We start from the raw sequence: 57,671 nt of genomic DNA, 5'->3' as shown, positions 1-57,671 counted from the left end.
CGTTGCCTTCACGATCCACCGCAATGACGCCGCCGACGCCGCCCAGCGCCGGCAGTTTTTCCATCACCACCCGCTCACAGGCTTCGGCCAGGCTAAGCCCGCCGTAGTCCATCAGAGCGGTAATGTCGTACGCCGCCAGCGCGCGGATAAACACTTCCCCGGTGCCGGTGCAGGAGACCGCCGCCGTCGCGTTATTGGCATAGCATCCCGCACCCGGCAGCGGGCTGTCGCCTACCCGACCCGGTAGTTTGTTAGTCATTCCGCCAGTCGAGGTGGCGGCGGCGAGGTTGCCCGCCTTATCGAGCGCCACGGCACCTACCGTGCCCATTTTGGTGCGCTCGTCCAGCGGCGCATCGTGATCGAGCCGGGTCATGCCCGCCGTACGGGCTTCCAGCAGCTGCTCGTAGCGCGCCGGGGTCGAGAACAGATTGGCCGATACCCGCTCCATCCCGCAATCATGGGCAAACTGTTCCGCGCCTGCTCCCGTCAGCAGCACGTGCGGGCTTTGCTCCATCACCAGACGCGCCGCCAGGACGGGGTTACGCAGATGACTCACGCCCGCCACGGCCCCCGCTTTCAGGGTCACCCCGTCCATCACGCAGGCATCCAGCTCGTGCGTCTCATCGCGCGTATACACCGAGCCAATCCCCGCATTAAATAACGGGCACTCCTCCAGCAGACGCACGGCCTCGGTGACCACATCCAGCGCGCTCTCCCCGGCTTCCAGCATGTGCTGGCCGGTTTCCACGATGGCAGAAAGCGCGTCAATATACCGCTTTTCCTGTTCGGGACTGAGCATTGCGCGGGTGATTGCCCCGGCGCCACCATGAATCGCGATTACCGCTTTGACCATTTCCCATCACCCGTTAGCCAGACCTGCGGCTTTTTCTATAAATATCATTATCGTCGCTGAAACTTCAGATGATTTTTGAATATAGAAAGACGCCACTGTGATGTAAAGCGTACACCCATCGGGTCATACTGTTAGCGGCACTTTTCTGCCATAATGGGCGCTTTCGTTGTTACTGTGCAGGAGCCACCCATGGATTTTAACGCCGGACTGATGCCGCTTGAGACGGCACTCACGCAGATGCTCGACCGCATTTCCCCGCTGCAAGACGCAGAATCGCTGCCGCTGGTGCGCTGTTTCGGTCGGATTGCCGCACGCGATATCGTCTCCCCACTCAACGTGCCCGGGTTCGATAACTCTGCGATGGACGGTTATGCGGTGCGCCTGGCGGATCTCCAGACGGGCAAGGCGCTGCCGGTGGCGGGTAAAGCATTTGCGGGCCAGCCGTTTAGCGGCGAATGGCCTGAAGGCACCTGCGTGCGGATCATGACCGGCGCGCCGGTCCCGCAAGGCTGCGAAGCCGTGGTGATGCAGGAAGAGACCGAACAGACCGACGACGGCGTGCGGTTTACCGCCAGCGTCAGGGCAGGCCAGAACATTCGTCGCGCGGGCGAAGATATCACCCTTGGCGCCACGGTGTTTGCCGCCGGGCAAAAGCTGACGGCTGGCGAACTGCCGGTACTGGCTTCGCTCGGTATTGCCGATATCGAGGTGATTCGCAAGGTGCGCGTGGCGGTGTTCTCCACCGGCGACGAGCTGCGCCTTCCGGGCCAACCGCTGCAGGACGGCCAGATTTACGACACTAACCGCCTGGCGGTACACCTGATGCTGGAGCAGCTGGGCTGCGAGGTGATTAACCTTGGCATCATTCCTGACGATCCCGATCGGTTGCGCGCGGCGTTTATTGAAGCAGATAACTGCGCCGACGTGGTGATCAGCTCCGGCGGCGTATCGGTTGGCGAAGCGGATTACACGAAAACTATCCTCGACGAACTGGGTGAAATCGCCTTCTGGAAGCTGGCTATCAAGCCGGGCAAACCTTTCGCCTTCGGCAAGCTTGAGCACAGCTGGTTCTGCGGTCTGCCGGGCAACCCGGTCTCTGCGGCCCTTACCTTCTACCAGCTGGTGATCCCGCTGCTGACCAAACTTTCTGGCAGCCATACCCGCCCGCTGCCTGAACGCCTGCGCGTGCGGGCGGCGACGCGCCTGAAAAAGTCGCCGGGCCGTCTCGATTTCCAGCGCGGCATTCTGGCAGCGGGTGCCGACGGCGAGCTGGAGGTGAGCACCACAGGTCACCAGGGGTCGCACATCTTTAGCTCCTTCAGCCAGGGCAACTGCTTTATCGTGCTGGAGCGCGAGCGCGGCAACGTAGAAGCGGGCGAATGGGTTGAGGTCGAACGCTTTAACCACCTGTTCGGAGGCTAAGATGACGGTGGAACTGAGCGACCAGGAGATGATGCGCTATAACCGCCAGATCGTCCTGCGCGGGTTTGACTTCGAAGGACAGGAAGCGCTTAAGGCCGCGCGCGTGCTGGTGGTTGGCCTCGGAGGCCTGGGCTGCGCTGCTGCACAGTATCTCGCCGCCTCGGGCGTAGGCCAGATGACGCTGCTGGATTTTGATACCGTCTCGGTATCGAACCTGCAGCGCCAGACGCTGCACAGCGACGCAACCCTGGGTCAGCCGAAAGTGGAATCTGCCCGGGCGGCGCTGGCGCGTATTAATCCCAACGTTCAGTTCACGCTCATTGACACCGCGCTGGATGACGCAGCGCTCTCCGCACAGATTGCGCAGCACGATCTGGTTCTCGACTGTACCGATAACGTCGCCATTCGTAACCAGCTCAACGCAGGCTGTTTTGCGCACAAAGTCCCGCTGGTCTCCGGCGCGGCGATCCGCATGGAGGGCCACATCAGCGTTTTCACCTACGCCGACGGTGCGCCCTGCTACCGCTGCCTGAGCCGCCTGTTTGGCGAGAATGCGCTGACCTGCGTCGAAGCGGGAGTAATGGCGCCGTTAGTCGGCGTGATAGGTTCGCTGCAGGCAATGGAAGCAATCAAGGTGCTGGCGCATTACGGTACGCCTGCTGCGGGGAAAATCGTGATGTACGACGCGATGACCTGCCAGTTCCGCGAGATGAAGTTAATGCGCAATCCGGGATGTGAGGTGTGCGGCCAGTAAAAAAGTCGGGTGGCGGCTTCGCCTTACCCGACCTACGGTTTTCTCCCTCTCCTCGTGGGAGAGGGCCGGGGTGAGGGCATCAGCCCGCACATTTCAAATCGACGTCCGCCCAAACGCGCCCTGCCAGTCCTGCTCAAACTTCACAATCGCCGCATCCACAGCCGGTGAAGTAATAAACTGCTGCGCCACGTCCAGCGGCAGGGTGATGGATTCACAGCCCGCCAGCAGGCAATCCAGCGCCTGACGCGGGGTTTTGAAACTCGCAGCCAGCACTTTTGACTGCGGGGCATGCAGGGTCAGCAGCTGTTGCAGCTCAATCACGGTCTGGATCCCGTCCCCGCCCTGCGCGTCCACGCGGTTCACGTAAGGTGCCACATACTCCGCCCCCGCCAGTGCAGACAACATCCCCTGCGCCGCGCCATACACCGCCGTCCCCAGCACAGGAATACCTTCCGCTTTCAGCAGCTTGATGGCGGCCAGCCCCTCTGCCGTCACCGGCACTTTGACCACCAGGTCGTGAACAATCGCGCGCAGCTTACGCGCGTCCTCTACCATGCCGTCGGCCGTCGTCGCCATCACCTGCGCAAACAGACGCCCCTTCCCGCCCAGCGCGTCGTGCAGGTCCGGCAGCAGCACGTCCAGCGGCGTTTTGCCTGCGGCAACGATGCTCGGGTTGGTGGTCACCCCCGCCAGCGGGAAGATACGCGCCAGTTTACGCACTGCCGCAACGTCAGATGTGTCGAGATAAAGTTCCATGATGTCACCCTCAAAATTAGCCTGTACCTAACCTATCACGATAAAACCTGCTCAGGAGTTGACCTGCATCAAGATAACTTTCATTCGAAAGTCATTTAATCTTCATATGCAACCTGAGGGCTAAAAATGATCTTCAATATTCAGCGTTACTCTACCCATGATGGCCCCGGAATTCGAACCGTGGTGTTCCTGAAAGGCTGCTCGCTGGGCTGCCGCTGGTGTCAGAACCCGGAAAGCCGCTCCCGCACCCGCGACGTGCTGTTTGATGCGCGTCTGTGCCTGGACGGTTGCGACCTGTGTCAGCAGTCCGCGCCGGGCATTATCGAGCGTGCGCTGAACGGGCTGGTCATCCATCGGGAAAGGCTGAATGCAGAGACGCTCGACGCCCTCACCGACTGTTGCCCGACGCAGGCGCTCACCGTCTGCGGAGACACGCAGCCGGTAGCGGAGATCATGGCTACCGTCCTGCGCGATAAACCCTTTTACGACCGTAGCGGCGGCGGCATTACCCTCTCCGGCGGCGAACCCTTCATGAACCCGACGCTGGCCCACGATCTGTTTAAAGCCAGCCACGAGCAGGGCATTCATACCGCCGTAGAAACCTGCCTGCATGTCCCCTGGCACTCTATTGCACCCTCACTGCCGTATGTCGATCTGTTCCTGGCCGACCTGAAGCACGTCGATGGCGACGTGTTCAAACAGTGGACCGACGGCTCTGCAAAACGGATCCTGGATAATCTCCGGCGTCTGGCGGCGGCTGGAAAAAGTATCACCATCCGCGTGCCGCTGATTCAGGGCTTTAATGCCGATGAAGCGTCCATTACCGCCATCACCAACTTCGCCGCCGACGAACTCAACGTCCGCGACATTCATTTTCTGCCGTATCACACGCTGGGCATGAACAAATACACCCTGCTCGGTCAACCTTACTCTGCCCCTGACAAACCGCTGGATAACCCTGCCCTGCTGGACTTTGCACAGCAGTATGCCTGCCACAAAGGGTTAACCGCGACCTTACGAGGATAAACTTATGAAGACCCTGAATCTCACCACCCTCAGCGAGCGAATTAAAGCGCACAAAACCGCCCTGGTGCATATTGTTAAGCCGCCGGTCTGCACCGAGCGCGCGCAGCACTACACCGAAATGTACCAGCAGCACATGGACAAACCGATCCCGGTGCGTCGTGCCCTGGCGCTGGCGCACCATCTGGCGCAGCGTACTATCTGGATCAAACACGACGAGCTGATCGTCGGTAACCAGGCGAGCGAAGTCCGCGCCGCGCCGATTTTCCCGGAATATACCGTTTCGTGGATTGAAAAAGAGATCGACGATCTGGCCGACCGCCCCGGCGCAGGCTTTGCGGTCAGCGAAGAGAACAAACGCGTGCTGCATGACATCTGCCCATGGTGGCGCGGCCAGACGGTACAGGACCGCTGCTACGGCATGTTCACCGACGAGCAGAAAGGCCTGCTGGAGACCGGCATTATCAAAGCCGAAGGCAACATGACCTCCGGTGACGCGCACCTGGCAGTGAACTTCCCGCTGCTGCTGGAGAAAGGCCTCGACGGCCTGCGCGCCAAAGTGGCCGAGCGCCGCTCGCGCATCAACCTGACGGTGCTGGACGATCTGCACGGCGACCAGTTCCTCAAGGCGATCGATATCGTGCTGGACGCCGTCAGCCTGCACATTGAACGCTTCGCCGCGCTGGCCCGCGATATGGCCTCGACAGAGACGCGTGCAAGCCGCCGCGACGAACTGCTGGCAATAGCGGAAAACTGTGACGTGATTGCCCACCAGCCGCCAGCCACCTTCTGGCAGGCGCTGCAGCTGTGCTACTTCATCCAGCTAATCCTGCAGATTGAGTCCAACGGGCACTCGGTGTCGTTTGCCCGCATGGACCAGTATCTCTATCCGTTCTACCGCCGCGACGTGGAGCTGAACCAGAGTCTTGACCGCGAGCACGCGATTGAGTTGCTGCACAGCTGCTGGCTGAAGCTGCTGGAGGTGAACAAAATCCGCTCCGGCTCGCACTCCAAAGCTTCGGCGGGTAGCCCGCTGTACCAGAACGTCACCATCGGCGGGCAGACGCTGGTTAACGGCGAGCCGATGGACGCGGTAAACCCGCTCTCTTACGCTATTCTCGAATCCTGCGGCCGCCTGCGCTCAACCCAGCCAAACCTGAGCGTGCGTTACCATGCGGGCATGAGCAACGACTTCCTCGACGCCTGCGTGCAGGTGATCCGCTGCGGCTTCGGGATGCCGGCGTTTAACAACGATGAAATCGTTATTCCGGAATTCATCAAGCTCGGCGTCGAGAAAGACGATGCCTACGACTATGCGGCGATTGGCTGTATTGAAACCGCCGTCGGCGGCAAGTGGGGCTATCGCTGTACCGGCATGAGCTTTATCAACTTTGCCCGCGTGATGCTCGCCGCGCTGGAAGGTGGCCGCGACGCCACCAGCGGTAAGGTATTCCTGCCGCAGGAGAAAGCGTTCTCTGCCGGCAACTTCGATAACTTCGAGGAGGTGATGGCGGCGTGGGATACCCAGATCCGTTACTACACCCGTAAATCCATCGAGATTGAGTACGTGGTGGACACCATGCTGGAAGAGAACGTCCACGACATTCTCTGCTCCGCGCTGGTGGACGATTGCATCGAGCGCGCGAAAAGCATCAAACAGGGCGGCGCGAAGTATGACTGGGTATCCGGCCTGCAGGTGGGCATTGCTAACCTCGGCAACAGCCTGGCCGCAGTGAAGAAACTGGTGTTCGAGCAGGGCACCATCGGCCAGCAGCAGCTCGCCGCCGCTCTGGCGGATGACTTCGACGGGCTGACGCACGAACAGCTGCGTCAGCGTCTGATCAACGGCGCGCCGAAGTATGGCAACGACGATGACAGCGTGGACATGCTGCTGACCCGGGCTTATCAGACCTACATTGAAGAGCTGAAGCAGTACCACAACCCGCGCTATGGACGCGGCCCGATTGGCGGTAATTACTACGCCGGGACATCGTCTATCTCCGCCAACGTGCCGTTTGGTGCCGCAACCATGGCCACGCCGGACGGACGTAAGGCGCATACGCCGCTGGCGGAAGGGGCAAGCCCGGCCTCCGGCACGGACCACCTCGGCCCGACGGCGGTGATTGGCTCCGTGGGCAAACTGCCGACCGAAGCGATCCTTGGCGGCGTGCTGCTCAACCAGAAGCTGAACCCGTCGACGCTTGAAAACGACAGCGATCGCCAGAAGCTGATGGTGCTGCTGCGCACCTTCTTCGAGGTGCACAAGGGCTGGCATATCCAGTACAACATCGTGTCGCGCGACACGCTGCTGGAAGCGAAGAAACACCCGGACCAGTACCGCGATCTGGTGGTGCGCGTCGCAGGGTATTCGGCGTTCTTCACCGCCCTTTCCCCGGATGCGCAGGACGATATCATTGCGCGTACCGAGCACACGTTGTAACGCGTTATCCCCTCTCCCTTGAGGGAGAGGGTTAGGGTGAGGGGGAAATGCGCTCGCAGATGCCCTCACCCCGGCCCTCTCCCACGGGGAGAGGGAGAAACCACTCAGCGGCAGCCTCGGTTGCCGTTTTGTTTTACTTTCATTCGAAATTAAATTTGTGCTCCCCGTCACCTTGTTATTAGAATGTTTCAAAACGAAGTGACTCTGGAGCACAGTATGACCGTAAAAGTTATCGTCACCGATATGGACGGTACTTTCCTGGATGACGCCAAGCAGTACGACCGCGACCGCTTTCAGGCACAATTCGAACAGCTTAAGGCCCGTGATATTGAATTTGTTGTTGCCAGCGGCAACCAGTACTACCAGCTAATCTCCTTCTTCCCGGAGCTGAAAAATCAGATCTCCTTTGTGGCGGAGAACGGTGCGCTGGTGTTCGATCATGGCGAACAGATTTTCCACGGCGAGCTGACCCGCCACGAGGCGCAAATCGTCATCGGCGAACTGCTGAAAGATAAAGGGCTGAACTTTGTCGCCTGCGGGCTGGAAAGCGCCTACGTGAGCGATCGCGCCCCCGAGGCGTTTGTGGCGCTGATGTCAAAGCACTACCATCGTCTGAAGCGCATCGGCGACTACCGTGAAATCGACGACGTGCTGTTCAAGTTCTCCCTCAACCTGCCGGACAGCGATATCCCGAATCTTGTCGACAAACTGCACGTGTCACTTGACGGCATCATGAAACCCGTCACCAGCGGTTTCGGGTTCGTCGATTTGATCATTCCCGGCCTGCATAAAGCCAACGGCATCAGCCGCCTGCTGAAGCGCTGGAAAATCTCCCCGCAGGCGTGCGTGGGTATCGGCGACAGCGGCAACGACGCGGAAATGCTGAAGCTGGTGAAGTACTCCTTTGCCATGGGCAACGCGGCTGAAAGCATCAAGGACATTAGCCGCTACAGCACCGACGATAACAACCATCAGGGCGCGCTGAACGTTATTCAGGCCGTGCTCGACGCTCACTCCCCGTTCGACATCTGATCCTTCTCCTGCCGGGGCATCGCTCCGGCACCGCACGCGTTTCCCATCCTGTGGCACAGGTCAAGTTTTTAAACTTGCATTAACTTATTTTTAACTTAAAGTATCACTTGTAGATAACTTTACTTTCGAATGAAAGATGCGAGGCAGTAATGACGTTTACCAGTGAAATTTTGCCTGCGGATCACAAAGCGGCGATTCGTCAGTTGAAACGCGAGTTACGCGCACAGATCGGTGACGTTCAGGCGGTGTTCGACAAGCTCAGCGACAAGATTGCCACCCGCGTGGCGGAAATTAACGCGCTGAAGAATAAAGGCGAAAGCGTCTGGCCGGTGATCCCGTTTGCGGATGTCAAAAACGGCACGATAACTGCGGAACAGCGCGACGCGGTAAAGCGTCGCGGCTGTGCGGTGATCAAAGGTCATTTCCCGCGCGAGCAGGCGCTGGCGTGGGATAAGTCGATGCTCGATTACCTCGATCTCAACCACTTTGACGAGGTGTATAAAGGGCCGGGCGATAACTTCTTCGGGACCCTGACGGCCTCTCGCCCGGAGATTTACCCGATCTACTGGTCGCAGGCGCAAATGCAGGCGCGCCAGAGCGAGGAGATGGCCCAGGTACAGTCGTTCCTGAACCGTTTATGGACATTCGAGAGCAACGGCAAACGGTGGTTCGACCCGGACGTTAGCGTAATTTATCCGGACCGCATTCGCCGCCGCCCGCCGGGAACCACCTCGAAAGGATTGGGCGCACACACCGATTCCGGCGCGCTGGAACGCTGGCTGCTTCCGGCCTATCAGCAGGTCTTCGCGCGGGTGTTTGACGGCAACGTCGATCAATACGATCCGTGGAACGCCGCGCACCGTACCGAGGTGGAAGAATACACCGTGGATAACACCACCAAATGTTCAGTGTTCCGCACCTTCCAGGGCTGGACGGCGCTGTCGGACATGATCCCCGGTCAGGGTCTGCTGCACGTGGTGCCGATCCCGGAAGCGATGGCCTATATTCTGCTGCGTCCGCTGCTGGACGATGTCCCTGAGGACGAACTGTGCGGCGTCGCGCCGGGACGCGTACTGCCGGTTTCAGAGAAGTGGCACCCGCTGCTTATCGAGGCGCTGACCAGCATTCCGGCGCTGGAAGCCGGAGATTCCGTCTGGTGGCACTGCGACGTGATCCACTCCGTTGCACCGGTTGAAAACCAGCAGGGCTGGGGCAACGTGATGTATATCCCCGCCGCGCCGATGTGCGAGAAAAACCTCGCCTACGCGAAGAAGGTCAAAGCCGCGCTCGACACCGGCGCGTCGCCGGGCGATTTCCCGCGCGAGGATTACGAACAGACGTGGCAGGATCGCTTTACCCTGGACGACCTGAACATCCACGGCAAACGGGCGCTGGGCATGGCCTAGTCGTCGTACAGCCCTTCCCGCTCGACGGCGGTGCGTCGCTTGCCCTGACGTATCCGCCGTACCGACTCCCTTACCGTCAGCGTGCCGTTGAGCAATAGCGTGCCGACCGGGGCGTCCGGGCGCATCAACCGCTGCTGGAGCATGTGCACCGCCTCCACGCCCAGCTCATCGCGCGGGACGTGGACTGCGGTTAACGGCACGTCCTGAATCGCCGCCAGATTAAAGCCGTCGATGCTCATCACCGAAACATCCTGCGGAACCCGCAGCCCGTGATTTTGCAGCGCACTGATGGCACCCGCCGCCATAAAATCGCCGCCTACCAGAAACGCCGTGGGCAGCTCTTTTCCCTGCCGCTGCCCGAGCCATTCGCTGAACGCGCGCTCGGTCTCTTTGGCACTGAAGCTTTGCACCTCCAGCAGATCGCGTTTGTCGTCGAAGCTCAGATTATGCGTGCGCCACGCATCGCGGATCCCCGACAGACGCAGCTCCATGGTATAGCGCCGCAGACAGAGCACGGTCATCACCTCACGATGCCCCATCTCGAACAGGTACTCCGCCGCTCTTTCGCCAATCGCACGGTGATCCGGCGCAACGGCAGGCAAGCGCGTATGCCGGTCACGGCAGTTGATAAGCATGCACGGTTTGCCCACGTCGACCGCCAGATCGTGAATGTGCGGATCGTCGATACCCAGCAGGATCGCCGCCTGGGTATCCGGCTCGTTCATGCGCGTCAGAAACAGCTGAGCGTCGCCGTCGTTTTCCTCCAGCGCGCAGTAGCGCAGACGCACCTCGTGCGAGGCCAGCCCTTTGCTGATGCTCTGGATCACGCGGTAGTAAAAGATATCGGACCGCTCGTCGAACGCCCGCTGGGGGGCAAAAATCACCAGGCTATTGAGCAGCAGACGGCCCGCTGCCAGACCGTCCATCACGCCCAGCTCCCGCGCGCAGGCCAGCACTTTCGCCCGCGCACGTTCGCTGGTGTTGGCTTTGCCCGCCAGCACGCGCGAAACGGTGCTGATCGAGAGCTGCGTGCGCTCAGCGATTTGAGTGATTTTTAACCTTTTATCCATTTTGTGATCTGGCTCCGGTTGTGTCATGAAAATTTTTTCATATCGCCGCCAATGCTCAATAACTTAGCTTCACAGGCCACGAACGATCAATCACAAAGGATCATGAAAAGTTTTGCATAAAATCCCCTGTTGTCCAGCAACTTTCTCCCCTACTGTGCAGTTATCACACAAAACGCATCGAATTGGTATAACAGGTTTAATCCATAAAACCGTTACCATTCAGCGAAATATAAAAAAGTGTGTGACAACTTACTTTCTCTATCCTGCCGTCCGTCTTGTGGAGATCAAAATGAGTCAGGACATCAATACACCCCTTGCGGCAAGCAAAACCCGCCGCGTGATTAAGAACCTGCGCTGGTACGTTCTGGTCCTGTTTTTACTGGGCGTGACCGTTAACTACATCACCCGTAACTCGCTGGGGATCCTCGCGCCCGAGCTAAAAGAGAGCCTGGGGATCACCACCGAACAGTACTCCTGGATCGTCGGGGCGTTCCAGATTGCCTACACCCTTTTTCAGCCCCTGTGTGGCTGGCTGATTGACGTTATCGGCCTGAAGATTGGCTTTATGGTGTGCGCCGGTCTGTGGGCGCTGATGTGTATTTTTCATGCCGGGGCCGGAAGCTGGCTGCATCTGGCGATCCTGCGCTTCTTTATGGGCGCCTCAGAAGCGGCCGCCACCCCCGCGAACGCCAAAACCATTGGCGAATGGTTCCCGAAATCGGAACGTCCTGTCGCGGCTGGCTGGGCGGGCGTGGGCTTCTCGGTCGGCGCAATGCTGGCCCCGCCCATCATCTACTTTGCCCATGCCTCGTTCGGCTGGCAGGGCGCGTTTATGTTTACCGGCGTGCTGGCGCTGCTGTGGGTGATTTTATGGTGGGCGTTCTACCACAACCCGGAGCAGCACCCGAACCTCAGCAGCGAGGAGCTGGCGTTTATCAAACAGGATAACGAGCCACCGCCGGTCACACTCCCCTTCCTCACCGCACTGAAAACCGTGTCGAAGAACAAACGCTTTTACGGTATCGCCATTCCGGCCTTTATGGCCGAGCCTGCCTGGGCGGTACTGAGCTTCTGGGTGCCACTGTACCTCGCCAAACAGCACGGGATGGACCTGAAGCAGATTGCGATGTTCGCCTGGCTCCCCTTCCTGGCAGCAGATCTCGGCAGCGTGGCGAGCGGTTACCTTACCCGGCTGTACACCCGCCTGTTTGGCTGCTCACGCGTGAACGCCGTGGTCGCAAGCTCCGTAACCGGCGCATTCCTGATGATCTCGCTCGCCGTCGTGGCGATAACCCGTGACCCGTATATCACCATCGCGCTGATCTCCATCGGCGGCTTCGGGCACCAGATTATCTCCTGCATGCTGAGCGCACTGGTCGTGGAGTCGTTCGACAAAGGCCAGATGGCGACCGTCAACGGCATGCGCGGCTCGGCGGCGTGGATCGCCAGCTTCCTGTTCTCACTTTTGATTGGGGTGACCGCCGACAAAATTGGCTTTAACCCGCTGTTCATTGCCATGGGTTTCTTTGACCTGATTGGCGCTGTTTTCCTGGTGGCATTTATTGCTGAACGTCGCGCCACGCGCGCCTGATAGTGGATGTATTGCATATGAAAACCCTGAAAAACTGGACCGTCGATACGCAGTCGGCGAACCATCTGGAACTGCTGGTCGATAATCAGCACCGCCTGTGCCTGTACGTGCTGGAAGAGAACCTGTTCCGCGTGCTGATTAAACGCAAAGGCGAGCTGGCGCTGGACCGCACCTGGAGCATCGCGCCGGAGAAAGACGTACCGTGGGAAGGCCGCCACCGCGACGATCTGAGCGGCTTCACCTGCCCCTGCTGGACGCTTTCGCAGCAAGACGGTGTGCTGACGATGGCCACCGACAAACTGCGCGTCACCGTGCACCAGCCGCTGTGGCTGGAGTGGCATTACCGCAGTGACGACGGCCAATGGAACCCACTGGTCAGTGACCGTCCGACCAGCGCCTACCTGCTTAACGCGCACGGCGACGGCGTGGCGCACTACCTGACCCGCCGCAAGGACGAGCGCTTCTACGGGCTGGGAGAAAAAGCGGGCGATCTGCAGCGCAACGGTAAACGCTACGAGATGCGCAACCTCGACGCGATGGGCTATAACGCCGTCAGCACCGACCCGCTGTACAAGCATATTCCGTTCACCCTTACCCGCCGCGACGACGTAAGTTACGGCCTGTTTTACGACAACCTGAGCAGCTGCTGGCTGGATCTGGGCAACGAGATCGACAACTACCACACCGCCTACCGCCGCTGGCAGGCGGAAGCAGGCGATATCGATTACTACATTTTCACCGGTAAGCGGGTGCTGGACGTCACCAAAGCCTTTGTGCGTCTGACCGGTAAAACGCTGTTTGGCCCGAAATGGAGCCTGGGCTACAGCGGGTCAACCATGCACTACACCGACGCGCCGGACGCGCAAAACCAACTGATGAACTTTATCCGCCTGTGTGAGGAGCACGCTATTCCGTGCGACTCGTTCCAGCTTTCGTCCGGGTATACCTCGATCAACGGCAAGCGCTACGTCTTTAACTGGAACCATGACAAAGTGCCGCAGCCGAAGGTGATGAGCCAGGCGTTCCATGACGCCGGGTTAAAACTGGCCGCCAACATCAAGCCGTGCCTGCTGCAGGATCATCCGCGCTATAACGAGGTGGCGGAAAGAGGCCTGTTCATTCGTGATTCAGAAACCGATGCACCAGAACGTTCCAGCTTCTGGGATGATGAAGGCTCGCACCTCGACTTCACCAACCCGCAGACGGTGCAGTGGTGGCAGAACGGCGTCACCACGCAGCTGCTGGAGATGGGCATCGATTCCACCTGGAACGACAACAACGAGTATGAAGTGTGGGACGGAGAAGCGCGGTGTCATGGCTTTGGCAACGACATTGCCATCAAACACATTCGCCCTGTGATGCCGCTACTGATGATGCGCGCCTCGCTGGAAGCGCAGCAGCGCTTTGCCCCGGAAAAACGCCCGTATCTGATCTCCCGCTCCGGCTGCGCCGGGATGCAACGCTACGTCCAGACCTGGAGCGGCGATAACCGCACCAACTGGGACACACTGCGCTATAACATCCGCATGGGGCTGGGCATGAGTTTATCCGGACTGTTTAACGTCGGTCACGACGTGGGCGGCTTCTCCGGCGATAAGCCCGATGCCGAACTGTTCGTACGCTGGGTGCAGAACGGCGTGATGCATCCGCGTTTTACCATCCACTCATGGAATGACGATTGCACCGTTAACGAGCCGTGGATGTATCCGGGCGTCACGCCTGCCATTCGCGGCGCGATTGAGCTGCGCTACCGCCTGCTGCCGTATCTCTATACCCTGCTGTGGCAGGCGCATGCGGACGACGAGCCGATGCTGCGCCCGACCTTTCTCGACCACGAACACGATCCGCAGACCTTTGAAGAGTGCGATGATTTCCTGCTCGGTCGTGACCTGCTGGTGGCAAGCGTTGTCGACGCCGGTCAGCGCGAGCGCCGCGTCTGGCTGCCGGATAACGTAACCGGCTGGTATGACTATTACACCCACGAGTGGTTCTCTGGCGGCCAGTGGATCGTCCGCGACGCGCCGCTGGAAACCCTGCCGCTGCTGGTACGCGCCGGGGCCGGTCTGCCGCTGAGCGAGCGCATTACCCACGTGAGTGCTGAAAAAGACGATACCCGCGAGCTGAAGCTGTTCCCGGTGAAAGGCGTGGGTACCACGTCGGGCCTGCTGTTTGAGGACGACGGCGAGAGCTGGGGCTACCAGCAGGGCAATGCGCTGTGGGTTGAGTGGCAGATGGTGTGCGACGGGGCGAGCATTCATCTGAATATCGCGGCACGCGGCGACTATCGTCCGGCGTGGAAGGTGCTGAAGGTGTCGTTACCGGCGGGGGAAAAACGTACGCTGCGGGTGAATGGTGTTGAAGGGGGTGAGTGGGAGGTGTAGTGCGGCCTGATACCCTCACCCTAACCCTCTCCCACGGGGAGAGGGAACAGAATGTAGGCCGGGTAAGGCGAAGCCGCCACCCGGCTTTTTTTAGCCGTCGATACCTTTGCTACGCAGGTAATCTTCGTAGTTACCGGTGAAGTCCACCACGCGCTCTGGCGTAATCTCAATCACGCGGGTCGCCAGGGAGCTCACGAACTCACGGTCGTGAGAGACGAAGATCAGCGTACCCTGATACATCTCCAGCGCCATGTTCAGCGATTCGATAGATTCCATGTCCAGGTGGTTGGTAGGTTCATCCATCACCAGGATATTCGGTTTTTCCATCATCAGTTTGCCGAACAGCATGCGGCCTTTTTCACCACCGGAGAGCACTTTGGCAGGCTTTTTGATGTCGTCCTGGCTGAACAGCAGACGCCCCAGAATACTGCGCACCGCCTGCTCGTCATCGCCTTCCTGCTTCCACTGGCTCATCCAGTCGAAGACCGTCAGGTCGTTTTCGAACTCGTACTCGTGGTCCTGCGCGTAGTAACCGATCTGCGCGTTTTCGGACCACTTCACGGTACCGTTGTCCGGCTGCAGTTCGCCCACCAGCGTTTTCAGCAGGGTGGATTTACCCACGCCGTTGGCACCGAGGATGGCAATCTTCTCGCCCACTTCCAGCAGCAGGTTGAAGTTTTTAAACAGCGGACCGCTTTCAAAACCTTTTGCCAGGGCTTCCACTTCCAGCGCATTACGGAACAGTTTCTTGTCCTGCTCGAAGCGGATGAACGGGTTCTGACGGCTTGACGCTTTGACTTCGTCGAGCTTGATCTTGTCAATCTGACGGGCACGCGAGGTTGCCTGACGCGATTTTGAGGCGTTGGCGCTAAAGCGGCTGACGAAGGACTGCAGGTCAGCGATCTGCGCTTTCTTCTTGGCGTTATCAGCCAGCAGACGTTCACGCGCCTGGGTTGCCGCGGTCATGTATTCGTCGTAGTTGCCCGGGTAAACGCGCAGCTCGCCGTAATCCAGATCCGCCATGTGGGTACAAACCATGTTCAGGAAGTGACGGTCGTGCGAGATGATGATCATGGTGCTGTCGCGGTCGTTCAGCGTCTGCTCCAGCCAGCGAATGGTATCGATGTCCAGGTTGTTCGTCGGTTCATCGAGCAGCAGGATGTCAGGATTTGAGAACAGCGCCTGCGCCAGCAGCACACGCAGCTTCCAGCCCGGCGCGACTTCGCTCATCGGGCCGTAGTGCTGTTCAACCGGAATACCGACGCCCAGCAGCAGCTCGCCCGCGCGCGCTTCGGCTGAGTAGCCGTCCATTTCACCGTACAGCACTTCGAGATCGGCCACTTTATAGCCGTCTTCTTCGCTCATTTCGGCCAGGGCGTAGATGCGATCGCGCTCCTGCTTCACTTCCCACAGCTCTCCGTGTCCCATGATCACCGTGTCGAGCACGGTGAACTCTTCGAAGGCGAACTGGTCCTGACGCAGCTTACCGATACGCTCGTTAGGATCGAGCGACACGTTGCCGAGCGTCGGCTCCAAATCACCGCCGAGGATCTTCATAAAGGTGGATTTTCCGCTACCGTTGGCACCAATCAGGCCGTAACGGTTGCCGCCGCCAAATTTGACGGAAATATTTTCGAACAGCGGCTTACTGCCAAACTGCATAGTGACGTTGCTGGTAACTAACACGGAGAGATTCCTGCGAAAAGTGTGATAAACGCGGCATTATGCCACAATTCCGAATTGAGATCCCGTGTTGCAGCAATGCACTAAACTTTAACAAATTCGAAAAAAATGTGATTTCGTACACATCTGAATTCCCAGTGAGCAGGAATGCACATATAATGCGCTCCCATCACAGATTCAGACTTATCAACTCATCGCCGGAATGGCTTAGATACCTCGCAAAACATGAACATGAAATTAACAACGCTTTTTGCGGCAGCGTTAGCCGTCGTAGGTTTTTGCAAAACCGCCTCTGCGGTGACTTATCCCTTGCCGACAGACGGAAGCCGTCTGGTAGGTCAAAACCAGGTTGTCACCGTTGAAGAGGGCAACACCCAGCCGCTGGAATACTACGCTGCGCAATACCAGCTTGGTCTGTCTAACATGCTGGAAGCCAACCCGGGCGTCGACCCGTACCTGCCAAAAGCGGGCACCGTACTGAACATTCCTCAGCAGCTGATCCTGCCTGATACCGTTCATGAAGGCATCGTGATCAACAGCGCGGAAATGCGTCTGTACTACTACCCGAAAGGCACCAACACCGTGATCGTGCTGCCAATCGGTATCGGCCAGCTCGGTAAAGACACCCCGCTGAACTGGACCACCAAAGTTGAGCGTAAGAAAGCCGGCCCAACCTGGACGCCAACCGCCAAAATGCACGCGGAATACATCGCTGCCGGTGAGCCGCTGCCAGCCGTCGTCCCTGCCGGCCCGGATAACCCGATGGGTCTGTATGCGCTGTATATTGGCCGTCTGTACGCTATCCACGGTACCAACGCTAACTTCGGTATCGGCCTGCGCGTCAGCCACGGCTGCGTGCGTCTGCGTAACGACGACATCAAATTCCTGTTCGACAACGTGCCGGTGGGTACGCGCGTGCAGTTCATTAATGAACCGGTGAAAGCGACGTCGGAGCCAGACGGCAGCCGTTACATTGAGGTGCACAACCCGCTCTCCACCAGCGAAGACCAGATCAACAACAACGAAATCGTGCCAATTACCCTGACCAGCGCGGTACAGGCCGTGACCTCTCAGGCCGATGTGGACACGACCGTTGTCGATCAGGCGATCCAGAACCGTTCCGGTATGCCGGTGCGTCTGAACTGATAGCAACACGCATAAAAAAGCGGGCCTCGAGGCCCGCTTTTTTTTATCCGTTATTGACGATAACAATCCCGCCGTGGTCGTACCGATAGTGGCAGTGGGCGTACTCCAGCGGCGTACCGTCTTCAAGATAGATCACCTGCTCTACCTCCAGCACAGGGTCGGTTTGCTCGCAGACCAGGTGCTGCATATCCAGTTCGTTGGGCTTCAACGCCCGCACCACCCGATACGACCCCATGATTTTCAGCCCGAGCGTCTCCTGCACATACTGGAACACCGAACTTTCAAGATGGCTCTTGTTTAACCCCGGCACCAGGTTCAGCGGCATGACCGTGGAATCCAGCGACATCGGCTCGCCGTTCAGCAGACGCAGGCGGATAAAATCATAGACCGGCGCATCGCCGTTAATCATCAGCGAGGCCTGCTCTTTCTCGTTGGGGAAGCGCAGTTCAAAATGCACCACCTGGCTGCTCACCGTGCCAAGGTGTGCCCAGGTTTTGGTTGCGCCAAAGTAGTCGCTGCCAGAGAGATCCCACTGCGAAAGCTGGAGGAAGTTTTTGCGGATAAACGTCCCCTGCCCCTGACGGGTGTAGACCAGCCCTTCGACAATCAGCTGGCGCATCGCCTGCTGAATGGTCATCCGGCTGGTGCTGAACTCCGCCGCCAGCGCGAACTGGTCCGGCAGCGGTTCATTGGCGGCGTACTGCTGGCTGATAATGCGTTTCTTGATTTCCCGCGCTATGGTGATGTACTTCGCCGCCATCGTCCTGTCCTTCTGTTTAGTTTTCTATCCCGCTGTTTTTCAACGCCACTCTCTCGGCTATTTTGAGGAAAGGCAGGTAGAAGAATACACCAAATGTCATGATTGCCAACTGCACGACCACGGCACGCCAGTCCCCCGCTGTTGCCAGCCAGGCGCTGAGGATCGGCGGCGTGGTCCAGGGGATCATCACCACGCAGCGCGACATCAACCCCAGGGTGGTGCAGAGCCAGGCGAAATAGATGCCGATGGCGGGCAGAAGAACAAACGGGATCATCAGCGGCAGGTTAAAGACAATCGGCAGGCCGAAGATAACCGGCTCGTTGATATTAAACAGGCCGGGCGCCAGAGACAGACGGGCCACCTGCTTCGCCGATTTTTGCCGCGAGAAGATGAAAATGGCGATCAGCAGCGAAATGGTGCTGCCCGTACCGCCGATCATGCCAAAGGTCGGGACAAAGATGTTGTTGATGATATGCGGGATCGGCTGACCGTTAGCAAAGGCCAGCATGTTCTCGTTAGTGTTAATCAGCAGGAACGGTTCCAGAATCACGCTGTTGACCACCGACTGGTGAATACCCAGCGTGAAGAGGAAGTTGCCGAAGCTGTAGATAAAAATCGTCCCCGGCAGGCTGGTGTTAATCAGGCGCAGCGGCTGCTGGATAAAGGTGGTAATGAGGTGGATCAGATCCGTGTGCAGGACATTCGCCAGCACGGCGGCCAGCACGGCAAACAGAGAGAGCGTAATGATCGTCGGGATCAGCGCGGTAAAGGATTTGCTCACCGCAGGTGGGACATTTTCCCCCAGAGAAATGTGCAGCGCCTTAAGGCGCGAAATGGCGATAAAGATTTCCGTCGACAGCAGGCCAATCAGCACCCCGGCGAAAATCCCGGTGCTGCCAATATTGCCAAACGACAGTACCTGGGTAACGTTGACCGCCGTCTGGCTGCCTGCAGGCGTGAGCGAGAGCTGCATCGGCATCATGATGATAAAGCTGCTGACGGCGATAACCACTGCCGAGACCGGATTGTCGAAATCTTTGTTACGCGCCAGCGCCCAGGCAATCATCGGGGCCAGCAGCAGCGCGGCGATATTCAGCGTACCGTTGATTATCGCCTCGCCCCACACCTTGAACTGCGCCAACGTGTCGCCTTCAAAGATCCACGGAAACACCACGTTATTCACCAGCACCGCCAGCCCGGCGAGGATGAAAATCGGCATCACCGTGGCGAAGGCATCGCGCAACGAGCGCAGGTGCACCTGGTTTGCCAGGCGCGCCGAGAACTCTACAAATTTGTCGACAAAAGACTGCATATGCGGTGTTATTTTTGCTTCAGACATAGCGGATATTTTCCATCAATCAGTCACAAAAACGGCCTGGCAGCGTACGGCTTACATCTCGCGTCCGTTGGTATGGATGACCTGTTTCAGCCACGCGTAGCTTTTCTTCGGCACGCGCTTGAGGTCTTTCAGGTCGTGGTTTTCACGGTTGACATACACCACGCCGTAGCGTTTGCGCATATCGCCCTGCGAGCTGAGGATGTCAATTAACCCCCAGCCGAGATAGCCCATCACCTCGGCGCCATCCTCAAACATCGCCGCCTTCATCGCCTCGATGTGCGCCCGGTGATAGTCGATGCGATACGTGTCCTCAATCGGGTTCACGCCGTCCCAGGACTCAATGACGCCAATGCCGTTTTCAATCGGGAACACCGGCATGCGCCAGTCGTTGGCGTAGCGGGTGATGATGGTGCGAAAGCCCATAGGGTCGATCTGCCAGTTCCATTCCGTTGCCTTGAGATATGGGTTGTTCTTTTCACCGTGCTGCAGGTAATAGTTAACCGGCGTACCTTCCGGGATCGCGTCGCTGTCCAGCGTTTTACTGGCGTAATAGCTGAAGGCCATAAAATCGTTTTTGGTGCGGGCGAACAGCGCCAGATCCTCGGCGCGGTAGATATCGCCAAAGCCCTGCTGCTCCACTACCGCCATCACCGCCGGGCTGTAGCCCTGGCCGGCAAAGACACGCAGCAGGTTCTGGTTGAGGAATTCGTCGTACTGCTGGGCGCAGAAGATATCGCGCGGCTTGCAGGTTGCGGGGTAGATCAGCTGGTGCGCCAGCATGCCGCCCATCAGCTGGCCTGGCCGGGACTGGTGCAGATACTCGGTCAGCGCCATGTGCGCCACCATGGTGTGATGCTGCACTTCGTACAGCTCGCGCAGGGTTTCCTCCCCTTTCATATAGCCGGAGATGCGGAAGGCTATCGGCATGTGGAAAATATTCTGCTCGTTAAAGGTCAGCCAGTACTTCACCCGGTCGCCGTAGCAGTCGATCATCTTTTTGCCGTAGCGGATAAACGCCTCCACGACGCGACGATCGTTAAATCCGTTGTACTCCTGCGCCAGCGCCAGCGGCATATCGAAGTGGTAGAGGCAGACCATCGGCTCAATGCCGCGGGCGATCAAATCATCGATAAAGCGGTCGTAAAAGGCGATACCCTCGTCGTTAAAGTCGCCGTCACCCTGCGGGCAGACGCGGCTCCAGGAGATCTGAAAGCGGTAGCAGTTCATGCCCAGATCCTGCATCAAATCAAAGTCTTCCCGGTAACGGTGGTAAGAGTCGGTCGCCACTTTCCAGTCAGAGATATTTTCACCGGCTTCGCGAATGTCGTACACCGACATCCCCTTTCCGCCCTCGTTCCATGCCCCTTCCGTCTGCATGCTCGACACCGAGTTGCCCCACAAGAAGTTTGCTGGCAGTGATTGATTCATGGTCGCCTCCTATATGACTAGTCATTTAAATGATATGACTAGTCATATAGCCGGAGATGAAATTTCGATCAAAGGGGAGGAACGATTTTTGTGAGATGGGTTTGAATAATGACGAGGGATGCCTTGCGAACTGCGCCGTGGCAGCAAGTCCTTTTGCTGCCAGACGTAATGAGTCTGCGCACTTCAGGGGAAAGATACCGAACCGCCGAACTCCATATAGATTTTTGCCAGATTAGTTAACTGGTTAAAGCGATTTTCATACAGTGCCAGTTCGGCCTGACGGCGTTTCTCCTGAGCATCAAGCCAGAAAGAAATTCGCACCGCGCCCTGGCGGTAGCGAACTTCGTTTAGCCTCTCTGATTTTTTCGCCAGTTCCAGGCCTTCACGTAGAAGCGTCTCCTGTTCCAGGAGTTGATGACGCAAAGCAAGCGCATCTTCTATGCTACTCATCGCCTTGTAAAGTTCCTGTTTAAACTCCAGAACCCGTTGCTCGTAGTCGTTGCGGGCAATCTTCACGTCCATGCCCCTTTCTCTCCATTCCAGGAACGGAAGGGTCAGGTTTGCTCCAACAGAGCCTACAGGATTTTCCAGGAAGGCCATAAGGCTGCTGCTGCTGGTGCCAAGCGAGCCGGTCAGACTAAACGCTGGATAAAATGCAGTACGCTGGACATCAACGGTGGCCAATGCTTCCCGTACCCGCCACTCTTTAGCGCTGATATCGGGTCGATGCCGCAGCACGTTGACCGGGATCTTTCCACTGACCTGCGGCAGTGGTCCCACTGGTAACGCTTTCGGTTCGACTATCGCGCTGCCCGGCGCGGTTCCAAGCAAAACGGCTTGCTGATTGAGCGCCTGTAAACGTTCATTCTTCAACGCCGCCAGCCTGTTTTCCTGCGAAAGCACGCCCTGCTGAGCATCCACAACATCCAGAGAGGAGGCACCACCCGCGGCATAACGCGCGTTAGCCAGGCGCAGCGTCTCTTTTGCATAGTCGATGCTTTGTTGCAGGACAGACAGCTGCTGGTTAATAAAGCCTAAGCGCCAGTAATTATTACTGGCATTTGAAAGCAGCGTCAGTCGGGCAGAACGCAGATCCTCTTCCGAGGCAAAACGTGCCCACGCCTTCGCATCGCGCTGCCGCGCTATTTTGCCCCACAGATCCAGCTCATAGCTGGTATTAATACTGGCAACGCTGCCCCTGCTCCAGTTGGCTGAGCTGTTCAGCTGTTTTTTACCGTCAAGCGCGAGCGAACCTTTGAGTCCCGGATCGTTTGCGATGCCAATCCGCTCTTCGTCCAGGCGGGCGCGATACACACGCAATACCGCTCCCGCGACATCGTTATTGCGCACCATCACCTGCCGCAGCCAGCCGTCGAGGTCTGGATCATTAAAGGCCTGCCAGTCGAACGGCATCCTCTCCTCCGCAGCATCCGCCTGATACCAGTTGGCAGGGTACTTCACCTCAGGAGGCTGATAGTCGCTTTTCAGAGAGTCGGCGCAGCCAGCACTAAGCAGGACAGTAAGGCATACCGTTAAAGGGGATAATATTTTCATGGGTTACTCGCTGGCCAGTGAAACGACCGGATCCATCCTTGCTGCCTTGCGGGCAGGGAGATAACCAAAGATCATGCCGATTAACGTTGAGCAGAAGAATGCGGCAGCAGCGGCCTGCCACGAATAAATGGCGGTGAAAAGGCCCCCTGCCAGCGCGGTGAACAGCGCTCCGGCAGCATACGACAGTGCAATACCTAACACTCCGCCTATCAGACATACCAGCACAGCCTCAATCATAAACTGCTGCATGATATCGCCCTGACGCGCACCGACCGCCATTCGCACGCCAATCTCATGGGTCCGTTCCGTGACCGACACCAGCATGATATTCATCACCCCAATACTGCCGATCATCAGCGAGATGCAGGCCACCATCAGAATCAGGATGCTAAAGGTCATTGAGGTCCGCTCGATTGATTGTCGAATCTGCTCAAAATTATAAAGCTGGAAGTCTTTCACGCCGTGGCGTTGAGTAAGAAGCTGAGAAATAGCGCTGACCGCTGCCTCGTTGGCAACATCATCCTTAAGCCTTACGCTGATGCTGGTCAACACCGGTTTTCCTGTCATTCGATACATCACCGTGCTGTAAGGCATCCAGACGTTAATGCGATTAGGCGCATAGCTTCGGCTGTTCCCTTTGGCGATGCCGACAACCCGTGCAGGCACGGAACCCAGAAAAACGATTTGCCCAAGTGCCTTGAGTCCCGCATCGTCAAATAACGCCTTGCGGGCGTTTTCATCAATGATGACTTCCTGCGAGGCATTTCGATCGTCCTGGAAAGTTGATCCCTGCAACAGTTCAATACCGTTTACGCGAAAATGATCGCGCCCAACGCCGTTGATCGTGGCGGTAGCGGATTTACCCAGAAAGCGAATGTTGTCGGAAGCGTTAACTTCGGGGCTGACGCTGTCAACAAACCCCTGCTTTGCTAATGCTTCGGCGTCTGCCGGGACCAGTGTACGAATGGCTTCGGTGCTGTCGTCAAAGAAATCCCTTCCCGGGTAGATGCTCACCACGTTGGTTCCAAGCTCCTTGATATTATCAAGGGTTCGCTGTTTCGCGCCTTCACCCAGCGCCACCACCGTAACAACCGCGGCGATACCAAAAATAATGCCCGTCATGGTTAACGTCGTGCGCAGGCGATGCGCATTCATCGCTTTTAACGCCATGTGCAGGGATTCACGGGTACGATCAACAATACTTTGCCACCAGCTTTGCTGAACGCTGTCAGGTCGTTTAAGGGCAACCCCGGAGGTAACACGACTGCCGGTATCAGAAATAATTTCACCGTCACGCAGCTCTATAATACGGTTAGCATGCTGCGCTACCTTCATATCATGTGTCACCATAACCACGGTATGGCCACGCTGATTCAGTTCACTGAGTATTGACAGTACCTCCTGACCGGACTGCGTATCCAGCGCGCCGGTGGGTTCATCCGCCAGAATGATTTCACCGCCGTTGATCAGCGAGCGGGCGATACTTACACGCTGCTGCTGGCCGCCTGAAAGCTCTCCCGGCTTATGATGTTCACGACCTTCCAGCCCGAGTCTTCCAAGCAATGTCGCCGCGCGCAGACGGCGCTTTTCGCGCTCGCTATTGGCATAAATCGCTGGAATTTCAACGTTACTTAACGCGCTCAGGTCGGGCATTAAATGATAACGCTGGAAGATAAAACCGATGTGCTCACGGCGGATCCTTGCCAGATCGTCAGGTGAAAGCTGGGCGGCATTTTGACCGCTGATATAGTAGTCGCCACAATCAGGAACATCGAGACAGCCCATAATATTCATCAGGGTTGACTTACCGGAACCGGAGGCACCGATGATCGCGACCATCTCCCCGGCAGCGATAGTCAAATCAATCCCTTTAAGCACGGTGAGATCCTGTCCACCGTTCCGGTAGGTGCGGCTGATGCCCTTGAGTTCTATGATATTACTCAAGATACAAACCCTTCCCCGGGTGCTTTTTCACCCGGCTGCGATAACACAACATGTTCCCCGGCTTTTACACCGTCCAGGATCTGGATATCCACACTGTTAGTAATGCCGGTTTTGACCTCACGGGTTTCCAGCCGGTTATCACTGGTCACTATCTGCACCTGCTGCTTGTTGCCACTCACTTTGTGCACAGCCTGAATCGGCACCAGTAACGTATTTTTAGCTTCTCCAGCCAGCAAGGTCACCTGTGCTGTCATGGCAATTCGCAGCCGATTTTCTGGATTGGGAACATCCAGCAGCGCGTTGTAGTACACCGAAGCATTTGACGTGCCTGACCCCGAGGATGAGCTACTGCTGGCCAGGCTATCATCTTTCATAACCGACTCAGGGGCCAGTTCAACGGTACGTAACGTGGCGTCATAATGCTTATCCGGCTCAGAGAAAATGGTGAATCTGGCTTTCTGTCCCGGTGAAATTCGCGTGATATCCGCCTCAGAGATCTGGGCTTTAATTGTCATCACGTCCAGACGGGCGAGTTTGATAATGGTCGGCGCACTTTGGCTGGAGTTAACCGTTTGGCCCTGTTGGGTGACAACGGCAATAACAATGCCGTCCATGGGAGCAACAACTTTTGTATAACCCAAATCGACCTTTTTCTTGTCGACATCAATTTGCGCCTGGACGAGTTTGGCGTTCAGTGCCGATAACTCAGCGCGGGTACTGGCAAGCGTGGTTTCAGCCGTTTCGAAATCTTCCCTCGAGCTGGCATCCTCATTTAGCATCTGGCGCTGGCGCTTAAAACGCAATGAGGCTTGCTTCAACTGCGCCTGCTTAGCCTGAAGGTCCGCTTTTACCACGTTGAGAGCAGCTTCTGCGTTGCGTAAATCATTACGCTGCGGCACGTCATCAATTTCAGCGATGAGCTGTCCTTTAGTGACACGATCGCCTAACTTCACTTTCAGCGACTTAACCTGACCAGAAACCTGTGCCCCAACGTTGACCCGCTCAATCGCATCAATTCGACCGGTAGCAAGTACGGCGTTTTCAATATCGCCGATGCGTACTGGAGCGGTAACATACTCAGGGACCTCGGGGCTTCTCAGGAAGAAAAACAAGGCGATGCTAAAAATAATTAGCAGAGCCGCAGCACAGGTCAATACGCGTCGGGGAGGGAATTTTGTTAGCATTACGCAGGTTTTCCATAACGATAAACAGCAGTGAATCAGGCATCATAGTAACATCGCCAGTATTTACGGGAAGTAAACACCGCGCTATTTGGTGAAGTAGCGTCATCGTAGACCCCCGCCATCAATTACACAGAATCACCCGGTCCGCCTGTAAACCGCCGCAAGAGTGGGATTTTGTGCCTGAATCCACAGATTCCCCTTTTGCTGAGCCCCACCTGCGATTTTTCCCATAATCGATTCATTGTGCATTAAGTGCTTAATTATAGTTGCAACCTAAACATGATAATAGTAATTATTATCATTAGCATTTGCATTGGTGGTTTATCTGGCAAGGTATACAGAGGTATCAGGAAACAAGCCTCTCCAGGTTTGTTGACCGGTCTCACACTCAACAAATGCATCAGAACACCGCGGCGTAGCAGCACGACGCCGTTTGGGCTGTTCAACAGGACAACGGCGCGTAAGCGTTAATGGAAGCCGGGACAAGGAATTCCCGATTCACCCGCCTACGTCACGGAATAGTCACCGACAGGACCGTCCGTAAGGCTGGTGAAACTCAAAAAGGACGCGGCGTCTGTCAAAGCAGGCTTAACGAAAATTAACGTCCTGCTGCTGGCATATGACTGCGTCGACTTCCTGATTTAGTTCGTCAAGCGGAGAGGGATTTTCTCATGCGTATTTTGTTTGTAGGCCCGCCTCTCTATGGGCTGCTGTATCCTGTGCTGTCTCTGGCACAGGCGTTTCGCGTTAACGGCCATGAAGTGCTGATCGCCAGCGGAGGAAAATTCGCCCAAAAAGCGGCAGAAGCGGGGCTGGTGGTATTTGACGCCGCACCCGGTTTTGATTCTGAAGCTGACTATCGCCGCCGCGAGGCACAGCGAAAAGAAAGTAACATCGGCACAAAAATGGGCAACTTCTCATTCTTCAGCGAAGAGATGGCCGATCACCTGGTGGAGTTTGCCGGACACTGGCGGCCCGATCTCATCATCTACCCGCCGCTCGGCGTCATCGGGCCTCTGATTGCCGCCAAATACGATATACCGGTCGTAATGCAAACCGTCGGCTTCGGCCATACGCCCTGGCATATCAAAGGCGTAACGCGTTCGCTCGCGGACGCCTATCATCGCCACGGCGTTGCGGCCGCACCGCGCGATATGGCCTGGATCGACGTAACACCACCGAGCATGAGCATTCTTGAAAACGACGGCGAACCCATTATTCCCATGCAGTACGTCCCGTACAACGGCGGCGCGGTGTGGGAACCGTGGTGGGAGAGGACGCCCGACCGTAAACGTCTGCTGGTGAGTCTCGGTACCGTCAAACCGATGGTCGACGGTCTTGACCTGATCGCCTGGGTGATGGATTCCGCCAGTGAAGTCGATGCCGAGATCATCCTGCATCTTTCGGCCAATGCGCGGTCGGATCTGCGCTCTCTGCCGTCAAATGTTCGCCTGGTCGACTGGATACCCATGGGAGCCTTCCTGAACGGCGCAGATGGCTTCATTCATCATGGTGGCGCGGGCAATACCCTGACGGCGCTGCACGCCGGTATTCCACAGATCGTCTTCGGCCAGGGTGCCGATCGCCCAGTCAATGCCCGCGCTGTTGTCGAACGCGGCTGCGGGATCATCCCCGGCGACGACGGCCTGTCGAGCAGCATGATCAATGCTTTCCTCGACAATCGCGCGCTTCGCGACGCCTCTGAAGAGGTAGCGGCGGAAATGGCAGCGCAACCCTGTCCAAGCGAGGTGGCGAAAAGCCTGATCGCGAGGATACAGAAAGGGTAACCACTGCGCCGTCATGACGATCATACGCCAGCACGCATCCAGGAATCATACGCCCGTAACAATGCGGGACCGAATCGGCCTGGCGTTTTTTTGCACAGCGATCCAACTCGGATCCTATTGTTTACAGACGGAGGAGGCTTAATGCCTGCGACTCACTCTCCCACACCTGCGCGGTCCTGGATAGTTCGCCTGGCGCGCGTGTGCTGGGAACGTAAGAAACTTAGCATCATCGTGGTGGTAGCGTCGGTCTCGACCATTCTGCTGGCCGCGCTGACGCCGTTGCTGACAAGGCAAGCGGTGAACGACGCGCTGGCGGGCAATCCGACTCGTCTGCCGTGGCTGGCCTGCGGGCTATTGCTGATCGCCTTTTTTGATTTCATCGGTAACTACGTGCGCCGCGGTTATGCCGGGGAGCTTTCGCTCTGGGTGCAGCACACCCTGCGAGGACGGGCATTCGACAGTATTCAAAAACTTGACGGCGCAGGCCAGGACGCACTGCGCACCGGGCAGGTGATTTCACGGACCAACAGCGATCTGCAGCAGGTGCATACCCTGCTGCAGATGTGTCCGGTGCCGCTGGCGGTGTTCACTTATTACATTGCCGGCATTGCCGTGATGCTGTGGATGTCACCCGCCATGACGCTCATCGTCGTGTGCGTACTGGCATGCCTGGCTATCACTGCGCTGCGCGCGCGTCGCCGGGTCTTCGCACAAACCGGGCTGGCTTCGGACCGACTGGCCAATCTCACCGAACATATGCGCGAGGTGCTGGCGCAGATCTCAGTGGTAAAATCCTGCGTGGCGGAGCTGCGTGAAACGCGCTGGCTGGATCGCCAGTCGCGGCAGATGGTGCGGGTACGCATCGGCGCGGCCATCTCGCAGGCGATGCCAGGTGCCACCATGCTGGCGCTGCCGGTGCTCGGGCAAATCGTCCTGCTGTGCTACGGCGGCTGGTCAGTCATGCACGGGCGCATCGATCTCGGCACCTTCGTAGCGTTTGCCAGCTTCCTCGCGATGCTGACCGGGCCAACCCGCGTACTGGCATCGTTTCTGGTTATCGCCCAGCGCACCCAGGCGTCCGTGGAGCGCGTGTTTGCTCTGATCGACACCCGTTCGCAGATGGAAGACGGGACGGAGGCGGTTAACGGCCAGGTTATCGGGCTGCAACTGGAGAATATGAGCTTCGACTACCGTGGCGGCAGACGCATCCTCAGCGATGTCTCCTTTTCCCTGCACGCCGGTGAAACCGTGGCGGTAGTGGGCGCATCGGGTTCCGGGAAATCCACGCTGCTGATGCTGCTGGCGCGTTTTTACGATCCCAGCGCCGGAGAGATATGGCTCAACACCAGCGCAGGCCGACAGAACCTCCGCGATCTCAGGCTGGAGGCGCTTCGTCGTCGGGTAGGCGTTGTGTTTGAGGATGCTTTTCTGTTTGCCGGTACGGTGGCAGAAAATATCGCCTACGGGCACCCTCAGGCAACGGCGGACGACATTCGCCTCGCGGCGAGGGCAGCAGGAGCCAGCGATTTTATCAACGCCCTGCCGAAAGGCTTCGATACCCCATTAACCGAACGCGGTACGAATCTTTCCGGCGGACAGAGGCAGCGAATCGCGCTGGCGCGGGCGCTCATTACCGCGCCGGAAGTGTTGATCCTCGATGACACCACCTCGGCGGTCGATGCCGGTACTGAAGCGGAGATCAACACCGCGCTGAGTCGCTATGCTGACGAAAAGCATATGCTGCTGGTGATTGCCCGACGCCGCTCGACGCTTCAGTTAGCCAGCCGGATTGTGGTGCTGGATAAGGGCCGGGTGGTGGACACCGGAACCCAGGCAGAACTTGAAGCGCGCTGTCCGGCGTTCCGCGCGCTGATGACCGGCGACGGCGATTTCCTCGCGCCTTCCCACAGTGGGCCTAACGGATTGTGGCCGACCGTACCAGCGGCGCAAGACGATGCGGCGCAGACGGGGGATAAAGGCTTTGTCGCCCGTATGACGCGCGTGCCGGAAAAGGCAGTACAGCAGGCGCTGGCCGGTAAAGGCCGCAAAGTCACGTCGCTGCTGAAGCCCGTGGCGTGGATGTTCGTCATCGCCGCCCTGCTGATCGCCCTCGATTCGGCGGCAGGCGTCGGGGTACTGATATTGCTGCAGCGCGGCATTGACTCCGGCGTTGCCACAGGCGATATGTCGACTATCGGCCTTTGTGCCCTGCTCGCCCTGTGCCTGGTGGCCGTGAGCTGGTGCTGTTATTCACTACAGACTGTCTTCGCCGCCAGAGCGGCAGAGTCAGTCCAGCATACGGTGCGCTTGCGCAGCTTCGGCCATATGCTGCGTCTTGGTCTCCCCTGGCATGAAAAGCATGTCGATTCGCGTCTGACCCGCATGACCGTAGATGTGGACTCGCTCGCCCGCTTTCTGCAAAACGGCCTTGCCGGTGCAGCCACCAGCCTGGTGACGATGTTCGCCATCGCCGCCGCCATGTTCTGGCTCGACCCGCTCCTGGCGCTGACGGCATTAAGCGCGGTGCCCGTGGTCGCACTGGCAACCTGGATTTATCGCCGCCTCAGCTCCCCTGCTTATGCGCAGGCGCGGCTGGAAATAGGCAAAGTCAACAGCACCCTGCAGGAAAAAGTCTCCGGCTTGCGCGTTGTGCAATCGCATGGCCAGCAGGAACAGGAAGCCGCCCGGCTGCGCGCGTTATCGGATCGGTTCCGTGCGACCCGCGTACGTGCGCAAAAATACCTTGCCGTCTATTTCCCGTTCCTGACCTTCTGCACCGAGGCCTCCTATGCCGCCGTTCTTCTGGTGGGAGCATCGCGGGTCGCCGAAGGCGAAATGACCGCCGGGGTGCTGGCGGCTTTCTTCCTGCTGCTGGGGCAATTCTATGGGCCAGTGCAGCAGTTATCAGGAATTGTCGACGCCTGGCAGCAGGCGACGGCCAGCGGCAAACATATCAATGAACTGCTGGCGACCGAAGGCATAGAGAACATCGAGCCCTCTTCCGCACCGCCCGCCACCGGCGCGCTGCATCTTGATGAGGTCACGTTCAGTTATCCCGACAGTCCTGAACCCGCGCTGAACAAACTTACCCTGACAATCCCTGAGGGAAGGGTCGTCGCGGTCGTTGGTCGCAGCGGTGCGGGTAAGTCAACGCTGATTAAGCTGATCGCCGGATTGTATTCCCCCACCCACGGCAGGATCAGCATTGGCGATCGGATGATTGATGATGCCTCGCTTGCCGATTACCGTCGCCAGATTGGGCTGGTCGATCAGGATGTGGCGTTGTTTAGTGGTGATATTGCGGAAAACATTCGTTACTCACGGCCATCCAGTACCAATGAGGACGTTGAGATTGCCTCTCAGCGGGCAGGGCTGTATGAGACGGTGCGCAATCTGCCGCAGGGATTCCGGACACCGGTGAATAACGGCGGTGCCGATCTGTCCGCAGGTCAGCGCCAGCTGATTGCGCTGGCCCGCGCACAACTGGCGAATGCTCACATCCTGCTGCTCGATGAAGCCACGTCACGCCTTGATCGCACATCCGAAGAGCGATTGATGTCATCCTTAACAGACGTCGCGCACGCCGGGAAGCACCTGGCGCTGATTGTGGCGCACCGTCTGACCACCGCGCAGCGCTGCGATCTGATTGCCGTTATCGATAAGGGGCAGCTTGCGGAATACGGCACCCACGAACAGCTGTTAGCGGCCGGCGGTCTCTATACCCGCTTGTGGCATGACAGCGTCGGCAGCGCTGTTCCCCATCGCCAGCACGACATCACGGGGGAAATCGTGGAAGAGTGATTGCACGCGCAAGACATTAAAAAACACGCGCTGAAGCGGCTGTTCCCGGAATAGCCGCTTTAGCTATTTATACTGACACCCTTCATATTCAAAGAGAGTGAATGCTGAACATGCAACAACATCCCTCTGCTATCGTCAGGCTGCGCAGTCAGCTGGCAGCAGGCCACATTGCTAACCTTTCTGACTTCTGGCGAGACGCTGAGTCACTGAATGTACCGCTGGTGACGCCAGTCGACGGAGCGAAAGACGAGCGTGATGTGACATTTCTGTGGCGCGCCAGGCACCCTCTGCAGGGCGTTTATCTGCGTCTGAATCGGGTGACGGATAAAGAGCACGTGGCGAAAGGGATGATGACCGCCCTTCCCGCAACGGATATCTGGACTCTGACGCTGCGTTTACCCGCAAGCTACTGCGGCTCCTATTCGCTGGTGGAAATCCCCACCGGCACCCCGGCCGAGACGATTGCACAGTCCGGAGGCCGCTTTGCTACCCTCGTCGGGCACGCCGATCCGCTAAACAAAACGCCGGGGATCAACGTTCGGGGAAGCACACAGGAGTCGGTGCTGGCACTTGATAAAGCCCCCGCCCAGTCCGAATGGCGCGGCGGGTCACCCAGCGGGCAATTGCTTACCTCGGCGCGCACTATCGCCGGGGAATCGCGCCGGGTTCGGCTCTATCTGCCGGACGTTGATGTTTCGCAGCCCCTCGGCCTGGTGGTGCTGCCCGATGGTGAAACCTGGTTCGATCACCTTGGCGTATGCGCGGCAATTGACGCCGCCATCAACAACGGACGCATCGTGCCCGTGGCTGTACTTGGTATCGACAATATCGATGAACACGAGCGAACTGCGATACTCGGCGGGCGCAGCGAGCTGATAAAGGATATCGCCGGCCAGTTGTTGCCGACGATCCGCGCTGAACACCCACAGCAGCAGTGGGCAGACCGTTCGCGCACCGTGCTGGCCGGACAAAGCCTTGGCGGGGTCAGCGCGCTCATGGCCGCTCGTCACGCACCGGAAACGTTCGGTCTGGCGCTCAGCCACTCCCCTTCAATGTGGTGGACGCCAGAGGGTGCCAGCCGGCCAAACGTGTTCAGCGAAACCGATACGTCATGGGTGAGCGAACATCTGCTTTCTGCCCCGCCGCAGGGCGTGCGCATCCGCCTGTGCGTGGGATCGCTGGAAGGTTCGACGGTACCGCACGTTCAGCAACTGCATCAGCAGTTGCTTACCGCGGGCGTCGACAGCCATTGCGCAATATATACCGGGGGTCACGATTACGCATGGTGGCGCGGCGCACTGATTGACGGGCTTGGTTTACTGCAGGGTTGACTTGACCCGCGAACACATTCAGGCAACTGTACAGGCTTCCTGAATAAAGAAAATGTCACCTGCGGAAAAGGAATAATCATCAGATGTATGCCCGCGAGTATTGCCCAACACGCCCGCGCAAGGCGCTTGTCACTCTTTTTTCTGGTCTCACCCTTATCTGGAGTGCGCACGCTTTTGCAAAGCCGGATATGCAGCCACTGGGGCCAAATATCGCCGATAAAGGCTCCGCGTTTTACCATTTCAGCGTCAACTCGTTCGACTCCGCCGATGGCAGCCGCCATTATCGGGTATGGACGGCCGTGCCAAATAAAGCCGCACCGGCGTCGGGCTACCCGATTTTATATATGCTCGACGGCAACGCAGTTATGGACCGCCTGAACGACGACCTGCTCAAACAGCTGGCAGAAAAATCACCGCCGGTGATTGTGGCTGTCGGGTATCAAACCAACCTCCCCTTCGATCTCAACGGCAGGGCCTACGACTATACGCCAGCAGCAGAAAGCGGCAAAACGGATACCCGCAACGGGCGTTTTAGCCGTAAGAGTGGGGGTAGCAACGACTTCCGCCAGTTACTGGAAACGCGTATAGCGCCAAAGGTGGAACAGGGATTGAATATCGATCGGCAGCGTCGCGGCCTGTGGGGGCACTCCTACGGCGGCCTGTTCGTGCTGGATGCCTGGCTGTCCTCCTCTTATTTCCGGACGTACTACAGCGCCAGCCCGTCGTTGGGCAGAGGCCATGATGCGCTGTTGAGCCGCATCACGGCGGTTGAGCCGTCGCAATACTGCGCCAGGCGCCTGATGATAATGGAAGGTTCGGCGACGCCGGGCGATAACCGGGAAACGCATGCTGCCGGGGTGCTGACGAAAATACATGCGACTCTCGCCACGCTGGAAGATAAAGGCGTCACTGCCGCCTTTTGGGATTTCCCAAACCTGGGACACGGACCGATGTTCAACGCCTCCTTTCGCGGAGCGCTGTTAGATATCAGTGGTGAAAACGCAGGTAACACAGCAGGCTGTCATGCATTAAGCCGCTAAACACTGCCCGCCTTGACGCGGGCAGTACGCCTCTGGCACTACGATCAGAATGACGCGGTAACACCGGCATAATAAGCCCGACCAGGCTCGTTATAGGTATTCGCCCCTTCGGAAGATCGGTAGATCTGTTTATCGAAGATATTGCTGACACCAACGTTAAGACGCAGATTTTTATTAATATCGTAATTAAAGTTCGTCCCCACCAGCGAATAAGCGCCCAGCTCTTTACCTGACAGACCGCCCGTATCTTCACTGCGAGTTTCCGAATGAGTACGCGGTTTTTGTCTGCCGTATAACGTCCAGTTGACGCTGGCAGAGAACGCCTGGGTGATGGTCCAGTCAAGCGAGTTATTAATGGTGTATTTCGGGATGATCGACAGCGGGTTACCGGTATCTTTTTGCTCCGAGGTGATCATCCAGGTGGCATTGGTATTCCAGTTCAGACGATCTTTCACCAGCGGGAACGCCATGCTGGCTTCGATACCGTCCACCAGCGCTTTCCCGCCGTTCTGCCACTGGAGAATATATGCGCCGGAAGCGGTTTGCCCGATAACATTATCTCCGGCCACAATCTTATTCTGGTAGTCATTGCGGAAGTAGGTCACGCTGGCGTGGTAATCTTCCCAGGCGAACTCCAGCCCAATTTCTTTATTAATGCTGATTTCCGGATCGAGATCTTTATTACCGATCAGGTAGCAGCCGCCCGATGTAATATCTTTTGGACAACCGTTGCCTTTCGAATAGAGCAGATAACCTTCACTGGATTGATACAGGTTGGGTGCTTTAAAGGTTCTGGCAATCCCCGCTTTGACTTTGAAGTAATCCCCCAATTCCTGCGAGAGGTTCAGGCTGGGGCTGAAGTTACCGCCGGACTCGTTGAGATAATCAAAGCGCAGGCCGGGAATGATATTCGTGCCGGGAACCGGCTCAATATTATCTTCAAGATACAGCGCACTGATTTGGGAATGATTTTTACTGCTGCGATCTGCAGCTGAACCAGAAATGCCGCCGATATTGCTGTCAGCCCCCGTCAGGCTGGTAGAGGAAGGATCGTCGAGCTCATCGCGGCTCCACTCTGCACCCACGGTCAGCGTTTGATCGACCAGCGCATTCAACGGAATATTAACCTCGCCGCTGGTTCGCCAGGAGCTCAGGCGATTGGTCGTGAACTTTTCATCCGCCGAAATACGTCCTTCACCACCGCCGGATAATCCTTCGTTCATACGGGTGTTATTGGTTTTCTCATAATAGACACCAAAACGGCTTTGACCCCAGTCCCAGATACCATTGTGCGTAACGCCATAATTCTGTCGGTACAGGCGGTTCGTCTCTTCACCGGATTTCGCCAGGCTTTCAGTGACGGCACTGGAAGAACTGTTTTGGGTATCGCCAGCATAGATATTCCCCTGGCGGCTATATCCGGCTTCGAAATCGATTATTTGCTGTGGATTTAATTTCCACGAGACAACGCCGTTGATATCTTTGTTGCGCACCCCTTCATGCCCGGCCGCGTTTTTCGTACCGGCCAGGGAGTTAATATCCCAGCTGTCGGCATCGGTTTTATTCAGGTTGCCGTACAGACGCATGGTCAGCGCATCGCCAGCCAGCGGCCCACTCAGGCTGAAGTTGGCGCGACGCGTAGCGCCTTCGTCGCTGCTTTCCGGCTGGTTAGTGTATAACGACAGCGAACCGTGCCAGTCGTTGGTGGGGCGTTTGGTAATGATGTTCACCACCCCGCCCGCTGCGCCCGAACCGTAGCGTGCCGCCGCAGGGCCGCGGATCACTTCTATACGCTCAACCTGTTCCGGTGGCACCCAGTTGGTGTCGCCGCGGGTATCACGCTCTCCGCGCCAGCTATAACGCACGGCGTTGCGCGACGTCACCGGTACACCATCAATTAAAATTAAGGTGTTCTCCGGCCCCATGCCGCGAATGTCGATCTGGCGGTTATTACCGCGTGTACCCGAGGCGCTGTTGCCGGTCAGATTAACACCGGGCATTTTGCGAATAATATCGGAGAGATCGTTGACCGGAGGGTTCTTTTTAATATCTTCGCTGGTAATAATCGACACGCCCGGCTGCTGTTTGAGTACCTGCTCAGCGGTGGCTTCCACCACCAGGGTCTCGTCGTTATCATCGGAGGATTGTGCCAGTGATACCTGACTGTTCAACCCTGCCAGGAGCGCAGTGAGTGGCCAGAAGATCTTGATAATTCTCATACCCATTCCCTAATACATGCCTAACGTAAAAGTGATTGATCGTTAAGCTCACATCCTTGCCAGATATTTTTAACTGCCATTATTTTTATAATAAGAATGATAATTAATATCATTTAGAGAGGGTTAAGGCAATCTTTAATAACACGGATGCGCGCATTAACGAAACGCACGCATTGACCGGAATGATTCTTCCCGGTACCGCCCTGTGCGTGCGTAAAGCTGGCGTACTGAATCAGCGGAAGAAGAGAACGGCCCACGGGAATGTCGTGTAGTGACATAACGTTAATATGACATTACAGGGGAACGTAGCCCCGGTAAGCGCAAGCGCCACCGGGGAAAGAAAGGTTATTGTTGCGCTAACTGATTGCGACGGTACTCGCCCTGGCGCTCCAGCATCCAGCCAGGATACTCGCGCGGCAGCGCGCTGACCGCATCCAGCTGTTTCAGCTCATCGTCGCTCAGCTGAACGCTGGTTGCGGCAATGTTGTCATCCAACTGATCGACCCGTTTCGCCCCGATAATGACGCTGGTCACCGCCTTCTGGTGCAGCAGCCATGCCAGCGCAATTTGCGCCACCGACACGCCCTTTTCTTCCGCCAGGGTGCGCATCACATCCACGCAGTCGAAAGCGCGATCCTTGTTCACGGGCGGGAAATCAAACTCCAGTCGACGTCCGCCTGATGCGCTCTGTCCGTTGCGGTCATACTTGCCGCTCAGCAGGCCACCCGCCAGCGGGCTCCAGACCATCAGCCCGACGCCTTCGCTCTGCATCATCGGCACCAGCTCACGCTCCAGATCGCGCCCGGCAAGGGTGTAATACGCCTGCAACGAAGCAAATCGCGACAGCCCCAGACGCTCGGAAATGCCCAGCGCTTTGGCGATCTGCCATGCCGCCCAGTTAGAGACGCCGATATAGCGTACGTGACCGTGCTGAACGAGGTTATCCAGCGCATAAAGCGTCTCTTCGATCGGCGTGGCCGGGTCAAAACCGTGGAGCTGATAAAGATCGATATGATCGAGCTGCAGGCGGCGCAGGCTCTCTTTGGCACTATTGATGATGTGGTATCGCGAGCTGCCGCGCGAGTTCACCCCCGCCGTTCCCGTTTCACCGAAGACTTTTGTGGCGACCACTACGTTCTCGCGGGGGACCTTCAGGTTCTTCAGCGCCTGGCCGGTGATCTCCTCCGACCGCCCTTCCGAGTAGACATCTGCCGTGTCGATAAAATTGATCCCGGCGTCCAGCGCCCGGCCCACCAGCTGCTCGGCGTCGCTTTGCTGAAGCTGACCAATCTTGCCCCACATGCCGCCTTCCCCGCCAAAGGTCATGGTCCCGAGGCACAGTTCAGAAACAAACAGACCGGTATTGCCCAGTTTTTGATAACGCATAATTCATTCCTCGCTTTTCGTTTGGGTGCTTAACAGTTATACCCGCCGCTCAGCCAGCGCGAATGTGGCGTTCCTGTCCGTTTCTTGCCCAATCCTCTGAATCTTATCCCCGCGGCGCGTCGCCAAAGACCTTGTAATCTGGCAGCTGCACCTGCTGATACGGCTCCCAGCCGCCGCCCAGCGCCTTATACAGCGCCACCAGGTCGAGCGCGCTTTGCACCTGCGCCTGGGCCCGCTGCTGCTGCGCCTGAGCCAGCTGACGCTGCGCGTCCAGCACGTCGATAAAGCTGGCGATCCCCTGTCGATAGCTGTCGCTCGCCAGGTCGAAGGCGTTTTGCAGCGCATCAATGGTTTTCGCGAGGCCCGCTTCGCGCTGCTGGTCGGTGCGGTAGCTCACCAGCGCGTTTTCAACATCACCCAGCGCGGTCAGCACCGTCTGGCGATAATCCAGCACCGCTGCGCCCTGCTGCGCACGCGCCACCTTCACGCTGGAGACCAGCCGACCGCCCTGGAAGATGGGAATGGAAACCTGCGGGCCAAAGCTGTAGAAGTGGCTGCTCCAGTCGGTGAGCCAGTTGGTTTCGCTGTTGCGCAGACCAAACTGCCCGGAAAGGGTAAAACTCGGGAACAGCTCCGCCACCGAGACGCCGATCTCCGCCGTCGCCGCATGGAGTCGGGCTTCCGCCTGACGCACGTCCGGCCGGCGGCGCGCCAGCGTCGACGGAATGCCCGTCTGGACAATATCCGGCAGCGCGGGCATCGGCTGTGCCGACTGCAGCTCTGCGTCCAGCGCGCCCGGCGGTTTGCCGAGCAGAATGGCCAGGCCGTTCATCGCCTGGCGTTCCTGTGCCTGATACTGCGGCAGCTGCGCCTCCAGGTTGCCCAGCTGCGCACGGGCATTCTCCACATCCATCTGCGGTGAAAGCCCGCCGCGCTGACGGCTGTCGGTAAGCTCCAGCGTCTGCTGTGCGCTCTCAATCTGGGTATTCAGCGTGGCGATAATGCTCTGCGCGCCGCGCAGCTGTAGCCACGCCCGCGCCACTTCCGCCTCCAGCGACACCAGCGCATCGTTACGCTGCTCAATGGCCACCCTCTGCTGCGCTTCGGCGGCCTCAACCTGACGGCGCACCTTGCCCCACAGGTCGATTTCCCACTGGGCGTCAAAGCTGCCCTGGTAAAGATTGATCGGCTGGGTCAGCGGGCCTAACGCGCCTCGCAGCTGCGGGTCGACATTATCAAGCTGGTCGTACACCCCATGAGATTTCAGCTCCCCCTCCAGCCCAAGCTGCTGGCGCGTTGCCTGCAGGTTGCCGTTAACCGCCGGATAAAACGCGCCGCCCGCCTGATTAATTTGTTCACGCGCGCCGGCGATGCGCAGCACCGTTTGCTGCAGCGATAAATTCCCGGCGATGGCGCGTTCAACCAGGCTGTCGAGCTGCGGCGAGCCAAAGGTTTTCCACCAGCGCGGGTTGGTCGCGGCTGAAACCGTTTTCGACTTCACCTCGCCGTCGCCCTTGTCATTCCAGTGGCTGGAGGGTGGCGGTGCGGGCTGCTGGTAGTCCGGCCCGACGGCGCAGCCAACCAGCAACATCATTATCATCAGGGGGTGTAAACGTCTGTGTATCATCAGTGTGCTCCTGCACTCCCCTCGCTCTTAACCGGCGAGAGCAACAAACAAAACGGAATCAGTAAAAAGGCCACCGCGCTCAGAATGGTAAAGACGTCGATATAGGCCAGGAAGCGCGACTGTTCGATCATGGTCTGGTACATCCGCCCGGTGGCGATACCCATCGGGTCGCCCACCTGCGTCGTGAAATTCTGGATAGCCTGGGCGCTTTCGCGGATCGCCAGCTGGAACTGCTCGTTAAACGGCGAGGCGTGATACGCCAGATGCGCGCTGTGGGCCTGAGAGCGCTCGGTAATCGCTGCCGTTGAGAGCGAAATGCCAATCGAGCCTGCGACGTTGCGGAACATGGTAAACAGCGCCGCCGCGTCAGCGTTGAGCTGCCGTGGGATCGAAATAAACGCAATGGTGGTCAGGGGCACAAACAGGAACCCCAGCCCAATCGACTGCGCGCTGCGGAACAGCACCAGCGTTTCGAAATCAATATCCGGCGTCAGCGTGCGCGACCAGAAGAACGACACCGCCAGACAGGTAAAACCGAAGGCGATGATCCAGCGCGTCTGCACCACCGGCATCAGCTTTAGCACCAGCGGTATGGTCAACACAATCAGTATTGCGCCCGGCGAAAGCACCATGCCCGACCAGGTGGCGGTATAGCCCAGATCCTGCTGCGCCAGCTGCGGGATGACCACTGAACTGCCGTAGAGGATCATCGCCATGCCCGCCATCAGCAGGCTTGAGACCGCAAAGTTCTTATCCTTCATGCAGTGCAGGTCAACCACCGGCTTTTTGGCGTACATCAGCCAGTAAATCGCGCCGATAATGCCGATAAGCGTCAGCACCGCAAAGGTGCGGATAAAGTTTGAGTAGAACCAGTCGTCATCCTCACCCCGGTCGAGCATCACCTGCAGGCAGCCCAGCCCGAGGGCGATCAGGCCGATCCCCGTCCAGTCAACGGAGAGCTTCTCTTTGGATTTACTTTCCCACGGCGGATCTTCCAGAAGCTGGTAGATCGCCAGCACCGTAATGATCCCCACGGGAATGTTGATGAAAAATACCCAGCGCCAGGAGTAGTTGTCGGTGATCCAGCCGCCCAGCGTCGGGCCAAGCACCGGCGCGACGATAATGGCGATGGACGAGAGGCCAAAGGCTTTACCCCGATCCTCCGGCTTGAAGTAATCGAGCAGCACCGACTGCTGGGTAGGCTGTAGCCCGCCGCCGAAAAAGCCCTGCATGATGCGGAACAGAATGATCTGCCACAGCTCGGTGGCAATGCCGCACAGGAACGAACAGACGGTAAACATCACGATGCAGATCAGAAAGAACTGCTTGCGGCCAAACACCCGGCTCAGAAAGGCGGAAATAGGCAGCACGATGCCGTTGGCGACCAGGTAACTGGTGAGCACCCAGGTGGATTCGTCATAGCTTGACGAGAGCGACCCGGCGACGTGCGGCAGCGCCACGTTGACGATGGTGGTGTCGAGGATCTCCATAAACACCGCCAGCGTGACTACAATCGCCACCGCCCACGGGTTGCTGGCAGGCTTCCAGCTGTCGTGGCTGTGGTCCGTCATTCCACCGTCACCTTCGGTTCAACCGACAGCCCCAGCGGCAGCGGTTTGTTCGGATCCAGACCTTTATCAATGACGATTTTCACCGGCACGCGCTGGACGATTTTCACAAAGTTACCGGTGGCATTTTCCGACGGGAAGGCCGAGAAGCGCGATCCGCTTCCCTGCTGGATGCTGTCGATATGGCCTTCAAGCGCCATATCTGGCCAGGCATCCACAGAGACGCTGACCTTGTCGCCCGGCTTCATGCGCTCAAGCTGCGACTCTTTGAAGTTCGCAACCACCCACACGTTCGGTGAGACCAGCGAGAACAGCGCCGTTCCCGCCTGCACCAGCGTGCCGGGCTGAACGTTGCGTTTGGTGACAAAGCCGTCGAACGGGGCGCGCACCTCGGTGTACGAAAGATTGAGATTGGCGGTTTCGAGCTGCGCTTTCGCCTGGTCAACCTGACGTTCACGCGCTTCGACGTTGGTCTCCTGCTGGCGAATCTGCAACTGAACCTGCTCCGCCACCTCAAGCTGCGCCTGCGCGCTGGCCAGGCCAGCCTGAGCGCTACGCAGCTGGGCGTTAGCGGAATCGATACTTTGCTGGGTGGTCGCACGGGGGTCAACGCCGCGCTGGCGGCGATACTCGGCCTGGGCGTTCGCCATATCTGCCTGCGCCTTGAGCACCTGCGCTTTGGCTTCGTCGCGCTGGGCAGGATACTGCACCTTCGAGAGCGCCAGCTGGGCCTGCGCCTGATGCAGCTGTGCCACGGCCAGCCCAAGCTGGGCCTGCGCCTGGTCGCGCTGCGCGGCGGTATCGCGCGGATCGATAACCACCAGCACATCACCTTTCTTCACGCGCTGGTTATCGCGCACCCGCAGCTCGGTGACATAGCCCGCCGTTTTGGGGGCGATGGTCACCACGTCGCCGTCGGTAAAGGCGTCGTCCGTGGTCTCTTCGTTACGGGTTAAAAACCACCAGACCAGCGCCACCACAACCATCACCACGACAACGATGCCGAGGATAATTAACGGTTTTTTGCCGGGGCGCTTGCGTTCTTTATTGTTTTTTTCCTGCTCGTCAGCAGGGGGATTTTGTTCTTCTGCCATGGTCAGCAACGGTCCTGTCAATGAGCGGCATCACACTATGCCGTTCACTAAAGCTAGGACGTTGCTATACATTTGCCAGGATAAACTGACAAATAACGCACTATATGAGAAGGAATAGTCCGAATCCGATCCCCGCTGCCCAGGCCAGCATGGGGATCGACCACAGGTGGAAGCGCCACCAGATGCGGCGATCGTTCGCCATCCGCAGGGCAATGAGGTTCGCGAGCGAGCCGGGAAGCAGCCCAAAGCCGCCGATGTTGACCGCCCAGGCCAGCAGCGCCGTTGGAGGAACGTAGTTAAGCAGCAGAATGGTGGACGGGACATTGCTGATAAACTGCGACAGCCCAATCGCCGTCAGCCACAGCGCCGGCTGAGACAGGCCGCTGACGCCGTGCAGAACGTGCTGTAGCACCGGCAGCTGGATCAGCAGATGCACATCGATAAACATCGCCATAAAGACCAACAGCAGCGTCCAGTCGACGCTCACCAGCACGCGTCTTGCCAGCAGCAGGAACCCACCGGCCACCAGCAGCACGCCCGCCAGTTCGAACTTCATTTCCAGCGCCGTCAGGAAAACGATATACAGCCCCAGGCAACTCCAGACCAGACGCGGCTGCCACTGCGGGCCGGGGGTGCCGCTGTGGTACTGAAGTTTTTTGGTTGGGAAGGCGAACCAGGCGACGAGCAGCAGCGAGACCATCATCACCAGCGCCAGCGGGGCCATCTGCCAGGTAAAGGCGGCAAATGACAGGCCGGAGCGCCCCCACAGCAGGATATTTTGCGGGTTGCCGATGGGGGTCAGCAGTGAACCGGCATTGACGGCCAGCGCCTCGAAAATGATCAGCCGGGTGACCGGGATTTCGCACAGCTTACGCAGCGTAAGGGTCAGCGGCACAACGATAAACAGCGCCACGTCGTTGGTGAGAAAGGTCGACAGCACTGCTGCAGACAGCACCATAAACAGCGCCAGCCTGCGTTCGGTGGCAAAGCGGCGCACCATTTTGCGCCCCAGCACGTCAAAATAGCCGCTCAGCTCAACCCCTTTGGTGAGCATCATCAAACCGCTCAGGGTAATGATGGTGCGCCAGTCAATCGCCGCCGGCCAGGCCTGCGGCGCGAACGGCACAAAAAGACTCAGCCCGATTCCAGTAATAATTAACAGATGAAAGAAACGATCGCGTGCAAGAGCCTGCAGTCCGGGGATCTTCATTCAGCGGAGGGACCATATTTAAGGGTAAATTCGCGGAACTTCACCAGCGTCTCTTCGCTAACGTGATGCTCCATCCCTTCCGCGTCCCGACGGGCAATCTCCGGGCTTACGCCCAGCACCAGTAAAAAGTTCTCGACGATCTGATGCCGCTCGCGGCTCTCCTGCGCCAGCTTTTCCCCTTCCGGCGTCAGAAAGACCCCGCGCCACGGGATCATCTCGATCAGCCCCACCGTCGCCAGGCGTTTTAACATCTTGGCAACCGTAGGCTGGGACACGCCCAGTCGTGCGGCCATGTCGACCTGGCGCGCTTCCCCTACCTCACGGATAAGATCGGAGATCAGCTCCACGTAATCATCAATCAGTTCGCGACGGTGCGCCTCACGCACCTGGCGGAACCCTTCAACGTGCTCCTCAACGTTCACCAGTTGCGTCATTTTTTTTGTTGTTGGCTTACCTGCGCGACGGTTCATTGTGCTTCCTCAATGGGTTGACGCTTCCAGCGCCCTGTAACGGAGCGCACATTGTAAACCATAGCTCTACAACCACAAAAAATTAACGATTTAGCCATAGCTATACAATATAGCCTGTGCTATATCTGTATGTAATGCAGTCACCCTTCACGGATCGAAGGGATCAGAAATCAGGAGGTCACATGAACGAATTCAAGAGGTGTATGAACGTGTTTACCCACTCTCCTTTCAAAGTGCGCTTAATGCTGTTGAACATGCTGTGCGATATGTTTAGCAACAAACCGCACCAGGACGACAAACCTTCCCACTAAGCGGCGTCGCGGTACGCCGCTTCATTTTTCCGTCATCTTTCCGCTGTACACTGGCCTTCAGCCCCCTATTTCCCGATCTTTTTCGCGGTTTTGTAACCCTCTTCGCAAAACATCGCTGTAGCAACTGTTGACCTTATTTCGCGCGCGCACTATCTTCTTGCAGCCCTGCACCATTTGCGGCTCGCTGAAGCGGACCCTCATTCCCTCTCCACGCACTGTCAGGCAGGCTTTGACCCTTGGCGCCAGGGTGAGCACATGGCGTTTTCATGATAGTGACCTATGAACGTAACCCTGAAAGAAACGCTTGTTACCCGCAGTCGGGCCTTAAGCCCGTGGACGGGATTTTACTTTCTGCAATCTCTGCTGATTAACTTTGCGCTTGGCTATCCGTTTAGCCTGCTTTATGCCGTCGCGTTCACCTGCATACTCCATCTGCTGTGGCGCACCGCGCCGCGGGCGCAGAAAATCCTCGTCGGGATTTGTTCCCTGATTGCAGCACTCTATTTTCCGTTTGGTCAGGCCTATGGCGCGCCAAACTTCAATACCCTGCTGGCGCTGCACTCCACCAATATGGAAGAGTCCACCGAGATCCTGACGATCTTCCCGTGGTACAGCTACGTCGTCGGGCTCTTCATCTTTGCGCTTGGCGCGATCGCCGTGCGTCGTAAACCCGACGGCAAGAAGCCGTGGGGGAAAATTGAGCATCTGTGTCTGGCGGTGAGCGTGGCTGCCTTTTTTGTCGCGCCGGTGCAAAACCTGGCCTGGGGTGGCGTCTTTAAGCTTAAAGATACGGGTTATCCGGTCTTCCGCTTTGTGAAAGATGTGGTGGTGAATAACCAGGAAGTGCTCGACGAACAGACGCGCATGGCCGAACTGTCCAATATGAAAGACACCTGGAACGTGCTGGCCGTGAAGCCGAAGTACCACACCTACGTGATGGTGATCGGCGAAAGCGCCCGACGCGACGCGCTGGGGGCGTTTGGTGGCCACTGGGACAATACGCCGTTTGCCAGCTCGGTAAATGGCACGCTGTTAACCGACTACATTGCCGCCAGCGGCTCGACCCAAAAGTCACTCGGCCTGACGTTAAACCGCGTGGTCGATGGCAAACCTCAGTATCAGGATAACGTGATTACCCTGGCAAACCGCGCCGGTTTCCAGACCTGGTGGTTTTCAAATCAGGGCCAGATTGGGGAATACGATACGGCCATCGCCAGCATCGCGAAACGGGCTGACGAGGTTCAGTTCCTGAAAAGCGGCGACTTTGAAGCGGATAAAAACACCAAAGATGAAGCGCTGCTGAAGATGACGGCGCAGGTCTTTGCCACACAGCGCACTCAGCCGCAGCTGATTGTCCTGCATCTCATGGGTTCTCACCCGCAGGCCTGCGATCGTACCCAGGGAAAATACGCGGAGTTTGTGCAGTCCAAAGAGACGTCCTGCTATTTGTACACCATGACGCAAACCGACGATCTGTTGAGCAAGCTGTACGCGCAGCTTCGTAACTCGGGTGACAGTTTCTCGCTGGTCTATTTCTCGGATCACGGGCTGGCGTTTAAAGAGCGCGGGAAAGAGGTGCAGTACCTGGCGCATGACGATAAGTTCCAGCAAAACTTCCAGGTGCCGTTTATGGTGCTGTCCAGCGATGACAAATCGCATCGCATCATTAACGCGCGCCGTTCGGCGAATGATTTCCTGACCTTCTTCTCGCAGTGGACGGGGATTTCAGCGAAAGAGATAAAAAATGCGTATACGTTTATCTCGAACAAGAAAGCTCCCCCAGTGTACGTTACCAACTTTAAGTTACAGAAAGTTGACTACAACCATCTGGGGACGGATATCTTTGATATTAAGAGTAAGTAAGAGCGCGCCCTCAATGCTTGAGGAGTCTCTACAAATTAATGCGCAGTAATTAATCTCTTCGCCCCATTGGGGCTGAGGAATCCCCAGAAATTACAGCCTGGCGCAGAATACTCCCTCTCCATTCAGGGAGAGGGCTGGGGTGAGGGGGAACATACGGCTGTGGTGGTTATTCAGTTCAATTTACGAGCTTTGCTACTCTGTAACCATAGAACCTGTGAACGTGATAAGGGGGCCGCGGTGGCCCCCTTATCACGTTCACAGGTTCTGAACACAGTATATTCTGCACATATTGAGGTGAACGGAACCTTCCACTTTACTTTACCGATCAGCGTAGTAACGATAGCTGCTTTTAATGCAAAAAAAATCCGCCACATTGGGCGGATTTTTTACTGGCTCACCGAAGTGATTAGAAGCGGTAACCTACGCCTGCAATCCAGGTGCCAACGTCAACGTTGCGGATACGGCTCTGCTCATAGGAGAAGTCCAGAGCAACGTTTTCGATTGGGTTGAACTGCATACCAGCGCCATAGGAGAAGCCGTAGTCGCTGTTGCTTGCAGTGCGGTTCAGACCTTCGTTTTCGGTCTGCTGGAATTTACCGTAGCCAACACCTACAACACCGTAGATGCTTGCCCAGTCGTTCAGGCGGTAAGCAGGACCAGCGGTGATTCCGTAGTACTGACCTTTGTTATAAGCGCCGTTTTCAGTACGATCTTTCTCGGTGTAGGTGAAAGAACCGATCACGCCCAGCGGGTTGTTGTCTTGCTCGTAACGATACTTCAGGTTAAAACCGTTAGTTTTGTTCATTACGCCCTGCATATCGCTCTGAGCGTAACCACCGGTAACGGTAGAAGTAGCAGCTACAGCAGTACCTGCGGAAACAGCCAGTACAGCGGCCAGTGCTGAAAGACATGCAATTTTTTTCATAACCACCTCAAATGTGCTTCAAGTAAGTCCGTAAGTTTTAAATATATCAAAAAATCTTCTGAAACTCTTTGTGATTCGTGATGTCTAACTAAGATTTTCCTGTAACAGAACATTTCCAACAGCAGCTATCTTATTAAAATAACATAAAATTTTCGCTACAAAACGCTAATATTGCGCGTCAGTTCCGCTACATTCATCCAGATTATTCCTAATCTGAGTGTCTATAAATCCATCAACTCATCAGCATTTTACGTGTTTTGCGCGGATTTTTTTCAACAGAACCTCAACCGATGCAGCATATTTCTATTACACTGCCGCTTTTACCTCACTTGACATAAATTGACAGGAGAAAGGATGCCTGCTTTATCCCGTACGTCGTCGGTCTGGATGCCGGTTGCCGTCATACTCATCGCCATGATGTCCATCCAGAGTGGTGCATCACTGGCGAAATCTCTTTTCCCCATCGTGGGGGCACCCGGCGTCACGGCGCTTCGAATCGCGTTAGGCACCCTGATCCTCGTGGTCATCTTCAAACCCTGGCGACTACGGTTTAAAAAAGAGCAGCGTTTGCCTCTGCTTTATTATGGACTGTCTTTGGGCGCAATGAACTATATGTTCTACCTCTCAATACAAACCATCCCGCTTGGCATTGCCGTTGCACTGGAATTTACCGGCCCGCTGGCCGTTGCCCTCTTCTCTTCACGCCGTCCGGTTGACTTTATCTGGGTGGTGCTGGCGGTGCTGGGATTATGGTTCCTGCTGCCGCTGGGTCAGAATGTTTCGCAGATCGACCTGACCGGTGCCGCACTGGCGCTGGGCGCGGGAGCCTGCTGGGCGGTCTACATTCTTTCTGGTCAGCGCGCCGGAGAGGAACACGGTCCGGCCACCGTGGCGCTGGGTTCGCTGATTGCGGCGATCATTTTTGTGCCGCTCGGCATGGCGCAAGCCACGGAATCAATATGGCAGTGGTCGGTCATGCCGATCGGTCTGGCCGTCGCCATTCTCTCGACCGCACTCCCCTACTCGCTGGAGATGATTGCCCTGACGCGCTTGCCTACGCGTATCTTTGGCACGCTGATGAGCATGGAGCCTGCCCTGGCGGCGATCTCCGGGATGATTTTCCTCGGGGAAACCCTGACCTTCACGCAGACGCTGGCGCTGTGCTCAATCATCGCGGCCTCAATGGGGTCAACGCTGACGATGCGCCGGGAGCCGAAGGTTGAAAAGCTCGATATAAACTGATTGCTTTATTCTGCATGGCTGCATAGCCATGCAGAATATCGGCCAGAATTCTCCCCTGAATTATTCATTCACACTTTTGTGTTAATTCCAGATTATTCCCGCAACGCCTCACGTGTTATTTCAAAAATCTCATACCCCGTGACAAATATTACAAATCCTTTAAAAAACAACAAAATAAAAAAACAAAACTCTTCTTACTATTAAACCAATAGGCAAGACCTGACCCCCACAGTAAAAATCAGGTGCTATACTGTTTCTCGGTAATTACCTGGGACATTAACATCAAGAGGATATGAGATTATGAGTACCGCTAAACTGGTGAAAACGAAAGCGTCTAATCTGCTTTATACCCGTAACGATGTATCAGACAGCGATAAAAAAGCGACGATTGAGTTGCTGAATCGCCAGGTGATCCAGTTCATCGACCTGTCGTTGATCACTAAACAGGCCCACTGGAATATGCGCGGTGCAAACTTTATTGCCGTTCATGAAATGCTGGATGGATTCCGCACCGCACTGGTCACCCACCTCGATACCATGGCAGAACGTGCCGTGCAACTCGGCGGTGTGGCGCTGGGTACCACGCAGGTCATTAACAGCAAGACCGCGCTGAAAAGCTACCCGCTGGATATCCACAGCGTACAGGATCACCTGAAAGAGCTGGCTGACCGTTACGCCGTCGTGGCTAACGATGTGCGTAAAGCCATTAGTGAAGCGAAAGACGAAGACACCGCGGATATCTTCACCGCCGCGTCTCGCGACCTGGATCAATTCCTGTGGTTTATCGAATCTAACATCGAATAATCCATACGAATTTCCAATCAAACCCTCGCCCCGGCGGGGGTTTTGCACGTTTATGGTGCGTCACTTTTGCTAAACCCCCTGCAAAAGTGAATAAAATGTAATAATCACCTCACACAACGGTTAATGGAAGATTGTTTTTTGGTCTGAAATTGCGCTAAATATCACCCCGTCAGTTAACCAAAACGAAGCGCACCAAAACGGTGCTCCATCTTGGTGCAAAACAAGCGCGTTGCCACGATTAGCGTGCAGTGCGTGTCTTCATCCCCTATGCAAAACAACAACTTGTAAAGTTGGCATGATTTTTTCATTGTGCCAGATGTTCTCGCAGGGGATCGCCCCGTGGATATAAAAGGAAATGCTATGAAGTCTGTATTAAAAGTTTCACTGGCTGCACTTACCCTGGCTTTTGCGGTGTCTTCTCAGGCCGCCGACAAACTGGTTGTGGCAACTGACACGGCTTTCGTTCCGTTTGAATTCAAACAGGGTGATAAATACGTTGGTTTCGACGTGGATCTGTGGGCTGCTATTGCGAAAGAACTCAAACTGGATTACACCCTGAAGCCAATGGACTTCAGCGGCATCATCCCTGCGCTGCAGACCAAAAACGTTGACCTGGCGCTGGCGGGTATCACCATTACCGACGAACGTAAAAAAGCGATCGACTTCTCTGACGGCTACTACAAAAGCGGCCTGCTGGTGATGGTTAAAGCCGACAATAACGACGTGAAAAGCGTGAAAGATCTCGACGGCAAAGTGGTGGCGGTGAAAGGCGGTACTGGCTCCGTTGATTACGCAAAAGCGAATATCAAAACGAAAGACCTGCGTCAGTTCCCGAACATCGACAATGCCTACATGGAACTGGGCACCAACCGCGCGGATGCGGTTCTGCACGACACGCCAAACATCCTGTACTTCATCAAAACCGCGGGCAACGGCAAGTTCAAAGCGGTAGGCGATTCTCTGGAAGCACAGCAGTACGGTATTGCGTTCCCGAAAGGCAGCGACGACCTGCGCACTAAAGTGAACGGCGCGCTGAAAACCCTGAAAGAGAACGGCACCTATAACGAAATCTACAAAAAGTGGTTCGGTACCGAGCCTAAATAATTTCACCTGAAATCAGGTTTGTACGCCCGGTGGCGCTAACGCCTACCGGGCCTACCTTTTTCGTTTTTTGTTTTTCACCACGGTATACAGGAATACATCATGCAGTTTGACTGGAGCGCCATCTGGCCTGCCATTCCTCTCTTGCTTGAAGGCGCCAAAATGACCCTGTGGATTTCGGTCCTCGGTCTGGTTGGCGGGTTGATTATCGGCCTTGTTGCCGGTTTCGCCCGCACCTACGGCGGCTGGATTGCTAACCACATCGCGCTGGTTTTCATCGAAGTGATCCGCGGCACGCCGATTGTCGTGCAGGTTATGTTCATTTACTTCGCCTTGCCTATGGCTTTCAACGACCTGCGCATTGACCCGTTCAGCGCCGCCGTTGTCACTATTATGATCAACTCCGGTGCCTACATTGCGGAAATTACCCGCGGCGCGGTGCTGTCGATCCATAAGGGCTTCAGCGAAGCAGGTCTGGCGCTGGGGCTTTCCCGTCGCGAAACCATCCGCCACGTGATCCTGCCGCTGGCGCTGCGCCGCATGCTGCCGCCGCTGGGTAACCAGTGGATCATCAGCATTAAAGATACGTCGCTGTTTATTGTTATCGGGGTAGCCGAACTGACCCGTCAGGGCCAGGAGATTATCGCGGGCAACTTCCGTGCGCTGGAAATCTGGAGTGCGGTAGCCGTCGTCTACCTGATCATCACCCTGGTTCTGAGCTTTGTTCTGCGTCGTCTTGAAAGAAGGATGAAAATCCTGTGATTGAATTTAAAAACGTTTCCAAGCACTTTGGCCCGACGAAGGTGCTGCACAATATTGACCTCAACATTCAACAGGGTGAAGTGGTGGTCATTATCGGGCCGTCCGGTTCCGGTAAATCAACCCTGCTGCGCTGCATCAACAAGCTGGAAGAGATCACCAGCGGCGATCTGGTTGTCGATGGCCTGAAGGTCAACGATCCGAAGGTTGACGAGCGACTGATCCGCCAGGAAGCCGGGATGGTGTTCCAGCAGTTCTACCTGTTCCCGCACCTCACGGCGCTGGAAAACGTGATGTTTGGCCCCCTGCGCGTGCGCGGTGCCAATAAAGCGGCAGCCGAAGCGCTGGCAAAAGATCTGCTCGCCAAAGTGGGCCTCGCCGAGCGGGCGCATCACTACCCGTCCGAGCTGTCCGGTGGTCAACAGCAGCGCGTAGCGATTGCCCGCGCGCTGGCGGTTAAACCCAAGATGATGCTGTTCGATGAGCCGACATCTGCGCTTGACCCCGAGCTGCGTCACGAAGTGCTGAAAGTCATGCAGGACCTTGCCGAAGAAGGGATGACGATGGTGATCGTGACCCACGAAATCGGCTTCGCGGAGAAAGTGGCGTCTCGCCTGATCTTCATCGATAAAGGCCGCATTGCCGAAGACGGCAACCCGCAGGAGCTGATTGCCAACCCGCCAAGCCAGCGCCTGCAGGAGTTCCTGCAGCACGTCTCCTGATGACGGCTGGCCGTTAAACATCAAGCCGGGCATGCCCGGCTTTTTAACGCCAGATTGTTCCCAAAAATCCCCCCCGGTTCCCCGCACTCTATACTTATCATTTTGCTGGACATTTTCGCCGGAGGACGCCGTGCCGTGGATCCTGTTGCTGTTGATTAGCCTTTTTAGTGCTCCCTCGCTTGCCGTTGCGATACCGGGTGTAACAACCGGAACCGCCGCTACACAGCAAAATACGCCCCCACCGGAACCGGACGCCGAACAGAAGAAAGCCGCCTACAGCGCGCTGGCCGACGTGCTTGAAAATGATGCGTCCCGGCAGGAATTAATAGGTCAACTGCGTAAAGTCGCGGCAACGCCACCGCAGGAAGATGTCCCGGCGATCGCCCCACCCGATGAGAAAGAACAAAAAACGGTGCTGGAGAATGTCACCGACGTCAGCCGCCACTACGGCGATGCCCTCGCCTCACGTTTTGCCCAGCTCTACCGCAACCTGATTGGTTCTCCCCACAAGCCGTTCAATCCCCAAACCTTCTCTGCCGCCGCCACGCAATTTCTCATCCTGGCAGGCACGGTATTCATTTTTTACTCGCTGGTGCGCCTGTGCGCCTGGCCGCTGTATCGCAAGATGGGCCAATGGGGACGTAAAAAGAACCGCGAGAAAAGCAGCTGGCTGCATTTGCCGGCGATGATCGCCCTGGCGTTTATCATCGACTTACTGCTGCTGGCGCTGACCCTGTCTATCGGCCAGGTGCTTGCCGATCGTCTCAATACGGGCAATAAAACCATCGCCTTTCAGCAGGCGCTTTTCCTCAACGCCTTCGCTCTGATCGAATTTTTCAAAGCGCTGCTGCGTTTACTCTTCTGCCCACACGTCCCGGAGCTGCGCCCCTTTTCGATTCAGGAACGCACCGCAAAATACTGGGCCTTACGTCTGAGCGTGCTCAGCGGCCTGATTGGCTACGGTCTGCTGGTTGCCGTGCCGATTATCTCCAACCAGGTGAACGTGCAGTTCGGCGCGCTGGCGAACGTGCTGATCATGATCTGCATCACCGTCTGGGCCTTGTACCTTATCTTTCACAATAAAAAAGCCATTACCGAGAGTTTGCTGCATCTGGCCGACCGCTCCCTTTCCTTCTTCAGCCTTTTTATTCGCGCCTTCGCGCTGGTCTGGCACTGGCTGGCAAGCGCGTACTTTATCGTGCTGTGCTTCTTCTCGCTGTTTGATCCGGGCAACAGCCTGAAATTTATGATGGGGGCGACGTTCAAAAGCCTGGCGATTATCGGCATCGCGGCGTTTGTCTCGGGCCTGCTGTCGCGCTGGATCTCGAAAACCATCACCCTCTCCCCGCACGTTCAGCGCAACTATCCGGAGCTGCAAAAACGGGTTAACGGCTGGATGTCGGTGTCCCTGAAGGTGGCGCGCATTCTGACGGTGTGCGTCGCCATTATGTTGCTCCTGAACGCCTGGGGGTTGTTCGATTTCTGGAACTGGCTGCACAACGGCGCGGGGGAAAAGACCGTCGATATTCTGATCCGCATTGCGCTGATTCTGTTCTTCTCTGCCGTAGGCTGGACGCTGCTGGCGAGCCTGATCGAAAACCGTCTGGTCTCGGATATTCACGGCAGGCCCTTGCCAAGCGCCCGCGCCCGCACGCTGCTGACCCTGTTTCGCAACGCGCTGGCGGTGATTATCAGTACCATCACCATCATGATCGTGCTCTCTGAAATCGGCGTGAATATCGCACCGCTGCTGGCAGGTGCCGGTGCCCTGGGGCTGGCTATTTCTTTCGGCTCCCAGACGCTGGTGAAGGACATCATCACCGGTATCTTCATCCAGTTTGAGAACGGGATGAACACCGGCGACCTGGTGACCATCGGGCCGCTCACCGGCACGGTGGAGCGGATGTCGATTCGCTCCGTGGGCGTGCGTCAGGATACCGGCGCATACCACATCATTCCCTGGTCCTCGATCACCACCTTCGCCAACTTTGTGCGCGGGATTGGTTCGGTCGTGGCGAATTACGATGTGGATCGCCATGAAGATGCCGATAAAGCGAAGCAGGCGCTGCAGGATGCGGTAGCGGAGTTGATGGAGATGGAGAACATTCGCGGGCTGGTGATTGGCGAGCCGTCGTTTGCGGGCATTGTCGGGCTGACGAACACCGCCTTTACGCTACGCGTGTCGTTCACCACCCAGCCGCTGAAGCAGTGGACGGTGCGCTTCGCGCTCGACAGCATGGTGAAGAAACATTTCGATCTGGCGGATGTGCGGATGCCGGTGCAGACGTATCAGGTCGTCTCGCCGCCTTCGGCCACACCGCTGCCGCCTCAGGAGCCAACGCTGTAGCCTGGTTGCCGGGTGGCGGCTTCGCCTTACCCGGCCTGCGGGACACATTATTTGCGGCGTTTGTTATCGTCCATAAACGACCATGCGATGAATCGGCTCTGCTTCTGCCCCTGCGCCATCTCTTTTTTCACCACTTTTACCGCGCCCGCATCGGTCAGGGCACGGTACAGCGGCGGCAGGTTGTCGCCGCGTGAAACTAACGTCGTGAACCACTTCACCTGACGGCCAAAGGCTTTGCTCTCATCAATCATGCGCAGGATAAACGCCACTTCACCGCCTTCACACCACAGCTCCTGCTGCTGGCCGCCAAAGTTCAGCGCCGCATCTTGCGCCTGGCCCAGATTGCGACGCTTACGCTCGCTGCCCGCACGGGCGGTTGCCGCGGAGTCATGGAACGGCGGGTTGCACATCGTGGCATCGTACTGTTCGTTCTTATGAATGATGCCGTTGAAAATCGACGACGCATCTTTCTGGCGACGCAGACGAACCGCGCGGCTTAACCCCGGGTTGGCATTGATGATGGCCTGCGCGCTTGAGAACGCCTCTGCGCCCGTTTCACTGCCGGTAAAACGCCAGCCGTATTCATGCGCGCCAATAAGCGGGTAAATCAGGTTCGCCCCGGTACCGATATCCAGAACGCTTGCCTGCGCGGGAACCACGCCGCCGCAATCGTCGGCCAGCAGATCGGCAAGGTGGTGAACGTAATCGGCACGGCCGGGTACGGGCGGGCAGAGAAAGCCTTCAGGAATGTCCCAGTGCGTCACGCCGTAGAAATGGGCCAGCAGCGCTTTGTTCAGCGCTTTTACCGCCTGCGGATCGGCAAAGTTAACCGAGGGCTCACCGGCCGGGGTCTGGACGATAAAAGTCTTTAGCTCCGGGCAGCTCTGGCACAGGGCATTCATGTCATAACGGCTGCGGTGGCGATTACGGGGGTGCAATCCGGGCTTTTGGGAAGTCATGGCGTTCTCCTTTAAACAGCGGCGTAAGATACCCTTTGCTGACCCAACGGTAAATATTTCTGTGAGGCGAACAAAAAAGCGACAAAAATCAACGGCGTGTATGTCTATGATCTGTCAGCGTTTTGTCAATTAAGATCGTTCAAAAAATAAGCAGATCATCATCAAATTTTTGCGCTAAATCACACTCTCAGGGCATCTAAACTTAACTGGAATCACCCGTTGTTTCTCCCGGAGGATGTGATTATGAAAAAATACTTGTCCCTCGCTGTCATCGCCGGAGCACTCGCGACCGCCTCATTTTCTGCCTGGTCTGTAGAGCCTCTCACCCCCAGCAACGACACCAGCCAGCTGCGCCCTGCCGGTACTGTCTCCGTCAGCCGCGCAAGCAACCTTGACGATCTTCAGAGCAAGCTGGCTGAAAAAGCCCGTGAAGAAGGTGCGAAAGGTTTTGTGGTGAACGCCGCCGGTGGCGATAACCATATGTACGGCACAGCCACTATCTATAAATAACGTTCCGCCCCCGACTGCATCTGGGCAACAGATGCAGTTTCACCCTACCGCGCCTTGTACGTTCACCTTTTAACCCCATATCGATCCTATACTTTATATAAACACCACTTATCTAAACACGACACTGGAGGATGCCATGGCTTCCGGCTGGGCAAATGACGACGCAGTAAACGAACAGATCAACAGTACCATTGAAGATGCTGTTGCCCGCGCTCGCGGTGAAATTCCGCGTGGTGAGAGTTTGTATGAATGTGAAGAGTGTGGCGATCCCATTCCCGAGGCGCGGCGAAAAGCCATCCCCGGCGTGCGGTTATGCATCACCTGCCAGCAGGATAAAGATTCGCATAATACTTCACACGCAGGATATAATCGCAGAGGATCGAAAGACAGCCAGTTACGTTGACCTGGCTTTACGCAAATTCACGACGAAAGCGGTTTCCTTTACGCTCACGCTTTTCAGCGAACCGCGTAGCAAATCGTGCCCTTCACGCGGCTTCTGTAAAGCGCAGCGGCAAGAAACGTAAATCGCTTCGCTGAAGTTATTACTATTCAATATGTTATTTGTCATTCAATTTTTTTGAGCAACCACGTCAATTCTCTTCGATTTTATCCTCCGCAAAAAACCGTGATACTTATCACATCGACGGAACATCGTCCCCTTAACAGAATCATCTGCGAGAGAATAATCATGAAAACCATCAAATATGCTGCTGCCGCTGTTGCCCTTTCCGCTCTGTCCTTTGGCGCTTTCGCCGCAGAGCCTGTCTCCGCCACTCAGGCGCAGAACATGAACAAAATCGGTGTGGTCAGTGCTGAAGGCGCCACCACGCTGGACGGCCTGGAAGCAAAACTGGCTGAGAAAGCAGCGGCTGCCGGCGCAAGTGGATACACCATCACCTCCGCGAACAACAATAACAAGTTAAGCGGTACCGCGGTTATCTACAAATAAGCGAACGCATTATGCTCCACCCTCACCTTACCCTCTGGTGAGATGCTCCAACCCTCATTGACCCTGTTGTTGTTACCCTTTGTTTGCCCGTCCGCCACTGGACGGGCTTTTTTTTGCCTAAACCGCCTGCGCCACGCGCTCAAGCCCTGCGTCCAGCGTCGCCACCTCACCCGTCGCCAGCAGACAACACGCCATCTGCAGCATTATCGCGCGCGGTACGGGGACATTGCCTGCCAGACACTGTTCAATCCAGCGTGCGGTGGTATGCGGATCTTTCGCCGCAGGCAGGATAACGTCTATGTTCTCCTCGCCGCGCTCAAGCAGCGCGCGCGTGCCCTGTGCGTCGATCAGCACCAGCTGTGGGCAGCGCTGCGGGTTGGCATACACCTCCCCTTCCGTACCGTGCATCAGTAACGCCCTGCCGCCGATCGCGTCAAAGAAGGTGCCTACGCGGGTGACATACTCCGGATGCGACACGCTGGAGAGACGCAGCGCGGCATCTTCCGCAAACGGCGTCGCCAGCTTTGCCAGGGTGTGGGCGCTGTTACGCACCCCCATTCGCCAGCGCATATCCAGCTGTTTCTCCAGCGGCGGGCAGAGCGCTTTCACCGGAATAAAAACGGGCTGATGGCTGTCGAGCTTTGCCTGCGCCTGGCCGGCGTGCAGGGTCGGCTCAATCCCCAGCTGTTCAAAAATGGTCTGGGTCAGAACGCGCGTAGGATCTTCACTCACCCCGTGCACCACCACCGGAAAACCGAGCTTGTGCAGCAGGATCGCCAGCAGCGGCGTCAGGTTCGCCTGCTTGCGCGCGCCGTTATAGCTGGGAATAACAATCGGCATTGGTTTTGCCACCGGTGGCGTCAGGCGGATTGTTTGCGCCTGCATGGCGTCGTAAAAACCGCGCATTTCGGCTTCCCCTTCCCCCTTGATCCGCAGGGCAATCAGTATGCCGCCCATTTCCAGATCGGGTACTTCGCCGTTCAGCATATGGCTGTAGAGCGCGCGGGCAGTTTCACGATCCAGGTCGCGAGCGTGGTTTTTCCCGCGCCCTACTTCTTTGATAATTTTGCGATAATCCACGACATTTCTCCTTTCTGCATAGTGCTCTCACTATAGCCCTGATGAAGTCCCGCCAGATAGCCTTTTATCCCCGAAAACAGCGCCCGCGTTTTTGAACATAAAAAATAATGCAAGAAAAAGTTCAATTATTTGTGAGCTGAATACAAGAATCTTCTCTGCCAGGATTTTGTTTAAATATCGACCGAAGTTAGTGAGGAACAACGGCGGAAACTTCCAGGCAAGGTCTCCGCCCTACATCAGGATTAATTATGAATAAGATTGCGTTAGGTCTCTTCGTCGCATCCGTTGTGGGCTGCTCGGCCTCCGCTTTTGCGGCAACGGACGGAGAAGGACAAATCAACTTTACGGGCGAAATCATTGATTCCGCGTGTCAGGTTGTAAATGGTTTAAGTAATCCGTTGAACGTGACCTTAGGCAAGGTCTCGAAAACGGTCTTTACCGGTGCAGGCTCCACCAGCACCGCCACGAAATTTGATATTGAGCTGAAAAACTGCCCGGAAACCGTTACCTCGGCGTCCATCAATTTTGGCGGTACGCCAGATGCGAATAACAACACGACGCTGGCGCTGACCCCGGATGCGGATGCGGCAAGCGGCGTGGCGATCCAACTGCTCGACTCTTCTGAACAACCCGTGAGCTTATACACGCCGTCCAAAGAGTACCCTCTGGCTTCCGGAACCGCCATTAACGATCTTGAATTTGGTGCGCGTTATATTCAAACCCAGGCAGCGGTCACCGCAGGCCCGGCAAACTCCGTCTCCACATTCACCGTTATTTATAACTGATATCATCCTTCAAGG

General features: G+C 56.9%; 45 protein-coding genes (1 of these 45 cut by a window edge). 25 read left to right on the top strand and 20 right to left on the bottom strand.

Annotated features, from left to right (window positions below):
* On the bottom strand, window positions 1–853 hold the 5' portion of the coding sequence (iaaA, locus tag QLG21_RS18030; protein ID WP_282484913.1) for a beta-aspartyl-peptidase. It extends 86 nt beyond the left edge of the window; 853 of the gene's 939 nt are visible here — the first part of the coding sequence; the start codon lies at window positions 851–853; its stop codon lies beyond the left edge, outside the window.
* Between the two features lie 189 nt (window positions 854–1,042).
* Between iaaA and moeA the strand changes: the two genes are divergently transcribed.
* Together moeA and moeB are read left to right on the top strand one after the other, a co-directional pair.
* On the top strand, window positions 1,043–2,275 hold the full coding sequence (moeA, locus tag QLG21_RS18025) for a molybdopterin molybdotransferase MoeA (protein ID WP_088207614.1): 1,233 nt from the start codon (window positions 1,043–1,045) through the stop codon (window positions 2,273–2,275).
* Window position 2,276: 1 nt separating this feature from the next.
* On the top strand, window positions 2,277–3,029 hold the full coding sequence (gene moeB / locus QLG21_RS18020; protein WP_282484912.1) for a molybdopterin-synthase adenylyltransferase MoeB: 753 nt from the start codon (window positions 2,277–2,279) through the stop codon (window positions 3,027–3,029).
* Window positions 3,030–3,122: 93 nt separating this feature from the next.
* Here moeB and fsa read toward each other — a convergent pair whose 3' ends face one another.
* On the bottom strand, window positions 3,123–3,785 hold the full coding sequence (gene fsa, locus QLG21_RS18015) for a fructose-6-phosphate aldolase (protein WP_006174242.1): 663 nt from the start codon (window positions 3,783–3,785) through the stop codon (window positions 3,123–3,125).
* A 126-nt stretch (window positions 3,786–3,911) separates the two neighbouring features.
* On the opposite strand from fsa, the gene QLG21_RS18010 reads away from it, so the two are divergent.
* The 4 genes from QLG21_RS18010 to QLG21_RS17995 all read left to right on the top strand — a co-directional run bounded on the left by QLG21_RS18010 (window position 3,912) and on the right by QLG21_RS17995 (window position 9,686).
* Complete coding sequence (locus QLG21_RS18010; RefSeq protein ID WP_282484911.1) at window positions 3,912–4,811, top strand: glycyl-radical enzyme activating protein; 900 nt, start codon at window positions 3,912–3,914, stop codon at window positions 4,809–4,811.
* A gap of 4 nt (window positions 4,812–4,815) precedes the next feature.
* Window positions 4,816–7,248 carry a formate C-acetyltransferase/glycerol dehydratase family glycyl radical enzyme gene (locus QLG21_RS18005; protein ID WP_282484910.1) on the top strand — a complete coding sequence of 811 codons (2,433 nt, stop codon included), beginning with the start codon at window positions 4,816–4,818 and terminating at the stop codon, window positions 7,246–7,248.
* Window positions 7,249–7,464: 216 nt separating this feature from the next.
* Window positions 7,465–8,280, top strand: a complete 816-nt coding sequence (locus QLG21_RS18000; RefSeq protein WP_042321105.1) for a Cof-type HAD-IIB family hydrolase — start codon at window positions 7,465–7,467, stop codon at window positions 8,278–8,280.
* 149 nt (window positions 8,281–8,429) lie between these two features.
* Entirely contained in the window at window positions 8,430–9,686 is a 1,257-nt protein-coding gene (locus QLG21_RS17995) for a DUF1479 domain-containing protein (RefSeq protein WP_137848999.1), read from the top strand.
* On the opposite strand, the gene QLG21_RS17990 is transcribed toward QLG21_RS17995, so the two are convergent.
* Window positions 9,683–10,756, bottom strand: coding sequence for a LacI family DNA-binding transcriptional regulator (locus tag QLG21_RS17990; protein ID WP_137849000.1), 1,074 nt, complete (start codon window positions 10,754–10,756; stop codon window positions 9,683–9,685). The genes QLG21_RS17995 and QLG21_RS17990 overlap by 4 nt on opposite strands.
* A gap of 289 nt (window positions 10,757–11,045) precedes the next feature.
* Here QLG21_RS17990 and QLG21_RS17985 point away from each other — a divergent pair, with 289 nt between their 5' ends.
* Both QLG21_RS17985 and QLG21_RS17980 read left to right on the top strand, forming a co-directional pair.
* Complete coding sequence (locus tag QLG21_RS17985; protein ID WP_137849001.1) at window positions 11,046–12,347, top strand: MFS transporter; 1,302 nt, start codon at window positions 11,046–11,048, stop codon at window positions 12,345–12,347.
* A 17-nt stretch (window positions 12,348–12,364) separates the two neighbouring features.
* Window positions 12,365–14,728: a glycoside hydrolase family 31 protein gene (locus QLG21_RS17980; RefSeq protein ID WP_137849002.1), complete on the top strand. Its 2,364-nt coding sequence runs from the start codon at window positions 12,365–12,367 to the stop codon at window positions 14,726–14,728.
* 90 nt (window positions 14,729–14,818) lie between these two features.
* Here the strand turns inward: QLG21_RS17980 and QLG21_RS17975 are convergent, their stop codons facing one another.
* On the bottom strand, window positions 14,819–16,414 hold the full coding sequence (locus QLG21_RS17975) for an ABC-F family ATPase (RefSeq protein ID WP_137849003.1): 1,596 nt from the start codon (window positions 16,412–16,414) through the stop codon (window positions 14,819–14,821).
* Window positions 16,415–16,636: 222 nt separating this feature from the next.
* Between QLG21_RS17975 and ldtB the strand changes: the two genes are divergently transcribed.
* The gene (gene ldtB, locus QLG21_RS17970; RefSeq protein WP_137849004.1) at window positions 16,637–17,557 is read left to right on the top strand and encodes a L,D-transpeptidase; all 921 of its coding nucleotides are present in this window, start codon (window positions 16,637–16,639) and stop codon (window positions 17,555–17,557) included.
* A 43-nt stretch (window positions 17,558–17,600) separates the two neighbouring features.
* On the opposite strand, the gene QLG21_RS17965 is transcribed toward ldtB, so the two are convergent.
* From QLG21_RS17965 to QLG21_RS17940, 6 genes are all read right to left on the bottom strand, one after another.
* Entirely contained in the window at window positions 17,601–18,317 is a 717-nt protein-coding gene (locus tag QLG21_RS17965) for a GntR family transcriptional regulator (RefSeq protein ID WP_006177325.1), read from the bottom strand.
* Between the two features lie 16 nt (window positions 18,318–18,333).
* Entirely contained in the window at window positions 18,334–19,656 is a 1,323-nt protein-coding gene (locus QLG21_RS17960; protein WP_042321090.1) for a PTS transporter subunit EIIC, read from the bottom strand.
* A 51-nt stretch (window positions 19,657–19,707) separates the two neighbouring features.
* Window positions 19,708–21,084, bottom strand: coding sequence for a glycoside hydrolase family 1 protein (locus tag QLG21_RS17955; RefSeq protein ID WP_042321087.1), 1,377 nt, complete (start codon window positions 21,082–21,084; stop codon window positions 19,708–19,710).
* Window positions 21,085–21,267: 183 nt separating this feature from the next.
* A complete protein-coding gene (locus tag QLG21_RS17950) occupies window positions 21,268–22,638 on the bottom strand; it encodes an efflux transporter outer membrane subunit (protein ID WP_282484909.1) in 1,371 nt (456 codons plus the stop codon).
* A 3-nt stretch (window positions 22,639–22,641) separates the two neighbouring features.
* Entirely contained in the window at window positions 22,642–24,582 is a 1,941-nt protein-coding gene (locus QLG21_RS17945; RefSeq protein WP_088207623.1) for a MacB family efflux pump subunit, read from the bottom strand.
* Complete coding sequence (locus QLG21_RS17940; RefSeq protein WP_137849007.1) at window positions 24,579–25,766, bottom strand: efflux RND transporter periplasmic adaptor subunit; 1,188 nt, start codon at window positions 25,764–25,766, stop codon at window positions 24,579–24,581. The genes QLG21_RS17945 and QLG21_RS17940 overlap by 4 nt, the downstream gene beginning before the upstream one ends.
* A gap of 671 nt (window positions 25,767–26,437) precedes the next feature.
* Between QLG21_RS17940 and iroB the strand changes: the two genes are divergently transcribed.
* The 4 genes from iroB to QLG21_RS17920 all read left to right on the top strand — a co-directional run bounded on the left by iroB (window position 26,438) and on the right by QLG21_RS17920 (window position 33,725).
* The gene (gene iroB, locus QLG21_RS17935; RefSeq protein ID WP_137849008.1) at window positions 26,438–27,553 is read left to right on the top strand and encodes a salmochelin biosynthesis C-glycosyltransferase IroB; all 1,116 of its coding nucleotides are present in this window, start codon (window positions 26,438–26,440) and stop codon (window positions 27,551–27,553) included.
* A gap of 141 nt (window positions 27,554–27,694) precedes the next feature.
* Window positions 27,695–31,354, top strand: a complete 3,660-nt coding sequence (gene iroC / locus QLG21_RS17930; protein WP_282484908.1) for a salmochelin/enterobactin export ABC transporter IroC — start codon at window positions 27,695–27,697, stop codon at window positions 31,352–31,354.
* 101 nt (window positions 31,355–31,455) lie between these two features.
* Window positions 31,456–32,685, top strand: a complete 1,230-nt coding sequence (locus tag QLG21_RS17925) for an esterase family protein (protein ID WP_137849010.1) — start codon at window positions 31,456–31,458, stop codon at window positions 32,683–32,685.
* An 83-nt stretch (window positions 32,686–32,768) separates the two neighbouring features.
* Window positions 32,769–33,725: an alpha/beta hydrolase gene (locus tag QLG21_RS17920; RefSeq protein ID WP_137849011.1), complete on the top strand. Its 957-nt coding sequence runs from the start codon at window positions 32,769–32,771 to the stop codon at window positions 33,723–33,725.
* A 44-nt stretch (window positions 33,726–33,769) separates the two neighbouring features.
* On the opposite strand, the gene iroN is transcribed toward QLG21_RS17920, so the two are convergent.
* The 7 genes from iroN to mntR all read right to left on the bottom strand — a co-directional run bounded on the left by iroN (window position 33,770) and on the right by mntR (window position 43,299).
* A complete protein-coding gene (gene iroN, locus QLG21_RS17915; RefSeq protein ID WP_282484907.1) occupies window positions 33,770–35,944 on the bottom strand; it encodes a siderophore salmochelin receptor IroN in 2,175 nt (724 codons plus the stop codon).
* A gap of 345 nt (window positions 35,945–36,289) precedes the next feature.
* Window positions 36,290–37,330, bottom strand: coding sequence for an aldo/keto reductase (locus QLG21_RS17910; RefSeq protein ID WP_137849013.1), 1,041 nt, complete (start codon window positions 37,328–37,330; stop codon window positions 36,290–36,292).
* Window positions 37,331–37,433: 103 nt separating this feature from the next.
* Window positions 37,434–38,957, bottom strand: a complete 1,524-nt coding sequence (locus QLG21_RS17905) for an efflux transporter outer membrane subunit (protein ID WP_137849014.1) — start codon at window positions 38,955–38,957, stop codon at window positions 37,434–37,436.
* The gene (locus QLG21_RS17900) at window positions 38,957–40,528 is read right to left on the bottom strand and encodes a DHA2 family efflux MFS transporter permease subunit (RefSeq protein ID WP_137849015.1); all 1,572 of its coding nucleotides are present in this window, start codon (window positions 40,526–40,528) and stop codon (window positions 38,957–38,959) included. The genes QLG21_RS17905 and QLG21_RS17900 overlap by 1 nt, the downstream gene beginning before the upstream one ends.
* Window positions 40,525–41,619, bottom strand: a complete 1,095-nt coding sequence (locus tag QLG21_RS17895) for an HlyD family secretion protein (protein WP_058610598.1) — start codon at window positions 41,617–41,619, stop codon at window positions 40,525–40,527. Before QLG21_RS17895 ends, QLG21_RS17900 begins: the two co-directional genes overlap by 4 nt.
* Window positions 41,620–41,719: 100 nt before the next feature.
* Complete coding sequence (locus tag QLG21_RS17890; protein WP_058610597.1) at window positions 41,720–42,829, bottom strand: anion transporter; 1,110 nt, start codon at window positions 42,827–42,829, stop codon at window positions 41,720–41,722.
* Window positions 42,826–43,299 carry a manganese-binding transcriptional regulator MntR gene (gene mntR / locus QLG21_RS17885; RefSeq protein ID WP_042321075.1) on the bottom strand — a complete coding sequence of 158 codons (474 nt, stop codon included), beginning with the start codon at window positions 43,297–43,299 and terminating at the stop codon, window positions 42,826–42,828. Before mntR ends, QLG21_RS17890 begins: the two co-directional genes overlap by 4 nt.
* Window positions 43,300–43,481: 182 nt before the next feature.
* On the opposite strand from mntR, the gene mntS reads away from it, so the two are divergent.
* Window positions 43,482–43,610 carry a manganase accumulation protein MntS gene (gene mntS, locus QLG21_RS17880; protein WP_042321071.1) on the top strand — a complete coding sequence of 43 codons (129 nt, stop codon included), beginning with the start codon at window positions 43,482–43,484 and terminating at the stop codon, window positions 43,608–43,610.
* Window positions 43,611–43,889: 279 nt separating this feature from the next.
* Window positions 43,890–45,473 carry a phosphoethanolamine transferase gene (locus QLG21_RS17875; protein WP_137849016.1) on the top strand — a complete coding sequence of 528 codons (1,584 nt, stop codon included), beginning with the start codon at window positions 43,890–43,892 and terminating at the stop codon, window positions 45,471–45,473.
* Between the two features lie 406 nt (window positions 45,474–45,879).
* On the opposite strand, the gene ompX is transcribed toward QLG21_RS17875, so the two are convergent.
* On the bottom strand, window positions 45,880–46,398 hold the full coding sequence (ompX, locus tag QLG21_RS17870; RefSeq protein ID WP_006177301.1) for an outer membrane protein OmpX: 519 nt from the start codon (window positions 46,396–46,398) through the stop codon (window positions 45,880–45,882).
* Window positions 46,399–46,752: 354 nt separating this feature from the next.
* On the opposite strand from ompX, the gene rhtA reads away from it, so the two are divergent.
* From rhtA to ybiO, 6 genes are all read left to right on the top strand, one after another.
* A complete protein-coding gene (gene rhtA / locus QLG21_RS17865) occupies window positions 46,753–47,640 on the top strand; it encodes a threonine/homoserine exporter RhtA (protein WP_282484906.1) in 888 nt (295 codons plus the stop codon).
* A 300-nt stretch (window positions 47,641–47,940) separates the two neighbouring features.
* On the top strand, window positions 47,941–48,444 hold the full coding sequence (gene dps / locus QLG21_RS17860) for a DNA starvation/stationary phase protection protein Dps (RefSeq protein WP_006177298.1): 504 nt from the start codon (window positions 47,941–47,943) through the stop codon (window positions 48,442–48,444).
* A 360-nt stretch (window positions 48,445–48,804) separates the two neighbouring features.
* Window positions 48,805–49,548 carry a glutamine ABC transporter substrate-binding protein GlnH gene (gene glnH / locus QLG21_RS17855; protein ID WP_006177296.1) on the top strand — a complete coding sequence of 248 codons (744 nt, stop codon included), beginning with the start codon at window positions 48,805–48,807 and terminating at the stop codon, window positions 49,546–49,548.
* A 99-nt stretch (window positions 49,549–49,647) separates the two neighbouring features.
* Window positions 49,648–50,307 (top strand): glutamine ABC transporter permease GlnP, encoded by a 660-nt coding sequence (glnP, locus tag QLG21_RS17850; protein ID WP_010428919.1) that lies wholly within the window; start codon window positions 49,648–49,650, stop codon window positions 50,305–50,307.
* Window positions 50,304–51,026 (top strand): glutamine ABC transporter ATP-binding protein GlnQ, encoded by a 723-nt coding sequence (glnQ, locus tag QLG21_RS17845; protein WP_006177294.1) that lies wholly within the window; start codon window positions 50,304–50,306, stop codon window positions 51,024–51,026. The genes glnP and glnQ overlap by 4 nt, the downstream gene beginning before the upstream one ends.
* Before the next feature lie 130 nt (window positions 51,027–51,156).
* The gene (gene ybiO / locus QLG21_RS17840; protein ID WP_058610594.1) at window positions 51,157–53,373 is read left to right on the top strand and encodes a mechanosensitive channel protein; all 2,217 of its coding nucleotides are present in this window, start codon (window positions 51,157–51,159) and stop codon (window positions 53,371–53,373) included.
* Between the two features lie 47 nt (window positions 53,374–53,420).
* Here the strand turns inward: ybiO and rlmF are convergent, their stop codons facing one another.
* Complete coding sequence (gene rlmF / locus QLG21_RS17835) at window positions 53,421–54,332, bottom strand: 23S rRNA (adenine(1618)-N(6))-methyltransferase RlmF (protein WP_167519808.1); 912 nt, start codon at window positions 54,330–54,332, stop codon at window positions 53,421–53,423.
* A gap of 243 nt (window positions 54,333–54,575) precedes the next feature.
* Between rlmF and mcbA the strand changes: the two genes are divergently transcribed.
* From mcbA to ybiJ, 3 genes are all read left to right on the top strand, one after another.
* Window positions 54,576–54,842, top strand: coding sequence for a DUF1471 family periplasmic protein McbA (gene mcbA / locus QLG21_RS17830; RefSeq protein ID WP_042321058.1), 267 nt, complete (start codon window positions 54,576–54,578; stop codon window positions 54,840–54,842).
* Window positions 54,843–54,978: 136 nt separating this feature from the next.
* Complete coding sequence (locus QLG21_RS17825; RefSeq protein WP_006177289.1) at window positions 54,979–55,245, top strand: DksA/TraR family C4-type zinc finger protein; 267 nt, start codon at window positions 54,979–54,981, stop codon at window positions 55,243–55,245.
* Between the two features lie 285 nt (window positions 55,246–55,530).
* Complete coding sequence (gene ybiJ, locus QLG21_RS17820; RefSeq protein WP_282484905.1) at window positions 55,531–55,791, top strand: DUF1471 family protein YbiJ; 261 nt, start codon at window positions 55,531–55,533, stop codon at window positions 55,789–55,791.
* Window positions 55,792–55,908: 117 nt separating this feature from the next.
* On the opposite strand, the gene ybiB is transcribed toward ybiJ, so the two are convergent.
* Window positions 55,909–56,871 carry a DNA-binding protein YbiB gene (ybiB, locus tag QLG21_RS17815; RefSeq protein WP_282484904.1) on the bottom strand — a complete coding sequence of 321 codons (963 nt, stop codon included), beginning with the start codon at window positions 56,869–56,871 and terminating at the stop codon, window positions 55,909–55,911.
* A 248-nt stretch (window positions 56,872–57,119) separates the two neighbouring features.
* Here ybiB and QLG21_RS17810 point away from each other — a divergent pair, with 248 nt between their 5' ends.
* Window positions 57,120–57,656, top strand: coding sequence for a fimbrial protein (locus QLG21_RS17810; RefSeq protein WP_282484903.1), 537 nt, complete (start codon window positions 57,120–57,122; stop codon window positions 57,654–57,656).
* Window positions 57,657–57,671 lie beyond the last annotated feature (15 nt).

The sequence above is a fragment of the Enterobacter sp. V87_3 genome, from assembly GCF_029967835.1.
Taxonomy (GTDB): Bacteria; Pseudomonadota; Gammaproteobacteria; order Enterobacterales; family Enterobacteriaceae; genus Enterobacter; species Enterobacter cancerogenus.
Note: the sequence above shows the minus strand (reverse complement) of the source record. Positions and strands in the feature narration are given on the sequence as shown.

Coding starts and splice junctions, on each gene's coding strand:
- QLG21_RS17965 (WP_006177325.1), bottom strand. CDS start 18,317: ATGGCGGCGAAGTACATCACCATAGCGCGGGAAATCAAGAAACGCATT.
- QLG21_RS17995 (WP_137848999.1), top strand. CDS start 8,430: ATGACGTTTACCAGTGAAATTTTGCCTGCGGATCACAAAGCGGCGATT.
- dps (WP_006177298.1), top strand. CDS start 47,941: ATGAGTACCGCTAAACTGGTGAAAACGAAAGCGTCTAATCTGCTTTAT.
- QLG21_RS17960 (WP_042321090.1), bottom strand. CDS start 19,656: ATGTCTGAAGCAAAAATAACACCGCATATGCAGTCTTTTGTCGACAAA.
- mntR (WP_042321075.1), bottom strand. CDS start 43,299: ATGAACCGTCGCGCAGGTAAGCCAACAACAAAAAAAATGACGCAACTG.
- QLG21_RS17920 (WP_137849011.1), top strand. CDS start 32,769: ATGTATGCCCGCGAGTATTGCCCAACACGCCCGCGCAAGGCGCTTGTC.
- QLG21_RS17950 (WP_282484909.1), bottom strand. CDS start 22,638: ATGAAAATATTATCCCCTTTAACGGTATGCCTTACTGTCCTGCTTAGT.
- ldtB (WP_137849004.1), top strand. CDS start 16,637: ATGAACATGAAATTAACAACGCTTTTTGCGGCAGCGTTAGCCGTCGTA.
- mcbA (WP_042321058.1), top strand. CDS start 54,576: ATGAAAAAATACTTGTCCCTCGCTGTCATCGCCGGAGCACTCGCGACC.
- iroB (WP_137849008.1), top strand. CDS start 26,438: ATGCGTATTTTGTTTGTAGGCCCGCCTCTCTATGGGCTGCTGTATCCT.
- QLG21_RS17825 (WP_006177289.1), top strand. CDS start 54,979: ATGGCTTCCGGCTGGGCAAATGACGACGCAGTAAACGAACAGATCAAC.
- iroC (WP_282484908.1), top strand. CDS start 27,695: ATGCCTGCGACTCACTCTCCCACACCTGCGCGGTCCTGGATAGTTCGC.
- rhtA (WP_282484906.1), top strand. CDS start 46,753: ATGCCTGCTTTATCCCGTACGTCGTCGGTCTGGATGCCGGTTGCCGTC.
- QLG21_RS17875 (WP_137849016.1), top strand. CDS start 43,890: ATGAACGTAACCCTGAAAGAAACGCTTGTTACCCGCAGTCGGGCCTTA.
- QLG21_RS17900 (WP_137849015.1), bottom strand. CDS start 40,528: ATGACGGACCACAGCCACGACAGCTGGAAGCCTGCCAGCAACCCGTGG.
- moeA (WP_088207614.1), top strand. CDS start 1,043: ATGGATTTTAACGCCGGACTGATGCCGCTTGAGACGGCACTCACGCAG.
- ompX (WP_006177301.1), bottom strand. CDS start 46,398: ATGAAAAAAATTGCATGTCTTTCAGCACTGGCCGCTGTACTGGCTGTT.
- QLG21_RS17890 (WP_058610597.1), bottom strand. CDS start 42,829: ATGAAGATCCCCGGACTGCAGGCTCTTGCACGCGATCGTTTCTTTCAT.
- iroN (WP_282484907.1), bottom strand. CDS start 35,944: ATGAGAATTATCAAGATCTTCTGGCCACTCACTGCGCTCCTGGCAGGG.
- moeB (WP_282484912.1), top strand. CDS start 2,277: ATGACGGTGGAACTGAGCGACCAGGAGATGATGCGCTATAACCGCCAG.
- QLG21_RS17940 (WP_137849007.1), bottom strand. CDS start 25,766: ATGCTAACAAAATTCCCTCCCCGACGCGTATTGACCTGTGCTGCGGCT.
- glnP (WP_010428919.1), top strand. CDS start 49,648: ATGCAGTTTGACTGGAGCGCCATCTGGCCTGCCATTCCTCTCTTGCTT.
- ybiJ (WP_282484905.1), top strand. CDS start 55,531: ATGAAAACCATCAAATATGCTGCTGCCGCTGTTGCCCTTTCCGCTCTG.
- QLG21_RS17985 (WP_137849001.1), top strand. CDS start 11,046: ATGAGTCAGGACATCAATACACCCCTTGCGGCAAGCAAAACCCGCCGC.
- QLG21_RS18000 (WP_042321105.1), top strand. CDS start 7,465: ATGACCGTAAAAGTTATCGTCACCGATATGGACGGTACTTTCCTGGAT.
- QLG21_RS17810 (WP_282484903.1), top strand. CDS start 57,120: ATGAATAAGATTGCGTTAGGTCTCTTCGTCGCATCCGTTGTGGGCTGC.
- QLG21_RS17955 (WP_042321087.1), bottom strand. CDS start 21,084: ATGAATCAATCACTGCCAGCAAACTTCTTGTGGGGCAACTCGGTGTCG.
- QLG21_RS17925 (WP_137849010.1), top strand. CDS start 31,456: ATGCTGAACATGCAACAACATCCCTCTGCTATCGTCAGGCTGCGCAGT.
- QLG21_RS17990 (WP_137849000.1), bottom strand. CDS start 10,756: ATGGATAAAAGGTTAAAAATCACTCAAATCGCTGAGCGCACGCAGCTC.
- QLG21_RS17980 (WP_137849002.1), top strand. CDS start 12,365: ATGAAAACCCTGAAAAACTGGACCGTCGATACGCAGTCGGCGAACCAT.
- rlmF (WP_167519808.1), bottom strand. CDS start 54,332: ATGACTTCCCAAAAGCCCGGATTGCACCCCCGTAATCGCCACCGCAGC.
- fsa (WP_006174242.1), bottom strand. CDS start 3,785: ATGGAACTTTATCTCGACACATCTGACGTTGCGGCAGTGCGTAAACTG.
- QLG21_RS18010 (WP_282484911.1), top strand. CDS start 3,912: ATGATCTTCAATATTCAGCGTTACTCTACCCATGATGGCCCCGGAATT.
- QLG21_RS18005 (WP_282484910.1), top strand. CDS start 4,816: ATGAAGACCCTGAATCTCACCACCCTCAGCGAGCGAATTAAAGCGCAC.
- QLG21_RS17895 (WP_058610598.1), bottom strand. CDS start 41,619: ATGGCAGAAGAACAAAATCCCCCTGCTGACGAGCAGGAAAAAAACAAT.
- QLG21_RS17905 (WP_137849014.1), bottom strand. CDS start 38,957: ATGATACACAGACGTTTACACCCCCTGATGATAATGATGTTGCTGGTT.
- QLG21_RS17910 (WP_137849013.1), bottom strand. CDS start 37,330: ATGCGTTATCAAAAACTGGGCAATACCGGTCTGTTTGTTTCTGAACTG.
- mntS (WP_042321071.1), top strand. CDS start 43,482: ATGAACGAATTCAAGAGGTGTATGAACGTGTTTACCCACTCTCCTTTC.
- glnH (WP_006177296.1), top strand. CDS start 48,805: ATGAAGTCTGTATTAAAAGTTTCACTGGCTGCACTTACCCTGGCTTTT.